This window comes from Pseudovibrio sp. Tun.PSC04-5.I4 (genome assembly GCF_900104145.1).
Taxonomy (GTDB): domain Bacteria; phylum Pseudomonadota; class Alphaproteobacteria; order Rhizobiales; family Stappiaceae; genus Pseudovibrio.
Map to the genome: position 1 here is coordinate 1,413,771 of NZ_FNLB01000006.1, position 57,671 is coordinate 1,471,441.

Below are 57,671 nucleotides of genomic sequence, written 5' to 3' on the forward strand. Positions count from 1 at the left end.
CGCTCATTGTACCTGAATGTGCCACGGGTTCGTTGAGCCCTGTGCGGTCATCAATGAGGTCGCATGCCTTCGCAAGCGCAACATGTCGCGAGGTGACCAGAGCTGCCGTTCGACCTGAGACCGGACAGCCCCAGCTAGAGCGAGACCTAAACCTAGGATTGACCTCAATCAGCTTGTAATCAGGGTCATGAGCGGACCTTCCGAGGTTTCCATTAAGGGTTGAACTAAGATCGCGGGGAGCTTTGCAGTCGCTCCTAAATGTGCACTGTGATCATTTAACCAGCCAAAGCTCTATGCAAACGCATTTGATTACGTATTTTGAGCCCCTTCTTTTCCATCTCTGACGCTTTATTATTCTAAGAACGTGATTTGTTCCAGACGGCTACTGTATGATCTAGCTGACAATTAACGTAATCCAGTCCAGCTGTGCTTTTAACTCGACCAAAAACCCTCTCTGTATCAATTAAAAATTATGCCCTTGCATCAGATTGATATTTACTATTGAAAGTGAAATAAAACTACGTTAATCACGATGCAATGTATTTTGTGCAAAAAATAAACAATAACGCACTATAGTAGGGATGAGAACGGTATGATTGTCGACTTCTCAGTTAAGAACTTTTGCTCCATCAAAAGCGAACAAATCTTAAATCTAAACGTAGAGCAAGGTCGCGAACGCTTAGCTTCCAATTACGCTAACCTTGAAGATGGAAAACTCGCGGTCGTTCGCACCGCAGCAATTCTTGGCCCTAATGCATCTGGAAAATCAAATTTTCTGAGAGCCCTTACGGGACTTAGCTGGATGGTTGAGCATTCTGGAGAGCGTAAGGCAGACCAACAAATTCCGTGTTATGAGCCCTTTGCTCTTTCACCTGAAAAGAGAAATGAACCAGTCGAGTTCGACATTGAATTCATCGTACCATCTGGATTACGGTACCGATATAAAATTTCATACATCAATGATCGTGTTCTTACCGAGTCGTTAGTCAGTTACCCTAAGCGCTTTCAAGCAGTAATATTCGACCGCAAAGAGCACGACACTTGGGAGACTATTAAATTCGGAAACGCTTACAAAGGCGGTGCTAGGAGATTCCCTTTCTTCGCAAATAATAGCTATCTTTCAAAGGCTGGAAACAATGCATCTGCTCCTGAAATTATTCGGGAAATTTATGATTACTTTCGAAAAATGCATGTGATCAAGCCCAATCATCATCTTATGACACCCGGTTATCATAAGAAAACCGAAAACCTGGAAGCTATTGCATCTCTGATTTCATCTGCAGATACGGGTATTGAAAATATTACCCTCGAAAAAAGGGAAAAAACGAATGAAATTCGTTTCCCTGATGACATGCCAGAGGATCTGCAGGAAGCAATTAGAGAACAGAATAAAACAAAATTCTCATTTTGGCATAAATCAGAGAATGGCTCGTTAGTTGCTTTCGATGAGGAAGCCGAATCTGATGGAACAATTCGATTGTTCGAGATGTTGCCAATAATTCTAGATGCACTAACACAAGGTGGAGTGGTTCTGATTGATGAAATCGATGCCCATCTTCATTCTCATCTAATCAGGACAGTCGTTGACTTGTTCCATGACGATGAAATAAACTCTGAAGGTGCGCAGCTAATTTTTAGTACTCATGATTTAGGAATCCTTTCATCAGAAATCATGCGCCGCGAGCAAATTTGGTTAACTAACAAACACGACGGTCAGACAAGCATTACTTGTTTGGATGAATTTGATAAAAAATTGGTTCGTCCCAATAGCCCGTTCCATTCGTTTTACAACGATGGCAGACTGGGAGCTACGCCGAGAATCCAATTTGAAAAAATTCGCAATGCAATTACTTGTTTAAAAAGAACAAAAAAATCACAACCGGTTAATAAAAATGCCTAAATCACGAAAAAAATCCAATTTAACCCCAATGCCTACATTGAAAATCTTCTGCGAAGGGAAAAAGACGGAACCCAATTACTTAGGAGGCTACATCAAACAATTAGGTATTGACCAACGTAAGCGTGTGATTGCAGTTCAATCTACCAACAAAAACACTGCCAAAGCAGTTAGTGGAGGTGGCCGTAAACGCGAAAAATGCTTCGACTTCCTTGCCCGGAGATAGTTTCTGGGTGGTTTACGATCGAGAAGCCCCCGCAAAATATCGCGATGAGTTACACGCCCTTGCAGAAGATAAGGCGGCAGCAAATCACATTAACATCGCCTTGAGCAATGTCTGTTTCGAATGTTGGCTTTTGCTTCATTTAATAAATTCTGCAGCACCTTACTCTTGTCATGACGATCTAATAAAAAATAGCAGTTTCAAAGCTGAATTCTTGAGAGTAACCGGAGTTGAATATGAGAAATCCGAAGGGGCGTTGTTTGACAAGATTAAACACCTTATTCCTGAAGCAAGAAAACGAGCTAAAACTATAAATGCGTCCTCAACTGCGGCTGCAAATCCAGGAGCTAGACCATATCAAATTAATCCATATTTTGGGATTCTGGATTTGCTTAACGCAATTGACGCGTTCAATTCAAAATATTCGAACCGGTTTATTTGAACAGTTTGACCAGTGTTTTTGGTAGGTCTGCTTTTCATATATCGCCCGTAAGATCGGTTGCTGCGGCTGGTTAAAATTGGCTTAGTCTGATCTCTGTTAGTCAAACGACTAATGCATAGCACGTCACTATAAAAAGGCATTGTATTGATAAGTGACTGTCTGGCGTCGTTATACTTGCATATGCTGTAAGATACCCCCCTCACGTATTGGCAATACGTCAGAGGCGTTCTCGAAAGACGATGCCTTGGGCTTGTCTAGTCGAGCAGAACACATTTGCCATGGTTGCCCGTTTCCTGCTCTATTCCCATCCTTGTCGAATATCGGTGCGGCGTAACCGTCCGCTCAAGGCGCCATGATTTGGGCTTGACGCTGTGATTTTGCGTCCGGCTTCCAGTTCCATGGCAGGAGCTCGTGGAGACGGTTGATCATGTGATCGTTGATGCGGGCAAGGACATCTGTGAGATATTCCTGCGGGTTGAGACCATTGAGTTTGGCGGTTTCAATCAGCGTCATGGCGTCTGCCAGAGTTTCTCCGCCGGCCATTGATCCGGCAAATAAGAAGTTCTTACGGCCCAGTGCGATAGGTCTGACTGCGCGCTCAGCCGCATTGTTGTCGATCGCGACGCGGCCCTCGTCGAGGAACAAGGTGAAGGCGTGCCAACGGGAGAGGCCATAACGGATGGCTTTGGCCAGCGGTGATTTGCCTGAGATGCGGGTAAGCTGAGCCTCGCACCAGGCCTTGAAGGCCTGAGCGATGGGTTTACTGTGCTTCTGCCTCACTTCATGCGTAAGCGTCCGCTCAGGACCGCCTTACGGGTTTGTTTCTGATAGGGTATTTACCTCCTGAGTTTTATGGAGGATGGCCTTGTCTAAAGTTAAGCAGGTGCGGCGCACGTGGACGCGTGAAGAGAAGCTGTCGATTATCTCTGAGATTGGGGTTGATGGTGCCTCTGTTCTTGATATTTCCCGCCAACACAACATTGATCGTTATCTACTGAGGCGTTGGCTCAAGCATTTTAGCAGTGCTGAAAGTGCTGATATTGAGCGCCAGTCAGTCTTTGTGCCAGTTGTGGTTGCTGCCCCGGATCCTGCTCCAGTACATCCTGTTTGTATTGAAGTTGGTTTGAGCACAGGACGCAGCTTGAGGCTTTCCAGCGATCTGAGCGATACACAGATCCAGCGCTTCATTGTCTTGGTGGAAACGGCATGATTGGGCCGGGAACAGGCGTGCGAGTGTATCTGGCCTGCGGAGTGACCGACATGCGCAAGGGGATTTCTGGCTTAGCCGCACTGGCGGAAACAGAATTGCGTCAGCGCCCGGCAAATGGAGCGGTGTTTGCATTCCGAGGTCGGCGCGGAGATCGGGTCAAACTGCTTTATTGGGATGGTCAGGGCTTTTGCCTTTATTACAAGGTGTTGGGTGCGCCTCGAACCTGGTTTCGACCGGGGCGCTTATGTTTGGAATTCTAGTGAAAGGAGGGGTTTCCTTTAACAGACCGTCCTTTACTGCGAAAGGGCGAGAGCCGAAGCGGCGGTGATTTGTCGTGAACTGGCAAGGTGACGTAGCCCGTGGGATAAAGAGATGTGCGACGAAGCCATTAAGTCAAGACCCATCTTCAGGCTGAGTATTGGAAGGTTGAGGAACACGAACCGGCTAAACCGTATCTGAGGGGCTGAATTGTAGCCTCCGCCTACATGGCTTAACAGGCGGAACATCGGTCGCGCCATGGATTTCATGACCGGAAGCGCGCAAACCGACAGCGTACTCCAGAAACGCTTTCGAGGGTGTCGTCAACTTATGCAGTTTGTTGGCGATGGCCGATGCCGACTTGCGGGACGCAAGGGAAAAGACTACGGCCGGCAGCCTAACCAATACGCTTTAAGTCCAACATAGGAACGAGGGAAGGCGTGTGCCGAATGAGGTTGGTATATTTAATACTCGCAAGGGAGTTCACCCCGATGACGGCCACGCTGGCGGAGTTCCCGTAGTAGTCCGAGATAGGGAAAGCCTGTCACATGGCGAAGGGGAACAGTTCAAGCTGCTTAGGGCTGCACATTAACTGACCACAACGAGGTGAAGACCTTTGATAATCAGCGACATGCAACACAAGCTTGCGAAATGGGCGCAGGACGAGCGAACCAGAAGATTTGATCGCCTCTTACGCTTAATTGCCGATCGGACTTGGCTGACTGAGGCTGCCCGGGTTGCCTTGGCGTCGAGCGGCGCAAAGACCCCGGGCGTAGATGGCGTGGACCGAGATCGTTTCCGACAAAATGAGGAGGAACTCCTTGCGACGTTGGGGCGATCTCTGCTGGATGGGACCTATGCGCCCGCTCCAACACGACGCGTCTACATCCCGAAAGGGAACGGAAAGCTGAGACCGTTGGGAATACCGACACTGACGGATCGCATAGTACAGCGCGCCATGCTGATGGTGATGGAGCCGATTTGGGAAAGCGACTTCAGTCCTTACTCATATGGTTTCAGGCCACAGCGTAGCGTGCACCACGCGATCCGGGCCGTTTTGATGCAGACAACGGATGGCAGGAACACAAAGGGTCGCTGGGTGATCGAAGGTGATCTAGCAAGCTACTTTGATACTGTCCATCACCGCAAGCTGCTCTCGTGTGTGCGCAAGCGCATCCGGGACAAACGGTTTATCGCACTGCTCTGGAGGCTTTTGAAGGCAGGTCACATCGATAAAGGCCTCTTCTGCGCCGCCAGCAAGGGCGTTCCTCAAGGCGGGGTTCTTTCTCCGCTTCTGTCCAACATTATGCTCAATGAGTTTGATCGTTGGATGGATGAGAAATTCCTTGGAAAAGCAGCGCGCAACAAACGTCGTGGTTGGAATGAGAGCGTCAGAAAAGCCAGCCCTGTGGCGGTTCGTGAGAACCGCTGTCGCAGACCGGCAGTGTCCTATTGCCGTTATGCCGATGACTTTGTTGTCATCGTCAAAGGCACGAAGGCACAGGCGCTCGCGGTACGCGAGGAATGCCGAGCATTCCTGGAAGGCGATCTGGCATTGACGTTAAACATGGAGAAAACCCATGTCACTCATGTTAATGATGGGTTTGTCTTTCTCGGTCACCGGATCATTCGCAAACGCGGTCCCCGTGGCGTGATGCGGCCAGTAACGACCATTCCCCGAGAGAAAACCAGCGGTTTCAAACATCGACTGGTTAAGGCTCTTAGCGGCGACCACAATACGCCCCATACCGACATGATTAAGCGGCTAAACCGCCAACTCATGGGTTGGGCAAACTTCTATCAGTTCACCGATTACACATCCAAGGTCTTCCAGCACGTCGATACCGTCGTGTTCTGGAAAATGGCACATTGGCTGGGGCGCAAGTATCGCTCGCGCATCTCTCGTCTGATGCGAAAGTGGTTCGCGCGGCCGTATGGCTTAAAAGCCAAGACATGGATGGTGCACTCGATGACGAAAGAAGGAGTACGCGTTTCAAGCATCTTGTACCGGCTAACCAATCATCAGCGCGGGCAATTCCGCTGGAAGACACCACGTTCAAATCCTTATCTTCGGGAAAAGAACGAGGCTCCTTTCTACGAAACGCACTATCGTGGTCTCGTGCTGGCTTTCTAGCCAAGCTTGAATGGAGAGCCGTATGCGGTGAAAGCCGCACGTACGGTTCGGAGGGGAGAAACGTCAGCTGTGGCTGACGTCTCTTACCCTACAAAAGGGTCGGTTCCCGTGGCCTTCACCAGTCGATGGCTCAGCCCGACTTACCTCAGCACAGCTGGCCATGCTGTGGGAAGGGATGGACTGGAGACGCCCCAGTTGGGGAGCTCCGCCCGCTCGAATGGGGTGAATATCTTGGGTTTTGAATGGGGTATTACTTTGATATTGGAGATATATGAGGTAAAATATCCATATGAACCAGTCTCTTAACTCCCTTCCTGATGATCCAGTTTTACTCAAGGCCATGGTGCTGGCGTTGCAGGGAAAGGTTGAGAGTTTACAAGCCAATGAGCAGGCCCATCTGGTTCTGATCACATGGTTCAAACAAGCTTTGGCCAAGTTGCGCAGGCAACGCTTTGGCGCATCTTCAGAAAAGATCGACCGCGAGATTGCCCAGCTTGAACTGGCGCTGGAAAACCTGGAGACTGCCCACCCATGCCAGGAGCCGGAAGATGAGCAGTTGCCCGTGCCGGAACTGGCCACCTCCACACTTGAAGAGCCCCCCAAACCGACCCGCGGCAAACCTCGGGTGCGTAGCGATGTGGAACGCGAGCGGGTCACTCTGCAGTCACCCAAAGCGTGCCCCGAGTGTGGCGGCGAGCTGCGGCTCATCGGGGAGGATGTGTCTGAGCTGGTGGAGTTCATCACCGCAAAGCTAAAGGTGATTGAAACGGCGCGGCCCAAGACGTCCTGCCGGGTGTGCGAGAAAATCGTGCAAGCTCCAGCACCAACCCGGCCCATTGAAAAATCCAGTGCCGGAGCCAGCTTACTGGCGCATATTCTGGTCTCCAAGTTCGATGATCATTTGCCGCTATACCGTCAGAACGAAATCCTTGCCCGGCATGGCATTGATATTCCCCGCTCTACTCTGTCGGACTGGTGCGGGCTTGCCATGAAAACGCTGGCTCCGCTGAGCGAACTGCTTAAAGCTGAGGTGATGCTCTCAGATCGCTTGCATACCGATGACACACCCATTGATGTCCTGGGTCGCCAGTTCAAGGCGGCGAGCGGTTCCGGCAAAGCTTCGAGGCAGGGCCGGATCTGGACCTATGTGCGCGATGATCGCCCCTTCGCAGGAGAGGCCCCGCCTATTGCTGCCTATTGGTTCTCCGCAAATCGCAAGGCTGACAACCCGCGATGCCACCTCAAAGAGTTTTCCGGCATTCTGCAGGCCGATGCCTATGCCGGCTACAAGCAACTTTATGACAGCGGGGACATTAAAGAAGCCGCCTGCTGGGCGCATTGGCGCCGCGACTTCCATGATATCTTCACCGCCACCAAATCAGAACTGGCCAGATACGCACTGGAGCAGATCGGTAAGCTTTATGACATTGAACGTCAGATCAGCGGAAAACCACCAGACCTGCGGCATGAAGTGAGGCAGAAGCACAGTAAACCCATCGCTCAGGCCTTCAAGGCCTGGTGCGAGGCTCAGCTTACCCGCATCTCAGGCAAATCACCGCTGGCCAAAGCCATCCGTTATGGCCTCTCCCGTTGGCACGCCTTCACCTTGTTCCTCGACGAGGGTCGCGTCGCGATCGACAACAATGCGGCTGAGCGCGCAGTCAGACCTATTGCATTGGGCCGTAAAAACTTCTTATTTGCCGGATCAATGGCCGGCGGAGAAACTCTGGCGGACGCCATGACGTTGATTGAAACCGCCAAACTCAATGGTCTCAACCCGCAGGACTATCTCACAGATGTCCTTGCCCGCATCAACGATCACATGATCAACCGCCTCCACGAGTTCCTGCCATGGAACTGGAAGCCGGACGCAAAATCACAGCGTCAAGCCCAAATCATGGCGCCTTGAGCGGACGGTTACGATGGAAGTGTGGGGGTGTCATCCAGACGTGCTGCCACACTTGCGGAAGTTCTTCGATAGTAGATAGTTAAGTTTCATTCTTGCGCGCCGTGAGGACAGGTCGAATGTCTATGCAGCTCACGCTACGATATTTTAGGAATAGCCCTAACTATGGGCCATAACCGGACCTTCAAGTGTTTCTTGCAAGGGTTGTAACAGATTTTATTGATGACGATAAAGCCTCTGTTTCAAGACCCCTTCACCACACATAATTACGTGAATATTGGTAACGAAAAGGGTCCATAGTTACCATCGCTAAAAGACAACCACATATGTTTAGTACCACTAAATGGCAAGGTTACTCAATAGCTCTTCATTAAACGGCCGACAACGTTCAAAATCATTTGGATGGTTAGCTAACCATTCTGCAAAGACCAATATTGGGCGAAACTCCCCCTCCAACACCCAGTTATGAGCAATCGGGTCTTTTACGCTAGGGATAAGGTCTCCATCGGTGATCTCTGAGTAAGAGTAGTAGCAGCCGTAGATCCGCTCAGCCCCTATTCCATCAGCCACGAATTTCTGATTGAGTTTATCATCCAGTTCGTCACCAACTTCTTCCATCCATCGGATTATGGCGTAATAGGCATGCAAGTCGCTTGTTTTACCGATGGTGGCATAAAGCGCAGTCAAAAAACGAGACTCTTCTTCATCGCTCAGACACCGCCAATTTAGTCTTCGTAAGAATTTTTCCAACCACGGTTGAAGTTCGAAATAGTTTGCGTTCGGATCCTCAAGATAGGCAAACTCTTCGACGTAAATTCCTTTGTTCATCAATTGACCGATGATCGAAACAACCTCTCGGGAACATGGATTTTTGTGGCTCTTCCTCGGTTTTGTTTTAATCCGTGCGGCTAAACGAAGAAGTCTAAAATTCACGTCGTCGAATACTTCTATTTCCTGCATTCTTATCCTCTTGAAAGTTGTTGCCCTTGCGATTAGTCCATGAAAACTTCAGATGTATATATCCTGCAAAACATAGTAAACAGAAGCGTCCTTCCCTGATACCAGACTTTGTATCGCTTTGAAGCAAAGCACTGTGCTTCAATTTTCGGATCTGAGGCAGCAATCTCTTGTAGCAAGAAGTGTTCGCCTTTTTGCTAATACCGGCAATTGCTCTGTCCGTGTGACATTTCTTGAGATCTCTAGGAACAGGCGTTTTCTGTCTTCCGCAGTTAGCAGCGCGTCATCCATTTGACCTTGCATACAAGTGGGCCACAAGCCGACACTCGGGTGGTTCCATCATGGGTTGAGACGCGCTCACCCGGAGGCCTCGACAGTAGCTCTTATGGGCGACATGGAATTACTCAAATGACCAAAAGCTGACATTTGAGGTAGCTCATAAAACTTCAAACTTAGCATTGCTGCTACTATTGAGTGCGCAAATTTTCAGTCATCATTGAAGCAAACGGAAGATCGTGCAACAAATCAGAGTTAATTTATAAGCTCAACTGGAATAAACGATTACTCAAAATCGACAAATTTTCTGATCAGTTTTTCTTTCAATCTTTGGATGTATCATTTTAATGACCGGTTTTAAGCATGGTGGGTTGCTTGGAAGTATCTGCAAGCATGTGAATGGCGAGCTCTTAGATCACGTTGAAACGAACCCAATAGCTCAAAAGCACAAGTTCAGCATGAGCACGAGAGTTGTTCGCTTCATTTTCCTAGATAGATCATTTTTCGAGTTTGTGGTTTTGTACTTTATTCTTGTCACTCTAGAAGTGGCCTTATACTGGAGTACGGTATCAATCTGTCCGCAGCTTGAGCTTTTCGATTCTCCCAGTAATTCGGTTGATATTTGGCTACAGAAGAATGAAAGTGGTCTAATTGGTTTAATGGTTGGAGTTCAGGGCGCAACTATTACGATAACAGCTCTAATAATTGGATTAGTTTCAGTCGTAAATGACAAGACCAGGTCTGCATCAGATGTAGATATTTTCCTTTCTGTATCACTGGTTAAAGAGGTCACTTACAGCGGACTTGCTCTTTTAATCGCACTGATACTGCAATATGCGCGTGGGGCGCATGTTGCTCTGGTATTTGCGTTTCCTGACCAGATTCAGAGTGTCCATTTCGATCTATTTCTCACTTTGATTAATGCTATATGGCTATTGGTAAATGTGGTTGGAGCGGCCTATTTTATAGGCATCACTTTCAGTTTTATCGCTCGAAGAAATAGGGCTCAGCTTCGAAAGAACTACACAGCTAATGTGCTCTTTCCAAAAGAAACGCAAAAGTTGATGATAGCAACATATCTAGGGGACTGTGCGAACCAACTGAAGCTCAGTACCGGAAAAGACCACGTTAGTTTTGGGTGGGGAGCGGATAAGCAAGGTACCCGCATACACGCCCGTCACACTGGGCGCTGGAGTGTTACTGATGTCAGGACTAAACCCCTAAAATGGGCAATCGAAAGCTGGTTCAAGCGGGCTCAAAAAGAATATAACGAACCGATTGATAACATGGGCAGTTTCAGTTCGTCTGCTCCAAGGCTTTACTTCCCTTTAAACTTCTCCAGTTCTTACGAAGCCGACACTCCTATTTGCATTCAGCGTAATGGCCCGAGCTTTAACTGCTGGGAAAGACGATTAATCAGATTTGCCTTCCAAACTAAGAGAGTTTGACAAGTGATCGACACGAAATCGGTATTAGAAGATCTAAGTAACAACGTCTTAGATGGGATAAGAGAGCAGAAATATTCTCTATTTGCGAATGCAATTGAGGATATGAGTGATTACTACCGCTTTTTGCTGGATCTTAATTCAATTCCAATCCCTGAAACCGATCTAACGAACTTAGCACAACTGCCCGAAGGCAGTTGGAGCTTTAAAAACACCTATCATTCATGGCTTGAAATTTTCCAAATTATTTGCTTGGAAGCCTCTGATAGAATTATTTCTCAACCAAGGTTTCTTAAAAAGCTTGCCTCCCAGCCTCTAAAAATACTGCCAAACGCACGGGAGTTTAACTTTTCAAATAGGAACACCGAGCACGCAATTAATTTAGCAGCGTGTGTTCCCTTCTCTTTGGCTAAATGGCGTGAAAACAGAGCTAGTGCGTTTGAGGAAGTAGAGGGGTATGCAAGCAGTAAAACTGCACTCACATCTTATGTGAGTTCTATTCGTGATTTTATTGAGGTGTGGGAGATACTTGCTCAAACGCTTTATTGGCACAGTAAAGAGAAGCATCACTTGGACACTGACGCTGACACTGACACTGACGCTGTACATTGGAGTGAGCTGATACGGATTAATCATAGTTTAGACTATCACTTAGGAGAGACTTCATATTTCTTGGCGCGAAGTGTTTGGGCGAATGACAAAGAAGCTGTGGCAATTTACGAAGATACTCTACTTCGATGGGGTGGTCACATTTTCACAAGTACTTCATATACTGAGTACGCAGTTCAAAACCAACCCCAAATAGTCGTATTTCTTGATGAACATGATTGGAATGTAGTAAAGATAAGACTTGGCAAACTACCAAGTTACTTCCCGCGAAATTGCCCCCCAAAAGATTTATTTGAGGGACTGATAAAGCATTATTACAAGTCACGACTGCTTATTTTCGTGACGATGATGGCGCACTGGTATCTCTCACAGCACTCCAACAAAGATTTAGTGGCACCTACCTGCACTCGGCTACTAAAACGAGATGTGTCTGAGCATGAAGGGAGCCTTCTTGAACCTCATAACGCCTTTGAGTTTCAAGAAACATTTTTGCAGTTTTGCGTTTTATCTGATGCTGCGGGGACGTCATACGCCGCCTCAACTGATCGTTTTATTGCTCAATTAGATCGTGTGACAGAGCGAGAGGTTATTGGTGGGAGAATATATCAATCCACCTCGATAGACTCGTTTTCAGAAATGAGACTTGCGCAACTGGCAATTTTCCTAAGGTTGGTAAGCGCTCGAGCGACCCCCCCTTCTGAAACAATCCTAGGGAACTTAATTGATAACGTCGAGAATCTTCCAAATGGATATGCAAGTTTAGAGAGGATTGTATATTACCTACAGTCTCTCAAGGATCAGATAGGCGCACAATTAGAAGATTCACAGATAGAGATTTTGAGAAGCTTTTTGATGTCGACTGAGTATGACGGTAACTTCGAAGCTTCATGTGAGTATCTCAAACTAATTCTGGATTTGGAGATACAGACCCTTAACGATCGTTGTAGGCGGTTTATCTCTCAAAGTTCGATATCAAGTAAACAAGTCAACTTGCTAAACCAGAAAGCGCTTGAAAACCTTTCTAAGTCGCCTAAACATTATCCATGGTTGAGCTATGACACCATCCTTAATAGTCGTGCTCCAAAGTTCGGTTCTGTTTCACGTTTTCGTGGGCCAACGATTCCCAAATTAGATCTCCTTGAGGATACGCCGATTTTCCCGTCGCTACGTGTAAAACACGTGATTAATTTTTTAGGAAAACAGGCTGAGCACTATGTATGGCGAAAATTTACACTGCATGAACGCAGAAAAATTGAAATCGACCGCTCACTTACAGATGAAGCGTTCTGGAGGAATATTAGAAACCTTGCTAGGGCAACTGGTACTTGTCCAGTCATGTTATTAGCGCATCAAAACATAAGTCTAATTAGGGAGTTAGATCATGAAAACCTCGGCATCAAGTATGAAAGACATGATCAGCAGGAAAAAGGGCAATGGTATAACTTTAGTATTGATGACATCGACATCTATCAAGTTGATTTTCCAAATGATCAACTTTGGTTGTTTTCTCGCGATGTCATTAAGGCGGTGCATTATAGCTGCATACCAGATGATGAAGAATGCTTAACGCTGAAACTCGACGAGAAAATCTCCGAAAATGGAGAAATCGCGTTGGAAACACAGTTCCAAATCAAACAATGCGTGGAATGGAGTATACGTCCTATCTATGAGCTAAAGCTGAAAAAAGGGGAGGCTATTTATAATTCAAGTAAGTTCTAACCTGACATTAGTTCTGTCGTGAAGAACAATTAACAATTACGCCTCATCGAAGCTGATAAATAAGCCTCTTATAATTAGAGGAAGAACTCTCTCTCAGCAAGTGGCCTCAACCTTTGATGGAACTAGCTGAAGGTCCGTTCTAGCCTCTTCAGCGTCAAGCTAATGAAGGTCAATCCTAAGTTGACGTTCATCTGGATGGGGCTGCTCCGTAACCAGGTGAATGTCAGCAATGGTCACACAGCTCCATACTGCATCCGCGAAGAATAACTTTGGGATGAAAAACAACAGTAGCCCAGATTAATGTCTACTTATGTTGCGCAAGGATGATAGCTGTGGCTTTGGAAAGTAGGCCTACTACTCTGCTATAGGAAGGCCCGTGTATTGTATTTGGAATAACACCCGCTGAGGAAACTCGGCGGGTCTTTTTTGTTTGACAACCCTCAATTTAATCCATGACCGAATCCTGAACAGGACGGGAACGTATGTTCTCCTGTCTTTCGGGATTTTTTCGGGACTTTTACCAACTTTCTGGGACTTTTACCGCTTTTTACCGGATTTTGGACCCATTTTGTTCTCATTCAGACAACAAAAAACCCGCCAAGGTGGCGGGCTATTTTGTCTTAACTATCAAATAGTTAAGTGGCGGAGGAGGTGGGATTCGAACCCACGGAACGCTTACACGCTCGCCGGTTTTCAAGACCGGTGCATTCGACCACTCTGCCACCCCTCCGCGGTGTGGTGGGCTCTATTTGGTCTATGACGCCCCCGAAGTCAAGCAGCCAAAAGCAGTCTCCACAGCCAACGAGAACTTTTTTCACAAAGAAATCAACCGTCCCCGTCAAAATGGCCAATTCCCCTAAGGAAGATAATTCTCTATGCGTTCTGTGTTTCTTCTAGAGACTCTCAGAGGGGATTCAGTTAAGATTTATAGGCTATCTTTTTCAATATAGGTGCAGTTTGTAATGAGTTCGGGTGTTTTGCTCTCTTGCGGACTGAAGACCGTCAATGCCGAACATGTAGTGAGTAACAACGGTATGGCTTTTTTGCTGAACTCGGGCGAACAGGCGCAAGCTTGCAATCCGATATCCTCTAGACGTGTAATGACGAGCCTGTCGGTGGTTGCATTGTGCGCGGGCATTGCCGCCTGCGGTGGTGGAACTGACAAGGTAAAGTTCAGTGAAAAGAAATACGGCGTAGCTGCTAGCCCGCGCATGGTCAGCGGAACAAAGTCCGTTCCAAAAGGTGGCGGGCGCAGTGTTGTTGGAAAACCATATAAGGTTGCTGGCAATTGGTACTATCCCAAAAGGGATGACAACTACAAAAAAGTAGGCAAGGCATCTTGGTACGGTCCGACTTTCCATGGTCGCAAAACCGCCAATGGCGAAATCTTTGACCGAAATGCTTTAACAGCTGCACACCCAACTATGCCTTTGCCAAGCTATGCTAAAGTCACCAACTTGCAAAATGGCAAGTCTATGGTGGTGCGTGTCAATGATCGTGGCCCGTTCCACGGCAATCGTGTTATTGATCTTTCAGAGCGAGTTGCCGGTATGCTTGGGACCAAATCAAGCGGCATTGCTAAAGTGAAAGTCGAATATGTTGGCCGTGCTCCTTTGCATGGACAAGATGAGAAGAAACTAATGGCTTCTTACTCAGGCAGTGGCGGCAATTGGTTGGGCGGCTCATCTATTGGCAAAACTATGCTGGCGTTTGCAAAGCCAGCAAACCGCATAACAGGTCCAGCACCAACACCAACACCACGCAGCAGACCTTATGATGCGCCAATTATGGCAGCACAAAATGTCCTCGCGTTCAATTCCAATCAGGTTGATCCCGCTATTGTTTACGAGCGCAATATAAACACCATGCAAGTCGCATCTATCAGCGGGTTCAAAAATCGCATGAACAATGCGCTGAACTCCAACACCAGTGCAAACGCGCAAAAAGCAGTGGTCCCGACACTTCAACCTGTAAATACGTCTTTCAGCAGCAGTTTGTTACCGCCACCAAGCGCAACGAGCTACAAATCTCCGACAAGTAGCAGCAGTGTACCTGCTCCTAATCCAATGCCAAGCTTCCAAAACGGCAATGCAGTTTCCTCTTACGCATCCCAACAAAGACTGACTGGTGCGCATGATGCATTCAAGTCAGTGAGCGGTGGATCCGGTCTGAAAGAAATTCTGTTATCTCGTACTGGTAAAAAACAGTAAGCCACTTGGTTTTAAACGGCTTTACCCGATCACTTATCCTGAGTTAGTGTTTGCTTTAATGAATGAAGCGTAGCATGCCAGCATATGGTGTGGCAGGGAGATATGAGTGTGAGCGTTGCGTGGAATAAGCAGTGTAGGCGTGAGACGCAAAACAAACTCCACACAGGCGTATCATTCCGAAAATGGGGCAGGGGTGCAATTTGCGCCCTCGCTTTTGGTGCTCTGGCAAACGCAGTTATGCCCACAGCACATGCAGTTGAGCTAAAAGCCCAAGCAGCAACCCTTTATGACTTCTCCAATAAATCTCTGATTTTTTCCAAAAACTCACGCGTATTGCTCGCCCCTGCAAACCTGACCAAGTTAATGACCGCTGCTACCGTGCAGCAGGCCATCCATACCGGTGAGATTACACCTCAAACCACGTTTACGGTCAGCGAACATGCCTGGCGAACAGGTGGCGCACCGGCGCGCGTTACAACCATGTTCGCGCGGCTTAAATCAAAGATTCCAGTAGCTGATTTGATGAATGGTTTGATTGTTCAAAGCGCCAATGATGCTGCTATTGTTTTGGCCGAAGGAATTTCCGGCAGCGAAGAAAACTTCGCCAAACGCATGAATGAGTTTGGTAAATCCATTGGGATGAAAAACTCCAATTTCATCAATCCTACTGGCTTTCCAGATGACAAGCACAAATCCACACTTGAAGACCTGCTGCTGCTGGCCAATTACGTCATCGAACACGAGCCGGAATTGCATTCCATGTTTAGTATTGATCGCTACACATGGAACAAAATCACCCAACGCAACAAAAACCCTCTCATACGAGAGATTGAGGGGTTGGATGGGTTTGGCGCAGGATTTTCTGAACGGGAAGGCTTTGCAGCAATCGGAACATTGGACGATAATGGCAAACGATATGTTGCGGTCATAGCTGCCTCTCCAACAACTCAAGATCGTATCAAGGATATGAAAACGTTGCTCCTGCCATCCTTGGCGGGGCTGAAGTTAGCTAAGCTCTACCAGCCGGGAGATCAGGTCAGCGATGCGGCGGTCTATGGCGGGCAAAAACAAACCGTATCCCTGATGACCTCAGATGCTGTTGCAACACTCATTAATCCAAACGACAAAGACGGTTATAAACTGCGTGTGGTCTACAATGGGCCAATCGCTGCACCTATTCCAAAAGGCACGGAAGTGGGGGAACTTCAAGTTCTCTCCAAAAATGACGTGATTTATCGCGCCACTCTGGTAACAGGAGAAGATGTTGCCATTGGAGACCTCCGGGACCGTGCGTGGGATGCGCTTGGAGAGTTCTTCTACCAGTTATTCTAGAGCACCTTTGAAGGCTCTTTCGAAATTCTAAGGTCTTGGAGGCCTGATCAACTTTGCCTGGTATTTTTATCAGTTTTGAAGGCGGCGAAGGCGCGGGAAAGTCAACGCAGATTCAGCGCCTGCGCGAAGCTCTGCTCTCAAAAGGCATAGAAGCCGTTACAACCCGCGAACCCGGTGGCTCACAAGGAGCTGAAATCGTTCGCGAAGTTCTCTTATCTGGCGCAGCTAAAGAATACGGCGTAACAGCTGAAGCTGTTTTGTTTGCCGCGGCCCGCGCAGACCATATCGACACGCTCATAAAACCAGCTTTAGAGGACGGTAAATGGGTCTTGTGTGATCGTTTCGCCGATTCATCACGCGTCTATCAGGGTGAATCCGGTGTGCCAGATAGCGTGGTTGAAGCCTTGCAACAAGTTGCAATTGCCGGTCATAACCCTGATATGACCCTGCTCATCAACGTGACACCAGAAGTTGGTTTAGCGCGCGTTTCCAAACGCACTGCACCCGTTGAGTTTGATGGCCCGGACCGGTTTGAGACGGATACATTGGAAACGCATAGGCGCAGGCAAAACCTGTTCCTTGAGATGGCCCGTAAAGAACCAAACCGCATTGTTGTAATTGATGGTGATCAGTCGCAGGATAAAGTGACCGATGATATCTGGCAGACCGTCCAAAACCGGTTTGCTAAAGAGATTGAATTGGAAGACCATAACCTGCAAGAGAGCAGGGAAGACTGAATATGGCAAAGGCACCTATTGTTGAAGACGCGCCAGAATTTGACGAGGTAGAGGGGCTCCTTTTACCGCGAGAACAAACCGTTCTTTATGGCCACGAACAGGCGGAGACGGAGTTGCTGGATGCTTACCGCTCGCAGCGTTTCCACCATGCATGGATTCTGGGGGGCCCCAAAGGTATCGGCAAAGCAACGCTCGCTTTCAGATTCGCCAGGTTCATTCTGGAGCACCCAGACCGTTTTTCAACACCGGTTGCCGCAGCCAACAGCCTCTATGTTCCGCCAGAAAGCCGCAGTTCTCATATGATTGCCGCCGGGTCTCATGCCGACCTCCTGCATCTACGACGCCCGTGGGATGTGAAGGCAAAACGCTTCAAGCGCGACCTCCCTGTCGATGAAATTCGCAAAACCACTGCATTTTTTGGCTCAACAGCTGCTGGCGGCAATTGGCGTATCTGTATCGTAGATGCGGCGGATGACATGAATCAGTCAGCTGCAAACGCTTTGTTGAAAATATTGGAAGAACCACCAAAACAATCCCTGTTTATCCTACTTTCTCACAACCCCGGCAGATTACTCCCCACCATTCGGTCACGTTGCCGCCGCTTGCCGATGCGCAAGTTGGAAGAGGCAACCATTGAGCATGCCTTGTCAGATATGGGCAGTTTCCAAGGTGGCACCTCTAGGGCCCTTCATGCACTGGCGGATGGCAGCCTGCGGCAAGCCGCTTTGGCTACAAACGGCGGCGCGCTGGACATTGCGCAGGAGTTTTCACGACTGACAGAGATGCTTTCCAACTTGGATATGATCCGAGTTCATAGCTTTGCAGACAAGGTTTCTGCCCGCGGCGCAGAGGATGCATGGAATACATTTTTGGAGCTTGCGCGAACATTCTTGAGTAATCAATTGCGTAAAGATGCAAGCGCAAGGCCTGATGCGCTTGTCAGGTGGGCTGACTTGTGGGAAAAGGTTGGCCGCGCTGCATCAACAGCAGATGCTCTGAACCTCGACCGGAAGCAGGTAGTTTTGTCTTTCCTCATTGATTTGCGGAAAGCGCACGCAGGCTAACGTGTTGACTGTTGTCTTTGAGTGTTTTGCTCAAAGAGTTTTCCAGATTTAGATCCCGGATCCAAAGATCGCTATAGGATATGACAGAAAAAACGCCTTTCTATATTACTACTGCAATTTCCTACCCAAATGGTGAGCCGCATATCGGCCATGCATATGAGGCAATTGCAACTGACGTGCTGGCCCGCTTCCAAAGACTGGATGGCCGTGAAGTCCACTTTCTGACAGGTACTGATGTACATGGTCAAAAGATGCTTCAGACCGCCGTCAAGGAAGGTATGTCTCCTTCAGATCTGGCTGATAAGAACTCCAAGCTCTTCCGCGAAATGGTTGAGATGCTGGGATGTTCTAACAATGATTTCATCCAGACCAACGAAGAGCGCCATTACAAGTCCTGTCAGGCAATCTGGCAGAAGATGGTAGACTCTGGCGACATCTACAAAGACAGTTACGCCGGTTGGTATTCAGTACGCGACGAAGCCTACTATCAGGAAAGCGAAACCGAAGTCCGCGAAGATGGCGTGCGCTACGGTCCGCAAAACACACCTGTTGAGTGGGTAGAAGAAGAAAGCTACTTCTTCCGTCTGTCTGCATATGAAGATAAACTGCTGGCGCTTTACGAAAACCAACCTGACTTCATCGGCCCGAACGCGCGCCGAAATGAAGTCATGAGTTTCGTAAAAGGGGGCCTGAGAGATCTTTCAGTTTCCCGTACCACGTTTGATTGGGGTATTCCTGTTCCCGGTGATGAAAAGCATGTGATGTATGTTTGGGTGGATGCACTCACCAACTACATTACCGCGCTGGGTTACCCGGATATGGAAGGCGATATGGCCAAGTTCTGGCCTGCCAATACTCACATCATCGGTAAAGACATCATCCGCTTCCACGCAGTGTACTGGCCGGCATTCCTGATGTCGGCAGGTGTACCGCTGCCAGAGCGCGTGTTTGCACACGGTTTCCTCTTTAACTCCGGTGAGAAGATGTCCAAGTCCCTTGGCAACGTCATCGCACCGCGTGATCTGGTGGACACTTACGGCCTTGATCAGATCCGCTATTTCCTCCTGCGCGAGGTTCCATTCGGTCAGGATGGCAACTACAACCACGAAGCAATGGTCAACCGCATCAACGCCGACCTTGCCAATGATATTGGAAATCTGGCTCAACGTTCTTTGTCCATGATCTTCAAAAACTGCGAAGGCAAACTCCCGATACCGGGTGAGTTCTCCGCTGAAGATAAGGCAATGCTGGCACAGGCTGATGAGATGCTTGAAAAATGCCGTGACTTCATGGCCAAGCAGGAAATTCACAATGCGCTCGCCTGCATTTGGGCAACCGTTGGAGAAGCAAACCGCTACTTTGCCTCTCAAGAACCTTGGGCGCTGAAGAAAACCAACACGGAGCGTATGGCGACAGTTCTTTACACAACTGCTGAAATCATTCGTCAGGTTGGTATTTTGGCACAGCCAGTTATACCGGGTTCTGCCGCAAAACTGCTGGATCTTCTGGTTCTGGACGAAAACCAGCGGACATTTGCACAGCTTGGTGAAGCCGGACGCCTTCAAGGTGGCGGCGAACTGCCAAAACCACAAGGTATATTCCCGCGCTATGTAGAGCCGGAAACTGCTGAGTAAGCAACCAAATCACTTTGGTTTCAAGGGAGGCATAAAAGCCTCCCTTTTTTATGAGAGAAGCCGGAAGTCATCCGAGTTTTTCTCAAGGTGTTAAATCAAGAGGCCAGAAGGCCTATTGACAGAATCGCGCTGGAGGCGCTTTTGCTGTGACCATGTTAGTTGATAGTCATTGTCATCTGGATTTTCCAGATTTTGCAGAAGAGCGAGATCAGATCATCGCTCGGGCTCATGAGGCCGGGGTCATGCTGATGGTCACCATCTGCACGCGTGTCCGCCGTTTTGAGCAGATCAAAGAAATTGCTGAAACTTATGACAGCGTTTATTGCTCCGTCGGTACGCATCCGCATCAAGCTGAAGAAGAAGCAGATGTAACCCTTGAAGAGATCCTGGAGTTTGCCAAACATCCCAAAGTGGTTGCTATCGGTGAAGCTGGGCTGGATTACTTTTACGACAAGGCCCCGCGCGATGTTCAGCAAAAAGTTCTTCGCACCCATATTACAGCAGCACGCCAAACCCAGCTACCGCTCGTCATTCACAGCCGTGATGCAGACCATGACATGATGCGCATTTTAGAAGAAGAAATGAAAATTGGCGCTTTCCCGGCGCTCCTTCATTGTTTTTCCTCCGGTAAAGAGCTGGCCATGAAAGGCTTGGAACTGGGGCTGTACGTATCCTTCTCCGGCATTTTGACGTTCAAACGCTCGCAGGACCTACGTGATATTGCAGCCGAGTTGCCGATGGATCGTTTGCTTGTGGAAACCGATGCGCCATATCTTGCCCCCCAGCCATGGCGCGGGAAACGCAATGAGCCAGCTTATGTCGCCCATACCAACAAAGTACTGGCGCAAGCCCTTAGTGTAAGTGAAGAAGAGATGGCAACCGCAACAACGCAAAACTTCTTGCGCCTGTTTTCTAAGGTGCCACGGCCACAATGATTGGCTAAACTGGCCCTGTTGGTAGTGCCGCTATTATTTGAGAGGAACCATGACCAGCAATTTTAAGGTCACACTACTGGGCTGCGGCTCTTCTACTGGCGTTCCAAGGATTGGCGGTGACTGGGGACATTGCGACCCCAATGAACCTAAAAACCGGCGCCGTAGATGCGCGCTACTCGTCCAGCGGTTCTCCAATGAGGGCACAACAACGGTTCTGATCGACACTGGGCCAGACCTGCGGGAGCAAATGCTGTCTGCAGGCATAACACAGGTCGATGCCGTCCTTTACACCCATGCGCATGCAGACCACCTGCATGGCATCGATGATCTGCGGTTCTTCGCCTTGATGCAGCGCGCCAAAGTTCCTGTTTATATGGATGCCTTTACATCCCACCGGGTGCGCACAGCTTTTGACTATTGCTTTGCGACACCGCCCGGATCCGGTTACCCGCCAATCTTGAGCGAAAACCGCCTGATTGATGGAAAAAGCATCACCATCAACGGGGCAGGTGGGCCAATCACAGCTTTGCCGTTTAAAGTACATCACGGCGATATCGATGCCCTTGGCTTCCGTTTTCAAGACCTTGCATACTCTCCTGATGTCAATGACATCCCGGAAAGCAGTTTTCATGCATTGAAAGGTCTCGATACGTGGATCGTGGATGCCCTACGACAAAAACCGCACCAAAGTCATTTTTGCCTAGGTGATGCGCTGGATTGGATTGAGCGCATGAAGCCGACAAAAGGTATCCTGACCAACCTGCATTGTGATTTGGATTACGAGCAGTTGCTGCGGGACCTACCGGAAAACATATCGCCTGCATTCGACGGTCGAACAGTTGAATTTGAAGCACATGCGACGGTCTAGGCCGTCGTATTTCTTATGAACCTTACGCAGAATCAAGTCGTGCCAAATCTCTGAAATTTGAGCAAATTAGATATATCAATCTTGAATAAGCTCTGAACTTATTTTCCAGATCATATAGTATATTTTGGAATCCAGAATATAAAACATCATAAATACAGCACCTTAGAGGTGAATAGAACTACAATCTATATATTTCATACTTAGATATTTTATGTTTGAAATAATTTTAAAAACCTGTCACGCTTACCCCAAGTTGAAAATAGGCGCTGCAAAGCCTTGGGGGAGAGAAACATGAAAGTCGCATGTCTTGGAGGTGGCCCGGCCGGCCTGTATTTCGCAATCAGTATGAAGCTGCGAAACCCAGAGCACGAGGTTACGGTCATTGAGCGCAACAAGTTTGATGACACGTTCGGGTGGGGCGTGGTTCTTTCAGATGAGACGCTCGACAACTTCAAGGTCAACGACGAGAAAAGCGCTGAAGCCATTCGCGCCCATTTTGCATACTGGGATGATATTGCGGTCCATTATCGCGATACGTGCCATGTTTCCAGTGGCCACGGGTTCTGCGGCATTGGGCGCAAGCAATTGTTGCTTCTCTTACAGGATCGTGCTCGCGAGTTGGGCGTCACTCTGGAATTTGAGCGCAACTACACAAGCGCAAAAGAGTTCATGGATAAGTATGATCTCGTTGTTGCAGCAGATGGTCTTAACTCCGTTTGCCGCACCGAATTTGCTGAGCATTTCAAACCAGACATAGACACCCGCAAATGCAAGTTCGTTTGGCTGGGCACACACCAGAAGTTCGATGACGCTTTCACATTCATCTTTGAAGAAACCGAACACGGTTGGATTTGGGCACACGCCTACCAGTTTGACGACGACACCGCGACCTTCATTGTAGAATGTACTGAAGAAACCTACGAGGCCTTTGGGTTTGGCGAAATGAGCCAGGCGGACTCCTGCCGAACCTGCGAAAAGATCTTTGTTAAACATCTTGGCGGCAATGAGTTGATGACCAACGCAGGTCATATTCGTGGTTCCGCATGGATCAACTTCCCACGTGTTCTCTGTGAAAAATGGTCCTACAAAAATCTGGTTCTGATGGGAGATGCTTCAGCAACAGCGCACTTCTCAATCGGCTCAGGTTCCAAGCTGGCAATGGAAAGCGCGATCGCGCTGGCGGACTACCTGCACAGTGAGAAGAGCATAGAAGATGCCTTCCAGAAATACGAGGACGAGCGCCGTCTGGAAGTTCTCAAACTCCAGTCTGCTGCCCGCAACTCGCTGGAATGGTTCGAGAACGTGGAGCGTTATCTGCACCTCGATCCCGTCCAGTTCAACTACTCCTTGCTCACACGCTCCCAGCGGATCTCCCACGAGAATTTGCGTGAGAGAGATGCAGATTGGCTGGCAACAGCTGAGGGCTGGTTCCAGTCAAATGCAGGCGTAGCAGATGCTGAAAACGCACCACGCGCGCCGATGTTTGCCCCCTTCAAACTACGAGATATGGAACTGAGCAACCGTGTGGTTGTCTCTCCTATGGCTCAGTACAAAGCGATTGATGGAACCGTCACGGACTGGCACCTGACCCACTACGGCGAACGCGCCAAGGGCGGAGCTGGGATGGTTGTTGTTGAAATGACCTGCGTCAGCCCAGAAGGCCGGATCACACCGGGCTGTCCTGGCCTTTATGACCCGGAGCATCAAGTCGCATGGAAACGCATCACAAATTTCGTCCATGAGCACAGTCACGCAAAGATCTGTTGTCAGCTCGGCCACTCAGGACCAAAGGGCTCAACTCAGCTAGGTTGGGAAGAGATGGATGCACCGCTAAACTCGCAGAACTGGCCACTCATCGCGGCCTCACCAATTGCATGGTCTGAACGCAACCAGACACCAAAGCAAATGGATCTGGCTGACATGGACCGCGTGAAAGCAGAGTTTGTGACTTCAGCCAAAATGGCAGACGCCGCTGGCTTCGATATGCTTGAAGTTCACTGTGCACATGGGTACCTCCTGTCCTCCTTCATCTCACCACTGACCAACAAGCGTGACGATGAGTTCGGCGGTTCCTTAGAAAACCGGATGAGATACCCACTGGACATCATTAGGGCTGTTCGGGGCGTATGGCCTCAGGAAAAACCGATATCCGTCCGCATCTCCGCAACTGACTGGGTTGAAGATGGAGGCTTAACACCGGATGAAGCCGTTGAAATTGCACGCATGTTAAACGCCGCTGATGTTGATATCTGCGACGTCTCCGCCGGCCAGACGAGCACCAAGGCACAACCGGTTTATGGTCGTATGTTCCAGGTGCCATTTTCTGACCGCATCCGCAACGACGCCGGTATCCAGACTATGGCGGTGGGTAATATCTACGAACCAGACCATGTGAATTCAATCCTGATGGCCGGTCGTGCAGATCTCGTTTGTCTTGCTCGTCCCCATCTTGCCGATCCGTACTGGACGCTACATGCCGCCGCTGATCTGGGTGATAAAGGCGTTCATTGGCCAGAGCCATATCAGCCGGGCAGAGACCAGCTCTATCGCCTTGCCGAGCGTGCAGAGACTATGAAAGTACGCGTTTGATGAAAGTTGCATTGGAAAAACATGCGGTTGTTACAGGTGGAGGGACCGGAGTCGGGGCCGAGATTGCCAGCCACCTCGCGGAGCAAGGTGTTAAAGTCACCATCGCAGGGCGCAGGCGCGAACCTCTCGATTTGGTCGCTAGCACCAATGCAAACATCTTTGCTGTCACAGCTGACATCACGGATGAATCCTCCGTGACTGATCTGTTTGCCGAAGCAACCAGGATGCATGGTCCAGTCAACATTGTGATTGCAAATGCAGGGGCCGCAGAATCCGCACCCTTTGCGAAAATCGGACTGGATGACTTTCAGCGCATGCTCAACATTAACCTGACGGGCACGTTTTTGACCTTCCAAAAGGGTCTTGAACACCTCAAAGGGCAGGAGTACGGGCGCTTGATTGCCATCGCATCAACGGCAGGGTTACGCGGCTTTTCCTACGTATCGCATTATGCTGCTGCAAAACATGGCGTTGTTGGCATGGTTCGCTCGCTGGCGCTGGAGCTTGCCAATAAACCAATTACGGTCAATGCTGTATGCCCGGGGTTTACCGAAACCCCGATGTTGCAACGCTCGCTTGAAAATATCATGCAGAAAACCGGAATGAGTGAAGATCAGGCGCGTGCCGCTCTTTACAAGGATAATCCGCTGCAGCGGTTCATTCAGCCAGATGAAGTCGCGGCAACCGTTGCATGGCTCATAGGCGAAGGAGCCCGCTCTGTCACCGGTCAGTCTATTTCCGTTTCAGGAGGCGAAACCCAATGAATCAGGCCACTGAAATCAACGAGGCTCCAGACACAACAGACGATAAATCTCGCGTCCGTCTCTGGCTACGATTACTTCGTGCTTCACGTGCTATTGAGGGCGAACTGCGAGAGCGTCTGCGCACTACATACAGTGTAACTCTGCCGCGTTTTGACGTGATGGCAGCGCTCTATAGAGAGCCAGAGGGCATGCTTATGTCCCAACTCTCAAAGTACCTCATGGTTTCAAACGGCAATGTCACCGGCTTGATTGATCGCCTGACCACGGACGGATTGGTTCAGCGCACATTGCGAGACGGAGACCGCAGAACCTCTGTTGTCCTGCTCACAAGTGTTGGTCGTGTCGATTTTGAGAAAATGGCGAAAAGTCACCGCGAGTGGATCAACGAATTGCTCTCGCATTTCTCGCCGCACGAAGCTGAAGTTCTTGCCGATACCCTCAAGGTATTTGCGAGCGATTGGGAGGGGGAGGCCCGATAATGCTAACCACTTATAAAATGGCGGATATCCAGCCAAAACACTTCATTTGGCGTATGGAAGGCGATGTTGCGGTTATCAAGCTTGACCGCCCGGATCGCAAAAACCCGCTCACGTTTGAGAGCTATACGGAACTGCGTGATACATTCCGCAATCTGGTCTATGCAGATGATGTAAATGCGGTTGTGATCGCACCCAATGAGGGCAATTACTGCTCTGGTGGTGATGTTCACGACATCATCGGCCCGCTTGTGTCCATGGACATGAAAGACCTGCTGAAGTTTACCCGCATGACCGGCGATCTGGTCAAAGCCATGATCAATTGCACCAAACCAATCATCTCTGCAGTGGACGGGATCAGCGTCGGGGCTGGTGCGATTATGGCGATGGCCTCCGACATGCGCCTTGCAACCCCAGAAGCGAAGACAGCATTCCTGTTTACGCGCGTCGGGCTTGCTGGCTGCGACATGGGGGCTTGCGCAATCCTACCGCGCCTCATCGGGCAAGGTCGTGCTGCTGAACTTCTCTACACTGGACGCTCCATGAGCGCTGAGGAAGGCTATAACTGGGGTTATTTCAACTCCATGTCCACGTCGGAAGAGATCGAGTTTGCTGCCATCAAAATGGCTCAGCGTATTACGGCTGGTCCAAACTTTGCTCACGGCATTACTAAGACCCAGCTGAACCAGGAATGGAACATGGGTCTCGATCAGGCCATCGAATCTGAAGCTCAGGCACAAGCCATCTGTATGCAGACCCGGGATTTTGAGACTGCTTACAAAGCATTTGTTGCAAAAGAAAAACCTGTGTTTGAGGGGGCATAAATGGCTGATACGACCTTCCTAGACTGGCCGTTTTTTGAGAACAAACACCGCGAGCTACGCGATGCTATTGAGATCTGGTGTTGCGATAACTTGCCAGCCGATCATTCTGATACAGATGCCGCTTGCATCAAACTTGTGAGTGATCTGGGCAAAGCAGGCTTTCTAAAACTCTCTGCCGTTGATCCAGCAAATCCGCAGCCACTCGATGTGCGCAGCCTGTGCATTATGCGTGAGACATTGGCGCGGCACGATGGTCTGGGTGATTTTGCCTTCGCTATGCAGGGGCTGGGAACCGGCGCGATCAGCTTGTTCGGCAATGCCCAGCAACAACTGTGGCTTAACAAGACCCGTGCGGGTGAAATGCTCTCTGCTTTTGCGCTGACCGAACCAAATTCTGGGTCTGATGTTGCAAACATTGAACTCTCCGCCATCCGTGATGGCGAGGAGTATGTCCTCAACGGTGAAAAAACCTGGATCTCCAACGGCGGTATAGCCGGTGTTTATGTTGTCTTCGCTAGGACGGGCGAAGCAGCAGGCGCAAAAGGGATCAGCGCATTTATCGTACCGGCGGATACACCGGGGCTAACCGTGGAAGAGCGGTTGGATGTGATGGCACCGCACCCATTGGCACGCCTTGGCTTCAAACAATTGCGTATTCCAACATCAAACCGCATTGGGGACGCTGGAGAAGGCTTCAAAATCGCCATGTCGGTGCTGGATGTCTTCCGCTGCACAGTTGGCGCCGCTGCACTTGGGCTTGCCCGCAGAGCACTGGAAGAAACCATTGCTCGTGCAACAACACGCAAAATTGGCGATGGTGTCCTTGCAGATATGCAGATGGTGCAGGGACATATGGCAGAGATGGCAATCGACATCGATGCCTCTGCACTCCTGATCTACCGCGCTGCGTGGACGAAAGACATGGGGGCTGTTCGTGTAACACGAGAAGCTGCCATGGCTAAGCAGTTCGCAACCGATCAGGCACAGCAGGTTATTGATAAGGCAGTACAAATTCACGGGGGCGAAGGCGTCCGTTCAGGCAATACTGTCGAAAAACTTTACCGGGAAATCAGGGCTCTTCGCATCTATGAAGGCGCCTCGGATGTTCAAAAAATAATAATTGCAAGGCAATTGCTTTCTCAGGGGGAGAGAAATGCTGGGACCAAGCGCACACAGGGATACCTTCACAAGGGACAGGCTGCCACCAGTTGATCAGCAGCCCGTCTTCCAAATGGAAGGCTTCGCGTATCCAGATCACATCAATGCCGCAGTTGAGCTCACCGATAAAATGGTGGATCGCGGCTTTGGTGATAATATTGCTCTCATCGGCAATGGACGAAAACGAACCTACAAAGAGCTGGCGGACTGGACGAACCGCATAGCACGCGCTTTGCAGGAAGATTATGGATTGGAGCCGGGCAACCGCGTTCTCATCCGCTCAGCCAACAACCCGGCCATGGTCGCATGTTGGCTGGCAGCGACAAAAGCTGGTGCAGTGGTGGTCAACACCATGCCAATGCTGCGTGCTATGGAACTGGGGCAAATCGTTGACAAGGCTGAGATTAAACTTGCCTTGTGTGATTTGCGTCTCATGGAAGAGATGGAGCGTTGCCTTGGGCAAAACGATCACCTGACCAAAATTGTTAGCTTTGATGGTACTGCCAACTTTGCTGGCGAATTGGATCAGATCGCTCTGTCCAAACCGGTGCAGTTTGAAGCCGTTAAAACAGGCCGGGACGATGTCTGTTTGCTCGGCTTTACATCTGGTACGACCGGTCAGCCCAAAGCGACCATGCACTTCCATCGGGATCTGCTGATCATTGCAGATGCCTATGCAAAAGAAGTGCTGGATGTTCAGCCATCAGATGTGTTTGTGGGCAGTCCACCGCTCGCCTTTACGTTTGGTCTGGGCGGTCTGGCGATTTTCCCGCTGCGTTTTGGGGCAACCGCAACCCTGCTGGAAACGGCAGGGCCGAAGCAACTGATTGAAATCATTGAGACCTATAAGGCGACGATCTCCTTCACAGCACCGACAGCCTACCGCGCGATGATGGCAGCTATGGAAGAAGGGGCAGACCTGTCTTCCTTGCGTATTGCCGTCTCTGCGGGCGAGACATTGCCAGCGCCCGTGTTTGAGCAGTGGAAGCAAAAAACCGGCATTCCTATGTTGGATGGAATTGGCGCAACCGAAATGTTGCACATTTTTATTTCCAACCATTTGGAAGATGCTGCGCCAGCAACCACTGGTCGCCCAATCACCGGGTATTCGGCCAAAGTGGTCGATGGCAAAATGAAGGAAGTTCCACGCGGCACAGTTGGCAAACTCGCTGTGCGCGGACCAACCGGCTGTCGGTACATGGAAGATGAACGACAGCAGAAATATGTCCGGGATGGCTGGAACTTAACAGGTGATGCCTTTTATCAGGACGAAAAAGGCTATTTCCACTTTGCCGCCCGCGCAGACGATATGATCCTCACATCCGGTTACAACGTTGCCGGACCTGAGGTAGAGGCTGCTCTTTTAAGCAGTCCAGAGGTGTCCGAATGTGCCGTTATAGGTGTAGCGGATGAAGCCAGAGGGCAGATTGTCGAAGCGCATGTGGTGTTGGTGGAGGACCACCCACGTGACGGGGATACAGTCAAACGTCTTCAGGACTATGTAAAATCCACTATAGCACCCTATAAATACCCGAGGTCACTCAAACTGGTAGAATCACTACCAAAAACCGCGACAGGCAAAATTCAAAGATTCCGCCTGAAGGAACAGCCAGTCGAGGATAAATCAGGGGAACTAATATGAAAAAACTACTTTCAGCCGGAGCAGCTGCCCTTCTGTGTTGCACAGCAGGCATAGCGCAAGCCGAAGTGAAAATCGGCATGATCACCACCCTTTCTGGTGGTGGTTCCACACTTGGTATTGATGTGCGCGATGGATTTAAGCTGGCACTGAAACAATCTGGCACAACCGACGTTAAGCTTTTAATTGAAGATGACGCGCGTAAGCCGGATGTGGCCAAAAAACTGGCCGACAAATTCATTCAAAAAGACAAGGTTGATATTCTGACCGGCATTATCTGGTCCAACCTTGCAATGGCGGTTGTTCCAGCGGCAACACGCAAAGGCACACTCTACATCAGCCCAAATGCAGGCCCATCTGCACTTGCTGGCAAGGCGTGTCACGAGAACTACTATAATGTTGCCTGGCAGAACGATAACCTCCATGAAGCTATGGGCTCCCACGCCAACACGGCTGGCTACAAGAAGACCTTTATTCTTGCACCAAACTACCCAGCTGGCACCGATGCGCTGAAAGGCTTCAAGCGCATGTACAAAGGCGAGCTGACTGGTGAGCTGTTCACCAAGTTGGGTCAGGATGATTACGCCGCTGAAATCGCACAAATCCGCGCTTCTGGCGCTGACAGCTTGTTCTTCTTCCTGCCAGGCGGCATGGGCATTGCGTTCATGAAGCAGTATGCGCAGTCCGGCGTTGATGTGCCGGTCATGGGACCAGCCTTCTCCTTCTCGCAGGATATTTTGCCAGCGATTGGAGATGCTGCACTTGGCGTTGCTAACTCCTCCCAGTGGGGTAAGGATCTTGAAAACGACGTAAATGCGAAATTCGTGAAGGGTTTCAAAGAGACATACGGTCGTCTTCCATCCCTTTACGCATCTCAAGGCTATGATGCTGCAAACCTGATCCTGTCCGCAATGGCAAAAGCTGATGTGAGCGACAAAGACGCGTTCCGTGCAGCACTCAAGCAGGCAGACTTCGCTTCCGTACGTGGCAAGTTTAAATTCGGCAACAACAACCACCCAATTCAGGACATTTATGTGCGTGAAGTGGTGAAGGAAGATGGTCAGATCACCAACAAAATCGTTGGTGTCGCAATCAAAGACCATCAGGACGCATATGCATCCAAGTGCCGCATGAAATAAACTATCCTATTGGTTTGAAAATTAGACGGCGGGGGAATCCCAATCTCTCCCGCTGATCCCCTTCGCGTTGTCCTGAAATAACTCCAGTATTCGGAGAAGGTTGCGCATAATTTTGAACTATCAATGAAAAAGAAGCCTCGGGAATTTTCATAAATGACGGCAGCTTTGATTTTTGAGCAAGTGTTAAACGGGCTGCAGTTCGGTCTCACATTGTTTCTGATGGCAGCTGGCCTCACACTGGTATTCGGTGTGATGGGCCTCATAAACCTTGCTCATGGCTCACTTTATATGGTTGGCGCATTCTGTTGCGCATGGGTTACTCAGCAAACAGGATCGTTCTGGCTTGGGCTTGGCGGCGGTATTCTTGGAGCAGCTGTTGCAGGTGCGCTGGTTGAAATACTGGTGATCCGCAGGCTCTATGGCCGCGACCATCTGGATCAGGTACTGGCCACCTTTGCGCTTATTCTGATCTTCTCAGAAGGGACGCGCATGGTGTTTGGTTCTATGCCGCTTTACCTGAATATCCCTAATGCACTCAGCGGAACCGTAGCTCTTCCGGGCATTGAGGCTTACTCGCTCTATCGCCTCTTCATCATTCTGGCAGCACTTACTGTGGCTGTGCTGCTTTATGGGCTCATCTCCAAAACCCGCCTTGGCATGCGTATCCGCGCCGGTGAGAGTGATCGGGAGATGATAGCCGCCTTAGGCGTTGATATCAAAACGCTTTACACCATCGTATTCGCACTGGGTGCAGCCATTGCAGGCCTTTCAGGCGCACTTGTGGGAGCCCTACGTTCCGTACAAGTCGGCATGGGGGAGCCAGTTCTCATTCTCGCCTTCGTGGTGATCGTGATTGGCGGTATCGGCTCCATCAAAGGCGCGTTGATCGGCTCCATAATGATAGGTCTGGTCGATACCCTTGGCCGTATCTTCCTGCCCGTCTTCCTAAAATATTTTATGGAAAATTCCAGCGCAAACAGCGTCGGAGCTGCACTGTCATCCATGCTTATCTACCTGATGATGGCGGGCATTCTGGCTATTAAACCAAAGGGGCTCTTCAATGCAAGTAACTGATACAGCTCCCAAACCCGTCGCTGGCATTAAGTTTAGCCGCGAGGGAATAATCAACCTGATTGTCATGGCTGTATTGCTGGCTCTGCCACTATGGGCTTCTTCAATCGGTGAGGATTATTACGTCAATCTTGCCAGTCTCATCACGATCTTTGCAATTGCAGGCGTCGGACTCAATTTCGCCATCGGTCAGGGCGGTATGGTCAGCTTTGGACATGCGGCATTCTTCGGCATTGGTGGCTATACCACTGGTATTGCAGCCTTTCACAGCTTTGAAGAAACGCTTTTCATTGCCACACCATTTGCCATATCCGGCACCAATCAGATGCTGATTATCTGGATTGTGGCAATGGTTCTGTGTGGCATCGCGGCATTGGCCATTGGCGCAATTTCCCTGCGCACTGAAGGCGTCTATTTCATCATGATCACGCTGGCATTTGCGCAGATGATCTACTACTTCGCCATCTCATGGCCGACCTATGGCGGAGATGACGGCCTGTCAATTTACCTGCGAAATCAAATCCCTATGGCAGATGCGGAAAACGCATTGACGTTCTTCCTCATCTGCTTTGTTCTGTTGCTGGCAGCCATATTCGTGTCGGCGAGGTTGTCCGGCTCCCGTTTTGGCGCGGCCCTTGGCACTGCGCGGATGAATGAGACCCGACTGGCGACATCCGGTATCGATCCATTCCCAATCAAACTAACGGGTTTCGTCATCTCTGCCATGATCACAGGTTTGGCTGGTGCTCTGCTTGCTGAATTAAATGGGTTTGTCGGCCCGTCTATGCTGTCTTGGCATCGCTCCGGCGAGATCATGGTCTTCGTCATCCTCGGCGGTGTGGGACGTCTCTATGGCCCCGTTCTCGGAGCCGCTGTATTCGTGCTGCTGGAAACCTATATCGGTGAATGGACAGAGCACTGGCAGCTGTTACTTGGCTTTGCCTTACTGGGTGTCGTTCTGTTCGCCAGAGGTGGCGTAATGGGCCTGCTCGCAGGGAGGGCTCACCATGATTAAACCGGTTCTTGAAGTCAAAGGCCTCCACAAATCCTTTGGCGCATTGCAAGCGACGAAAAACGTTAGCCTAAACCTAAAACCCAATGAAATTCATGCCCTTATCGGTCCGAACGGGGCTGGTAAATCAACTCTGATTGGCCAGATCGCAGGCTGGATTACACCCGACAGTGGCACCATTATTCTGGATGGTGAAGATGTAACAATGGATCCTGTTGCAAGTCGATCCCGCAAAGGATTGGGCCGCAGTTTTCAGGTTTCATCATTGGCAATGGAGGTGAGCGCACGCCGCAATGTGATGCTCTCCGTTCAGGCCAGTCAGGGTTCTAGTTTCCAGTTCTGGAAGCAGATCAAATCTGATCTGGACCTACGCGAAACCGCTGGTCATTGGCTGAAAAAAACTGGGCTTAACGGGCGAGAAGACATTGCTGTTTCAGAATTGTCTCATGGTGAGCGCCGTCAGGTGGAAGTGGCTTGTGCACTGGCATTGAAGCCTAAAGCGTTGTTGCTGGATGAACCGATGGCTGGGCTCGGCCCAACTGGTTCCATTCAGCTCACTGAATTCCTTGAGGAAATTCGCCCACAAATCCCGATCTTGCTCATTGAGCATGACATGGATGCAGTGTTCAGACTAGCAGATCGCATCACCGTCCTCGTCAGCGGGGCAGCTATGCTCTCTGGTTCGGTTGACGAGATCCGCTCAAGCGCGCTGGTGCGAGAAGCTTATTTGGGGGAGGAAGCCTAATGCTTTTGGAAGTCAAAGGCTTAGAAGCCCATTATGGCGCAGCTCAGGCACTGTTTGGCGTCAACCTCACAATTAATGAAGGTGAAATGGTGGCAATGCTTGGCCGCAATGGCATGGGTAAATCCACCACCATCAGTTCAATTTGCCAGATGATAACGCCGACCAAAGGCACAATTGAGTTTTGTGGTCAAACACTTAACCACATGCCCAGTCACAAGGCGGCTCGTCTTGGTCTGGGGTTGGTGCCAGAGGGGCGCAGGTGCTTTCCAAACCTGTCCGTTTTAGAAAACCTCACCGCTGCAGCGCGTAAGGGCGAGTGGACGCTAGAGCGTGTTTACAAGCTCTTTCCACGCCTCAAAGAGCGGAAAGGTCAAAGCTCAAACACCTTATCTGGTGGCGAACAGCAGATGCTGGCGATTTCCAGAGCATTGATGACAAACCCGAAATTGCTGATCCTTGATGAAGCAACGGAAGGTCTTGCACCTGTGGTGCGCGGGGAAATCTGGCAAGCCATCACGGTCCTGAAAAAGGAAGGTCTATCCATCCTAATCGTCGACAAGACCTTGAAGGAGCTGCTGCCATTGGCTGACCAGGCCGTTATATTGGAAAAAGGCGAGACTGTCTGGGCGGGTCGACCTGACTCGTTGAGCGAAGAAATGAAGGACAGATATCTTGGCCTTTGAGCGCACAATTCAAGTGATGTTCCAGCATTGCGATGCAGCTGGGATTGTCTTCTATCCCCGCTATTATGAAATGATCAATCAGGTCGTTGAGGAATGGTTCGAGCAAGGTCTTGGAACCTCGTTCGTAGACATTCATATAAAACAAGGGGATGCAGTCCCCACGGCCAAAGTTGAAACTGAGTTCAAGAAACCCAGTGAGCTTGGCGACAAACTCTTATTCACGCTTGAGGTCACTAAGATCGGGCGCTCTAGTGTCCATCTTTTATTCACTGTCACGTGCGGCGAAGAACTCCGGCTGACCAGTAAGTCCGTCATTGTTTACGTCAAAGGCTCTGAAAAGAAACCAGCAAGCTGGCCGGACGGCATCAAAGCGAACCTCAATTTATTCCTGAAGGAAGAAGGACCTGCATGACACAGCAGTCATTGTTTAAATTTTTGCAACCTGAAGGCTGGAAACCTGCATCTGGCTATGCAAACGGTATTATGGCAGAAGGAACACCAATTTTTCTGGGTGGACAGATTGGCTGGAATGGCCAGCAAGTGTTTGAAAGTGATGACCTTGTCGCACAAGTCAAACAGACACTTGAGAACATCAAAGAGATCCTCGCAGAGGCCGGTGCATCACCAGACAATGTGGTCCGCCTGACTTGGTATGTAGTTGATAAAAAAGACTATTTATCCCGCCTGCGCGATGTTGGCGAGGCGTACCGCTCGGTCTTTGGAAAGCATTTTCCATCTATGACCATGATCCAGGTCGCTGATCTGGTGGAAGATCAGGCCAAAGTGGAAATTGAAGCAACCGCTGTGTTGCCAAAAGCGGGATAACAGAAGATGCGGGACTGGGACGCGGCCTATCATAACTCTGGTGTCGTACCAAATGCAGGAGAGCTGTTTGACCAATGGGTTGAACGCTCTAAGGCATTTCGCGAGACCTCGGAAAATCAACTGGACATTGCCTATGGCAGCGGTGAGCGCGAGAGGTTCGACCTCTTCCTGCCAAAGGGCACAGAGCCAAAAGGCCTGGTCTTTTTCGTGCATGGTGGCTACTGGAAGGCCTTCGACAAAACAGCTTTCAGTCATCTGGCAAAAGGTGCTGTTGAGATGGGATATGCCGTTGCAATTCCATCCTATGACCTTTGTCCTGATACGAAAATTCACAATATAACCAAACAGATGCAGTCAGCCCTTGAAGTCGCATCTGAGCACGTTAAAGGACCGATTTACCTCAGTGGCCACTCCGCTGGCGGGCATCTCGTTGCGCGGTTAGGTTGCCAAAACACCATGCTTTCACCAATGATACAACATCGGATCAAGCACATCTTAGGGATCAGCGGTGTTTATGATCTGCGCCCCATTCGCTTGACGCAGATGAATGAAACGCTTCAGATTGATGCGGAGGAAGCCAGATCTGAGAGTCCAACTCTGCATGATCCAATAGAAAATTTGCGCTTTACCGGATGGGTTGGAGCGGAGGAACTCGCGGAATTCAGACGCCAGAATGCAGCGCACTGTGCCATTTGGGCCGGGTTTGAGACACAAATAATGACCTACGAAGATCCCGGCAAAAATCATTTCACTGTGGTCGAGGCTCTGGAGCACGCAGGCAGCCTGCTCTTAACAACTATGTTGAACACTTAATCACACCTTATTGATGTAATAGATGTATTTGCGTTTGCGTGGATTTTGCGTTGATCAGCGTGCTTTAAGGGATTCATGCGTTGCTTTAAGTCGCTATGCCCATGATGCATCCTAACCTATTAGACAGCCTATTCACCAAATGGAGAGTTGTGAACACACTGCTAAGCACCTTAGAGTTAATCAAGGTCGCGGCGGATGTTATTCTCGTCAAGTCGCGCAATGATAAGCTGTATGGGAGGCGCAAGTGTCGGCAGCAAAAAAATCAGGACCACTGAGCGGATTGCAGGTTGTGGAAATGGCCGGGCTTGGTCCGGGCCCAATGGCCGGGCAGTTGCTCGCGGACCTTGGAGCCGAAGTGATCGTCGTTGATCGGCGTACCGGAGAGCGCATCGACAAGGATGTGAACCGGCGCGGCAAGAAGTCCATCGCGCTCAACATGAAGTCAGAGGGTGCGTTAGATGTATTTTTTTCACTTATTGAAAAGGCCGATATTCTGATTGAAGGCTTCCGGCCCGGTGTCATGGAGCGCCTTGGTCTTGGGCCGGACGTGTGTTTGGCAAAGAACCCTAAACTCATCTTTGGCCGCATGACGGGGTGGGGGCAGGAGGGTCCACTCTCCCAAACTGCCGGTCATGATCTCAACTACCTCGCTATGACAGGTCTACTGCACACCATTGGTGAGGAAGGCCGCCCCCCCGTGCCGCCGCTCAACATTGCCGCCGATTATGGCGGAGGATCCATGTTCCTGCTGCTGGGAGTACTTTCAGCCTTGTTTGAACGCAGCCAAAGCGGCAAAGGTCAGGTCATTGACGCGGCGATGGTGGATGGCGTACCAGCCATGGTCGGTCTTATCTATTCCATGATGGGCCGAGGTCTGTGGCAGGATAAACCGCAAAGCAATCTACTTGATGGTGGAGCCCCCTTTTACCGCTGTTATGAAACAGCTGACGGACGCCATCTTTCCGTTGGCTCACTGGAACCGCAGTTCTTTGCGCAGTTGCTGCAAGGATTGGCGTTGCCGGCAGATTACTCCAAGATCCAGATGAACATGGCGCAGTGGCCAAAGCTGGAAGAGGCCATTGGCGGTGCGATCAAGGCGAAATCGCTGGATCACTGGGTTGGTGTATTTGCGGGAACCGACGCCTGCGTCGCACCGGTCCTGTCCATTGAAGAATCTCATGCCGCCGCACTCAACACAGAACGCGGCAACCGCATCATCCTCAATGGCATAACGCAGGCCGCACCGGCTCCAAGGTTCAGTCGATCCAAGCCGCAAACACCGCAGCCCGCAGGCAGAACTGGCGACCATACTGCACAGATTTTACAGGAACTCGGTTTCAACGAAAACGACATCACAGCTATGCAGAATTCCAAGGTACTGGCCTAGTTTCGCAGTTTTTAGCTAAGCTTATGTGAGAAATGTTGGAGGGCGTCTAATACGCCCTTCCAATGGCAAAATCATCTCGGGCGAAAGAACTGAGAAGATACCATGATGAGGGCATTCCTAAGAATCTCCTAGGGTAACTTTAGTAAGGTTATAACTATGAGGTTCTGAAGACATGCTGGTAACAGATGCATTTGTACTGTTATTTCTAGTTACTCAGGGCCTGTTCCTGGTGGCCTCCTACGTCTTCGCAATCTCCGGCGCAGATGATCTCATCGTCGACACGCTCTACTACGCCTTCGTCGCCTGGTATCGCGGTCCTTTGGTAGGGCACACAGAAGAACGCTTGTTTGAAGAGGCTGGCAACCCGGACCCACGGCCGCTGGCTATCATGCTGCCGGCTTGGGACGAGGGGGATATCCTATATCCCACCGTCACCGGCATCATTGGCAAACTGGATTATCCCTCCTATTGGATCTTCATCGGCGTTTATCCCAATGACGAAGCCACTCAGCACGCAGCAAACAGGTTAGCGGCAGAACATGACAATCTGCGCGTGGTCGTTACCCCCAATGATGGCCCCACCTGCAAAGCGGATTGCCTCAATTCTATCATCGCCTCCATCGAAGAATTCGAGCTGCAACAGAACATCCAGTTCGCGGGCATTGTTATGCAGGATGCGGAAGATATCCTGAACCCCCATGCCCTGCGCATCTTCAACGCCAGTCTGGAGCTTGCAGATGTGGTGCAGTTGCCCGTGTTGTCACTTCCTCGCCGCAGACGACAGTTCACCGCTGGCCATTACATGGATGAGTTTGCGGAGTTTCACTCCAAAGAAGTGCTGGTCCGTGGGGTCCTGACGGGAACAGTTCCCGGCGCGGGCGTTGGGACGTGTTATTCCAAGAAGGCCATTGAAACAGCCAAATCCATTGCGGAAACCGATTCAAACGGCATCACCCAAATTTTCAACACCAGCTCGTTGACGGAAGATTACGACCTTGCCATGCGGTTGACGGGCAGGGGCGTCACACACCGCCTCCTCTGGGTTCACCCATCCAGCAAAAGCGATTACACCAACTTCGCTGTCACACAGGAACTGTTTCCCTCCGGTTTATGGCAGAGCGTCCGCCAGAAAACCCGCTGGACCATTGGCATTGCCTTTCAAGGCTGGGCCCAACTGGGATGGAAGGGTGGCATCGCAGATATCTACTTTTACTGGCGCGATAGAAAGATGGTCGTCTTCAGCCATGCTATCGTCATTGGCTATGCAGCCCTGATCATCTATTGGGGCCTGCGCATCTATGAGCGCCTGTCACCAGACGCCTACCATTTGCCGCCCTTGCTGCCAGAAGGCAGCCCGTTCTGGTACGTCATCTGGTTCAACGTGCTCCTGCTGGCCCATCGGCTCATACAGCGTCACATCTGGACCGGCTATCATTATGGTTTCAGAGCCTTGGCACCAGTCACCCTGCGCTATTTCATTTCCATCTTCATCAACTACCTCGCCATGGTGCGGGCCACCAAAACATGGATTAAACACCTCAGAACGGGTGAAGTCATCGGCTGGGATAAAACCGCGCACGATTACCCCAATGAAAAAACCCATGAGGAAATTCTGCAAATGGAGCAGCTGAAATGAGCGCTCCATTTCGCAACAGACGGCTGATCCGCAAAACAGCAAACCGCAAAGCCGGTTTCCAGCTGTTATGGGCCGTCATGTTTGCATTGGGGCTTTCCATACCAACGCTCTCACAAAACCCGCAGGATTCAGAGGGTGACACGGAACCGACTTACACATCCCAACAAAAAGCGGACTATTACATCAGTGTGCTTCGCGACAGACAGGACAGCCAGTCTCTTCTGCGAAGCACATGGCGCGATTACAGGTCCTACCCCTTACTAGACCTGACCTACCGGCTTCTGGCAGAAGGACGAACGGAAGAGGCTCTCAAGGAGCTGGACCAGCTGCTGGACTATGACCCGGACCACCTGATTGCCCGCTGGCAAAAAATCCACCTGCTTATCAATCTCAATCGGATTATGGCCGCTATTGATCAGCTGGAAATATTGCAATCCCAGGCGCCTGCCTTCAGTCGTGGATACCTGGCCCTTGGCAACCTGCACATGCTCGCCGGTGATAACGTGCAAGCCTTCAATGATTTCCGACTGGCCATTGAAACCGGCAAACTGCTGGAAAGTGACCGGGAGCAAGCCCTTGCCGGTGCTGCTGAGGCGGCCCTTAAACTTGGCAAAACAGAGGAAGCCCTAAACTCTCTCAACATTTTGAGAGAGTTGGGCCGCGCAACACCACGTCAACGGCTCATTCGGGCAGACTTGCTGCGCAACCTCAACCAGCTGGAAGAAGCCAAAGCCGAATGGGAGGCCCTTTCTAAACTGGACAATGCCCCCCAAACACAACGCTCCGCCATCTTGAATCAAGCTTTCCTGCTGTTAGAGCGCGGCGATGATGCGCAAGCTTACGAATTGCTTTTAAAAGGCGAGAAAAGTGGTCTGTTCAAAGGACGGCAAGCCTCAGCCCTGGAACAGAGAACCTTCGCCAGAGCTTTGGCAGCCAGTGCTCTCAATTCAGATCACCTGAACGAACTTCTCGCATTTCTGGAAACAGGTCGGATTGACTTCCTCGGACTGTCCTCTCGGGTTCAACTGGCCTACGCATTGCTCAAAAAAGGCTCCAGCGCAGAAGCGGAAATGGCGTTGCTTACATCTGATGGGCGCTTGCTCGACACCAAATCATCAGGACCGGAAGAAGCCGCCAATTATTACCTATCCTTGGCTGATATCGCCATTCGAGCTGGAGACGATGCAAGAGCCGTCACCGCTGGCCGGCTCCTGATCAAACTCACCCGCAGTCCGGAATATGGCTTACAGCTCAGCAATCTAGCCCTTAACAACGGCTGGGAATCCGCAGCCATTGGCGCGCTGGTGGAACTTCGGGCCATCACAGAGATCGCAGACCAGCGCAATTCACCCGAAGCATGGGTCGAATTGCTCCAAGCACTGTCTGATCTGGCGCGGCGTGCCGGTGATCTTGATCTGGCAAACGAGGTGTTGAAAGAAGCAGAAGTCCTCATGCCCAACTGGAGGATAACAGCCAAACGCGGCCAAGTGGCTTTGCTCTCCAACAAACGCAGGGTCGCAGCAGCGGTTCTCAATGATGCTCTGGCGCGGGCAAACAAATCCAGAGAGACCAAAGAGTTCAACGAAAACGATAAAAAGACCTATGCACGCCTGCTGTTTGATCTGGCTGCAGTGTCAGCCGCCAACGAAGACTGGGACAATGCACTCGATTTTTTGATTGCAGACTGGAAGGTCGAACCCGATCCAACTCTCATCCTGCCAGCCTATCTGATCTTGAAAGAAAGCACCTCAAAAGACGTTACACCTCAGAGATGGTTGAACTATGTGTTCGCCCACACCAACACGGCCAGCCTCTCTAAGGAAAGCAAACAGATGTTCGCAGCGGCCTTTCTGTCGTTGGCCCGCGTGCTGAAGGCAAGTGGTGACCTGAGCAACGCCTCCAAGATGTACAGCCAGACCCTGAAACTGAACGGTACATCGGCAGCGCGGTTGGAAGCAGCCTATTTGGCATTGCAACTGAGACACCCAGAACGCGCTCTGATGCTCATCATGAAAATGGACCGCTCCAGATATCAAGGCCCGATCATGGCCATTGAGTGCGAAGCCTACCGCGCTCTGGGTCGTAATCAGGATGCGCTGCAGTGCGCTCAGGCCGAGGAAAAAGCCAGCCCTCAGGATCCAGGCCGCCATTTGGCACTGGCAAATATTTATCTGAAGCTGGGGGAAAAGCGAAAAGCGCTGGCAGGTCTGGAGCACGCCTATGAACTGACACCAGATGTGACAACGGCAAGCCAGCTGGGCTTTCTCTATCAGCAACTGGGAAACCATCCCAATGCCCTTAAATGGTTCTCCGTTGCCTTTGAAAAGCACCGCAATCAGCAAGCAGGCTTAGCGCTGCTCTTTATCTACCTCCAAAAGCGCCAATATGCCGAGGCAGCGATTATCCTGCGCACTCTCAATTTTAACGCGCTGACTTCAAAACAAAAAGCTCAGTACTATGCGGCGCGGGCGCAGATCACACTGCAAACAGGACAGCAGACACCGGAGAAGCTGGAAAGAGCGCTTACAGATATGCGTAAGGCGAGGGCGCTGGACTCCACCGCCGACATCCGCTTTTCCATAGTGCAATTGCTTTTCCAACTGGGAAATCTGGAGGAGGCTTCAGCCGAGTACGAAAACCTCAGCCATTCTGACAAACAACATGCGGCCACACTCGCACTTGGCGGCTACCTCGCGCGCGCGCAAGGCGATAACGATTTAGCGATTACCCGCTATGAGGCCTCGCTGGAAATCAAGCCAGAGCAAGCCAGCCTGCAAGAAGATCTCGCGTACACCTATCTTACAGCCTTTGAAAACAAAAAGGCGGCTGCCGTCTTCCGCAATCGCATTGAAGTACTGCAACGCCAGCAGCTGAATATATACGAGCAAGACAAGCTCGAGCGGTTTCAGCGCCAGCTGCGCATTCTGGAAATTCCAATCAGCTTCCTTTTGTTCGACGGCATCAGCCCATCCCGTCAGGATGAGGAGGATGATATTGCTGGTGCTATCCTCGGCATCCCATCCAGCAGTCCGTTCGGGTCCGTTGAAATGGCATGGCGACCACCCGTGATCGGGTATCAGAACGGGCGCACGTTTGAGGTGATCGCCAGAGCGCAATGGCTCAATGAGCGTTACAGCTTCCGGCCCAACCAAGATACGTTCCAGACCATCATTGGCTTGCGATGGAAACCTTTGATGACGCAAAATCTAAAAATTGGGTTGGAGCGATTTTTCAAAGGCGGCAGCATCACAGAGGACAACTGGCTGGGCAGGGTGCTCTGGTCTCACACCACCGGCAATGACTTCCTGCCTCTGTTTGATAGAGAGACCGGGGAGCTGATCGACCGTGAGCCATACGTCAGTCTCTACCTCGAAGGAGGTCGTTTTTTCGAGAAAGAAAAGACCATTTTGTTTTATGGCGACGGACGGCTTGGTTACACTTTTAGGCTCGATCCTAACCTGATCTTGTCGCCCTTTGCGTATTCAATAGGGAGCGGAAACTGGAATTCCCAAACCAGCGCGATGGCTATTGAAGCAGGGCTGGGAGCATCTTTGAAGTGGAGAGGGGTGTACACCGAAGCCTATGGTGACTTGCTCTTGCTGGAGGTGTTCGGGCGCATAGGACATGAAGTGTTAAACACCAATGACAGCGAAACCAGCCGAGTACTTTTGGGTCTTCAAGCAAACTTTTAAGCAATTGATATTATGGGGACTTTGCCTTGGTATCCTCACAATTGTGATGATGCTGAAAGCCTATGCACGTCCAGATTCCGGTGTAAAGGAATGTATTCCTATACGCATGAGCTTCATCCAACCATGGGGTGATGAATATATTCCTAACCAGCGTATATGGAGATCAGAGCTCCTTTCACATCAAAGGCTTGGCGTGGATGAGATTATTCTGCAATGGACCCTTTGGAGCTCGGATCACAGCACAGAACCCAAACTCCCTATATGGCTGGAATCCGCAATTCTGGCAGCTGATGATGCAGGCACAAAGATCTGGTTTGGTCTTAGATATGACCCCGGTTTCATCAAGGGATTAAGGACCAAAGGCCAAGCCTATCTAGACCAACGCCTGAGTGAAAATAGAGCGCTCGCCAAAGCCATCAAGTCACAGCTTGCTTATGCATCGCACCCAGATCAGGTGTTCGCAGGCTGGTATATCGCCGACGAAATCGACAGCGAACTTCTGCTGGACGCCAAGCTCAACACACTGATTACCAGTTACGTGAAGCGCACCCGCATTGCCTTAAACGAGATCTTACCCGGACCGGTTGCCATCTCAGGCTACACCGGCATGGAGACCAATGCGGAAAAACTGGCAGCACGCTGGAACACACTGATGAACGCATCCTCACTGGATATCCTGCTGCTTCAGGACGGGCTAGGGGCCAAGTTGATGGAACCTTATTCCAGTAGAAATCTGCAACGTTCCATAAATGCAGCCTTTCAAAAACAGGACCACACAGTCATTCCGGTGGTGGAGATTTTTGAAATTGACCCAAGAACGCCTGACTTTAAAACCATGCCCACAAAAGTCGGGACTATGAAACGGCGGCTCAGTAATGCACGAATAAAGCCAGATCAATCAGTCGCGCTGTTTTCACTGTCCAGCCATGTGCTCAAGCACGACAGCAAAGACAGCCGGGACCTTGCAAAATTCCTTCAACAGAATGCGCAGATTTGCCAACAGAGTGAATTGAAAGTCTTCAACACACAAAACGAACGGGACTAAATTCGAAGCAGGAGCATATGAGAGAACCAGAGATAATCGGAAATGGACCACATAAGGTCCTGTGCATCATAGGAACACGGCCCGAAGCCATCAAAATGGCACCGGTAATTTCCGCAATCTCAAAGTGTAAATCACTACATGCCCACGTCCTCATGACAGGGCAACACAAAGAAATTGCATCTAACGCATTGATTTCATTTGACATTCATAAAATAAACTGGTTAGATATAATCGCGAGCAGTCATCACTTAGCCGATCAGGCGAGTGATCTCCTTAAAGGCATCAACGCTTACATCGCCGTTCACCAACCCCAATACGTCCTTGTTCACGGGGACACCACTACAGGCTTTGTTGGCGCTTTAGCCAGTTTTTACAGCTCCGTTTCTGTTGGTCATGTGGAGGCCGGATTGCGCAGCGGTGATCTTTACGACCCTTTCCCAGAAGAAGCCAATCGCCGCCTTGCAGATCAGCTTTGCCACCGGCTATTTGCACCCACCAGCATCGCCCAGGACAATCTGCTCCGCGAAGGCATTGCCTATGACAAAATTTTGGTGACTGGAAACACAGTGGTCGATGCGGTCCGCCATCTGGCACAGCGCATCAAGCCCGCCCGTCAACTGGATGAACTGAAGAACGTACTGGGACCGGAAAAGCGATTAGCATTGGTAACAACCCATCGCCGCGAAAACTGGGGTGCGCCCATGCGCAATACCTGCCACGCCATCAAGCGTCTTGTTGCAGAGCATGAGGACTTGCAGGTCGTCTTGCCAGTTCATCCAAACCCCATGGTCAAAGACGTCGTTACAGAGGTGTTGAAGAATGTGAAGCGCGTGCACCTGATTGAGCCGCTGCCATACGAAGCGCTCATAGCACTGGAGCGTGATGCGGATCTCATTCTCACAGACAGCGGTGGACTACAGGAGGAAGCACCTGAATTTGGAACACCACTCCTGATCCTGCGTAAAACCACAGAGCGCCCGGAAGCACTCACCAGCGGCGCTGCCAAACTCGTCGGCACATGCGAGCAAACCATCCTTGATGAAGCAAACTACATTCTCAAAACTGCCGGCACAAAGGTCGACCGTAAAAACCCGTTTGGCGATGGGCACGCAGCTCAGCGCATTGCCGAATGCCTGGAACATCACTTAAAATCAAAACTCTAGGCTTTCCGTCAGTCCAATATATATAAGTTCCATAATCTACCTTATGCGCCTTATGGATTGATAGCAGCATCAACCTACCTATATGCCTCCACGACTAAATTCTAGGTACCAAACAATGTCCACAAATCACCGAAAGCGCATCATTGGGTACAATTAGAGGTCTGATCAAAGACGCTCAACACGAAATGATGACATTGACAGGGTCACGCTAAGATCCGTCAGGCCTCAGCTCATAAACATCCCATGAATAAGAACACAACCCGCAAACTCAGCGAGCTCAAAGGATATACGGCAGAGCGCTGGCACACCAAGTAAATAGAAAACTATTCTTTAAATAATTCAACCAATACTTAAATAAACGCCCCTATTTCACTTAATATTCATTAAGGGTATAAGGTAGATTATGGAATAATTAGGTATTACTTCATTAATACTTAAGTAAACGCAACTTAAACCTGAAGTAACTCCGCAACACTGCTAGAAAAAATGAAGCCTACGAGTTCAAGCAAGTCCCAAAAGCCGCTATTCTACAGCCTATTTTGGTAGTTTGAACCGGATAAAACCTTTTATGAAGACGTCGAAAATCACCATATTATACCAATCCAGCGTGGCAAGCCTGTTGATGCCACCAGCTATTCTGGGTGTTTTATATCCATATCCATATCCATATCCATATCTCATAACAAACTATCTATCTGAAACTCCAGAGAGAATTGGTTTTCCATAACGATCTCCATGCTACCCAAACTGTTCATTCTGCTTTTTTGCCGGAGCAGTTGCAGACAGATTCAACAAACGCACAGTGTTGCTCTTGCTACATGTGGCAAACGCCTTGCCCATATTGCTCCTGATTTTGCTTATTCAATCAGGATTAGCGGCGTATAACTTACTGATAGTATTCGCAATTTTATCTGGAACAACCGCCGCATTCATTCAACCGACACTGGATGGTATGCTCAACCACATCTCCAATGATAACATTCAGCGCGGCGTCAATTTTTCAATCGGCACCATGTATCTGGTCACATTGATTGGCTTCGGCATGGCCAGTCTCACAGAGTGTGATCGGCCTCATTCCATTGCTCCTCATCACCACTCTTATTTTCCTGCTGGGCATAGCAAGCACGCTCACATTACCCAATACCCTGCCAAAACAGACCACACCCAAAACCTCTGTAATCCGGGAGGTTTCAGAGGGCATCAAGCTTACCTTTGCCTCACCACACATGCGCAATCCAGTGCTTTTGATGAGCTCTGCAGGTTTGTTACTTGGCGGTCCCTATGCTGTGTTGGTTCCAATAATCTTGCGGGACAGCCACAACGCGACTGGCTTTGACTTTGCCGCGGCGTTTGCCACATTCATGGTAGGCGGCGCAATATCCAGCGGCATTTTGCTGAAAATAGGCAAGGTCCAGAATCCCATGCTCCTGCTCACACTCGGGTACGCATTGGGTGGCATTGCATTGGTTACATGGTCTTTCAGTCCGCCATATTGGTTCTTTCTAACAACAATCCTGCTATGGGGTTTCGGCGGCGGCATATGTCTCAACATGAGCCGAGCAATCCTTCAAGAACACGCCCCGCTAACCCATAAATCCCGCATCTTGAGTGTCATGTATATGGGAGATGAAGGTGGCGCACCTCTGGGCAGCTTGCTTATAGGCGTTCTGGTTGCTTCCATAGGCATTGCCCAAGCAGCCATGTTGCCGGGTGTTCTCGTCCTCGTGATTTCAGCAATCTTACTCACCAAAACAACAAAAGCCAGCGCTCAGCAAACCAACTAACCGGAAGCCAACACAGGCACATGCTTCGCCAATCCTATGAAGGTGAGATCATGCACCTTTGTCATCTTCTTTCCCCAACCCTAAAATCCGCCGGGCTCGAAGCAAAATGGGCGCGTCTACCATTTTGCCATCCACCACAAAAGCACCCTTCCCTTTGGCTTGCTTTTGTTTGCCAAGTACATACTGCGCCCATTTTACGTCTCCAGCTGAGGGTTCAAAACACTGATTGATCACACTGACTTGGGCCGGGTGAATAGCTATCTTCCCATTATAACCCAGCTGGCGCGCATTGTGCGCTTCCTGTGCAAGGCCGTCAGGATCATGAAAATCCAGATAAACCCCATCCAGCGCCCATAAGTGGTTCTTCACCGCTGCATTCAACAATTGGCCGCGTGGCCACATCAAATCTTTCCACCCCATCCCACCGCCGGTTTCTGCCGTATAATCTGCGTAGCCAAACGCCAAAGCGTGCAGCGGCGCACGAGCCGCGGCGATTTCTTCCGCATTGGCCAGACCAGCAGTGGTTTCCAGCAAGGCACACAGCTTGAGATCAGCCCCGGCAGGATGTTCAAGCAGCAGCGCGTGCACCTGTTCCAGATCATGCGCATGTTCGCATTTAGGCAAAAATAACCAATCCGGCAACTCGGCAAACGCAAGCAGGCTCAGCATATCCTTCAGCCCCTCTGGCGTGCTGAGAGACGATATCCTGAGGCCAACCTCACAGTTATCATGTCCATGAAAATTTCCCTGCATGGCAGTCAGAGCGTCTCTGGCCTGCTGCTTTTTCTCTTGTGCAACGCCGTCTTCCAGATCCAACACCACGCAATCTGGTTCAGCTTTCAACGCTTTGGGAAACAACTGAGCTTTGTCAGCAGGCAAAAACAACAGGCTCTTCAAGGCAGGCACTCCCAACTAAAAAGCGCTAATTCTTTAAGGGCGCGAGGAGAGATTGTAACTGGTAACAATTAATTACCCGACAAAGTGTAGGATACATTCACACAACACATGTCGACGGATGCTTGTAGGAAGACCCTAATGTCAAAAGGATCGCTTTCGCGTCTCTATCAGGAAAAACTCAAAACCGCAGAACAAGCGGTCAATGCGTTGCCACGAGACTCGCAGCTGGTTACATTCGGCTGCTATTGCGGCACTCCGCCCAACCTGACACAAGCCTTTTGCACTGCAGTTTCAAACAAGTTCTTTTCTGGCATTCCAGATGTGTACTTGCTGCGATCTCGTGAGGAAGTCGTCAAGCAGTTCACCAATGTAGAAGTGCTCTCCCGCATTCGTATGCTTTGCCCATTTTTGGGCGCAGGCTTCCGGCAATTGGCGGACAAAGCCAAAGAGCTCCACAAAACACATCCAGATTTGATTGTACCGCAGTTTCTGCCAGAACATTTCAGCCTCTATGCCAGAGGGGTATTCACTCGTCATGGCAAACCGGATGTTCACATGCTTCAGGTCTCGCCCATGGATGAGCACGGCTATTTCAGCTTTGGTGCTGATGGCAGCATGTCCATTCCACTGGCATTGGAGGCCGCGCAGATCATTGTTGAAGTGAACCCCAAAATGCCCCGCACCTTTGGCGCCGGCATCCTGCATATTTCTCAGATCGCGGCCATTACAGAGCATGAGAGCGAACTGATGGTTCTGCCACAGAGAGAACCGTCTCCTGAAGATCAACAGATCGCCCGCCTCGTGGCTGATCTGGTGCAAGATAATGCCTGCATTCAGTTGGGCATTGGCGCTGTACCCAATGAGGTTGGCCGCCTGCTCAAAACCCGAAATGATCTGGGCATTCACACCGAAGTTCTGGGAGATACCCTGCTGGAACTGATAGAGGCTGGCAACGTCTCCAACCGCTATAAACAGTTGAACGTGGGCCACTCTGTCTTCAACATCGCCCTGTTTTCCAAGCCCAGCTACTATGATTTTTTAGATAACAACCCGACCATGCTGTGCCATCCCGCGGAGTACGTCAACAACCCGCATATCATCGCCCAAAATGACAACACCGTCTCGGTCAACTCATTCGTGGAGATAGACTTATTCGGTCAGGTGGCCTCTGAATCTGTCAACTGGCGACAGATTTCAGGCAGTGGCGGACAACTGGATTTTAGCCGCGGCGCGTTCCTATCCAAGGGTGGCATCGCAGTATTAGCAGCCCATTCCACCGCCAAAAATAACAGTATTTCCAAGGTAGTGCCCCGGCTCAATAATATAGTCACGACACCGCGCAACGACGTACATTATGTGGTGACAGAACATGGCTGCGTGGACTTATTTGGCCTTTCCACCTGCGACCGCGCCCAAGCATTGATAAAGCTGGCCGCTCCCAAATTTCGCGATGAACTGCGCGAAGAAGCCCACAAAATGACCCTCTACTGAACAGCCTGGGAGGACGACCTTTGTTTTCCGCATATGCCAAAATCTCTGAAAACCGATACCGCGAAACCAGCGGCCTCGATTTTGAAGAGTTTGCAGTTGGCCAGGTCTTTCATCACCGCCCCGGCTTAACGCTCACCCAGCAGGAAAATGCAGAGGAAGCGTTTGATACCTATAACGCTGCCATGTTGCATTATGATGCGCATTACGCGCAGCAGACGGAATTCGGCAATCCGTTGGTCGTGTCCACGCTAACAATGCAAAAGATAATCGGCATGAGCTGGAAAACCTTTGCGCGCAAAGACCGCATCACCGCGTTTGACGATATCACCATGACAGCACCTGTTTATGGTGGAGATACGCTGTACTGCACCAGCCGGATTACAGCAATTGATGACCTCAATGAGGAGATCGGATTGGTCACTGTCAAAGCATCAGCCACCAACCAGCATGGCACAGAGGTAGCACGTCTTGGTTATACGATCAGCATCTTCAAAAAGGGAAAACACCCGTGCGTTGGAAAGCTGGAAAACCAACAAAATGATGAACGTTTTTCAGCTTATAGGCAACTTGAGGACCGCAGCCTGATCGAAGTTACCGGTCTTTTCTTTGAGAGCTTTATAAAGGGAGATGTGTTTGAGCACAGGCCGCAGGTGACGCTTCAGACCTCATCCATGCTGCGCCACGTGATGCAAAGCACAAATTGGAACCCCATGTATTCTGACGGGACCTCCGCCCATCGCCTATATGGAACCAATGAGTGCCCCGCCTCCGAAGTTCACACACTCTCTCTGATCACCGCTGCCACCACGCGCACATTTGGCCGGGTTGTTGCCAATCTGGGGTGGAGCGATACAAAACTGTCTCGGCACTTCTTCGCTGGTGATCGCTTTTGTGTTGAGAGCAAAGTGCTGGCAAAACGGGAGAGCAAATCCCGGCCCGACCAAGGTATCTTAACCGTACAGACCACCGCCTATGACCAACATGGAAAACACGCAATCTCCTACACCCGTACATTGCTCGTCTACCGAGAAAGAAAAGGTCCTTACGCGGCCGCTGGTTATTGATTGATGATCCCTGCCCTTTATGATGCCCACACAAAAAAAAGAGGGCGAGCAGGTTTTGGGATCACCGGTAGTAGACCACATCAACTGGCAACAGTTGGCCGCACAAAACAATGCAAACCTTTATGAGCATATGTTCACAGCGCACTCTCTTCCATTCCAGAGATCTGAATCCCATTTTCAAACCAGTCAAGAACCTCTACCATTCTATTCCAACATCGTGACATTGGCTCCCAACGCAACAGAAGAACAAACCAGCGCGATCAAAACACTTTGTGAAACTGCACACTTCAATCTGGCTGTGAAAGACAGCTTCAACACACTGGGCCTGACTCCTCTCGGTTTTTAGGTGCTTTTTGAAGCAAACTGGTTTTACATAAAAGCACCGTTGCAGGCAGATGTGACGGGTTGGGAACAGATCACCACTCCAGAACAACTGGCCCAATGGGAAACTCAATGGAAGGCCAGTGGCTCCTCAACAGAGCGCCAGATGTTTCTGCCGGCGCTTTTGGAAAACAAAACCATATCATTTTGGGGACGTCGATCCGGTAACAGCTATGATGCAGGCTTCATTGGAAACCGGACTGGCCGCAGCACCGGGCTCTCAAACTTCTTTGCACCAGATATGAGCGGGCATCTAGCGGCGCAAATGGCAACTCTGCTACAACGCTGGAGCGGTGTCTTACCCGTCCTTGGTTATGCACACGGGCCATTTTTAAAAGCGGTTCTCTCAGTTGGTTTTGAGAGGTTGGGCAACTTAACACTCTGGTTCAAATCACATTCCGAAAGCGGATCATTTCAATAGAAAACAAATTCAAAAACACCTCTGTTTATCCTAAATCTCAAAACAGCATTTTCTCAAATTCATGAGTAAAATCATATTTCTAATGTATTATTTAGTCATCCACCAAACTTCATTTTGGTCACAATTCATCACTAGGTCTCTGCCGCAGTTAACCTGTGCCAGAAAGAGAGATCATGACCATAGAAGTCTGGATTGCTTACGTTGTGGCCTGCATCATTTTACTTATTATTCCCGGGCCAACTGTCCTCATGGTATCCAGTTATGGCATCAGTCAGGGAAAGCGCGCCGTCGCAGTCTCGAGCTAACCGCAAAAGTTGGTGATGGGTTTCAGGCGGCGTGATTTTGGTTTGCATCACTCTCGATGCCATTTTTGAAGATGACACCCTGTATTATCTTAGGCAATTGATTTTTGCCTCTCAATTTCTGCCAGCGCTTCTCCGCTGCCTTGATCAGCATGAAGACCATTGGCATTGCAGTATCCCGGGAGAGGCAGTTCTTGGTCTGCCTTGTTCTGTGGCGCACAGTCGCAAAGGTTGATTCAATTGGATTGGTGGTTCTGATATGCCCCCAATGCTCAGCAGGAAAGTCATAAAAAGCCAACAGTTCGATCCTATCCTTGGCAAGGCATTGCGTGGCTTTGGGGTATTTGGCCTCAAATTTCTCTATGAAAAGATCAAAAGCCGTCTCAGCATCTACGCGGTTCTCTGCCATCCAGATATCCTGTAGATCTTTCTTTGCTTTGGCCTGCAAGGATTTAGGCATTTTGCTTAAGACATTCATTGTCTTGTGGACCCAGCAGCGTTGAGCTTTTGTTGTGCTAAAGACTTCCCGCAATGCCGCCCAGAAACCCAGAGCACCATCACCGACAGCCAACTTCGGTTCGATCTGCAAGCCGCGAGCTTTGAGAGCAAGCAGTAGCTCCCGCCAGCTCTGAGTATCTTCCCGGTAGCCATCATCAAAGCCAATCAGCTCTTTCTTGCCTTCCGGTGTTGCCCCGATCAACACCAGAATACAGCGACTTTCCCGTTCTCCCCGGGCTTTCAGATAGATGCCATCTGCCCACATATAAACGTAGTTGCGCGCTGACAGGTCTCTGGTTTTCCACTCTTCCCATAAAGATCGCCAGCTTTTGACAAGGCCGCGGATGACATCCGGTGAAAGGTTGGGGGCATCAACACCCAACAAAGCACTCAAAGCTTGCTGAACATTATTGGTAGAAACCCCACGCAAATAGAGCGCTGGGATCAATTCATCAAGACTGGTTGAACGGCGCAGATAATTAGGTAACAGATTGGAATGGTAATGAATTTTCTCTTCTGCATTCTCATCTCGATCCCGGATCCGAGGTTTGCTGACCGTGACTGGCCCAACGCCAGTCTGGACCTGTCGCTCTGGCAAATGCCCATGCCGAACCACCCGCTGACGGCCATCTGGTAATTTTAAGTCCGAGTAAAGCGAAAGCACGCTCATGACTTCACTCTCAATGGCCGCTCGCAAAAGTTGCTGTGCACCCGAACGCAAAACTTCCGTAAGTGCATCTTGAAATTCCCCTGGCTGCACAAGCGGGATAACACTATCATCTGTCATAGGCGTATCAGCTCCTCTGGAGTCAAAAGCAAGCCTCAATCACTTGCTATGATACGCCGCAATTCACTCCGTCACCAAGATTCACCGTTAGCTCCGCAGTCTCTGCATTGGGTGTGATGCTGGGCAGTATAATCGCCATTACAGTCGCTCTGGCGGGCCTTGGCGCAATTATCACCACCTCTGCTATCCTCTACGATATCTTAAAGTATGCAGGAGCCGCCTATCTGATCTATCTCGGGGTCAGCATGTGGCGTAGAAAATTCACCTTCAAAGGCAAGCTCAGTTTATTTCAAATTTCACAGGTCCAAATTTTCCGAGATACGTTTTTGGTCTCTGCCTTCAACCCCAAAGACATGCTGTTTTTCGTAGCTTTTCTGCCGCAGTTTATTGCTTATGAGGGGGCTGTCTTCACCCAGCTTATTATTCTTGGCACAACATTTGTGGCGTTAGGAGGCTTAAACACAATCTTGTGGTCCTCCATGGCTGGCGGCTTTCGCAACATGATCACAAATTCAAATGTGATGGGACGCATCAACAAAGTAGGTGGAACAGGCTTATTCAGCGCCGGAATCTTCACGGCAATCTCTGGCCGGCTGAGCTGACAACACAAAGCCCGGTCTCCCGCGCTTTTCATTTGAATTAGCGCAGCAGTGTCTTCAAAGCATCCGCCACAATGATAGTCGCCGCTTTCAAATCCGAAAGCTGAAGATGTTCATCCGCCCCATGAGCATTGGCCTCCAGTATGGACCGAGGCCCTGCTCCATAAAGCACTGTCGGAATCCCGGCCTCGGAATAATGCCGCGCATCGGTATAAAGCGGAGCACCAGTTGCTTCCAGCTCAATTCCAAGCACTTCCCGAGCAGGCCATTGCAAGGCTTCTACCAGTTTTTTCGCGCCGGGCAACTCTCGCAAGGGTTCGGCAATCATGATGCGGCGACATTCCACTTCAACACCGCAATCCTCCGGCACAACAGATTCAATCAACTCTGTCAGCTGCTCTTCAACCGCAACCCCGTTTTCCTCTGGGATCAAACGACGATCAATGCGCAGTGATACCCGATCCGGCACCACATTGGTGTTGATGCCACCTGAGATGAGACCAACAGTGATTTGGGGTGAACCAATGCCTTTTTGCGCACTGGTGATGGACGCAAGACGTTCCCGCTCCTTATAAATTGCAGCAAGCACAGGTGTCGCTGCTTGTAAGGCATCCGCACCTGTGTCCGGCATAGCCGCGTGGGCCTGCTTACCGCGCAAGATCACCTCCATATGCAAACAGCCATTATGGGAGGTCGTTACAGCATAAGAAAAGCCAGCGGAAAAAGCATAGTCAGGCTTGGTCAGTTCCTGTTCCAAAAGCCATTTTGGTCCAACAAAACCGCCTGCTTCCTCATCATATGTCAGATGCAGTTCAACGGTGCCCTCAAGCTCTTCAGCTCGCTCTTTCAAAGCCAGCAGTGCAAAAGCATAGGTCGCAAAATCACTCTTTGAAACAGCAACACCGCGGCCATACATAGCCCCGTTTTCAATCTCCGCACCATACGGGTCTTTGGACCATCCATCCCCTGGAGGGACCACATCACCATGTGCATTGAGCGCAATCACAGGCCCCATCCCAGTACCAAAGACTTCGCGAATAATTAGATTTGTTGCAGAAATCATGCCGTGTTGACGCACAAACGGCTCCGGTACAGGGTGTTTTTCAACCGTAAAACCCAGATCTTTCAGCAATTCAGCTGACCGCATAGCGTGGCGCTCCGTATCCCCCGGTGGGTTATCGCTGGGCACCTTCACCAATTCACGCAGGAATTCTACCTGCTCTGCAAATCGGTCTTCAATCGCGGCCTTCATCATTGCTCCCCTTGGTTTCTGCGGTACTCACAATCCACTGGATAAGCGCGGTCGTGGCAACCCCCATGTCACTCTGGTCAACATGTTCCAGTGGATTATGACTAATCCCGCCCCGGCACCGCACAAACAACATGCCGATATCGGTCAGTTTTGCCATAACTTGCCCATCATGCCCCGCACCAGACATCAACGTGTAAGGCTTTATCCCAGTTCGCACAAAGGCATCCCGAGCACAGGCCTGAAACTGCTCTGAACACGCTGTAGTATCAACAGTGTGGTAATGCGTAAGGGAAATGGAAAGCCCACGTTTCGCCCCGATACGCTCCGCCTCGCACATCACGGCATCAACAGCTTCTATGCGCGGGCCATCACTGGCAGCGCGAATATCAAGGCTCATGATGACACGGGCTGGAATTACGTTGACAGCGCCGGGCAAAACATCCAGCTCCCCAACAGTTGCCACCACACTGTGCTCGTACCGATCAAGCGCAATTTGTTCAATAGCACCAATCAACTCACTGGCCGCAACCAAAGCATCCTGCCGCAATGGCATGGGAACAGTGCCCGCGTGCCCGGCCATACCGCTCACCTCAATACGGTAGCGGCTGGACCCGGCAATGGAACTCACAATACCAAGCGCAAGCCCTTCTGCCTCAAGGCATGGCCCTTGCTCAATGTGAATTTCCAAATACCCGAGAACATCCTCTGATTTGTAAGCACAGGAGGGATAGTCACCGGCCTCAAGCCCAAAGCTGGAAAGGGCCTGACGAACCGAGATCCCGTCTTTGTCTTCTGCATCCAGTTCAGCAGGAATAAGAACACCGGCGACTGCACTGGAAGAGCTGAGAGTTGTGGGAAACCGAACGCCTTCCTCATCACCAAAGGCAAGAACCTCAACATCAAACGGAGGCGCCTGCCCGCTTTTTTTCAGCTCCTGAGCGGCCAGAATTCCGCAGATAACACCCAGCGTCCCATCATAGGCACCGGCATTGCGCACGGTATCTATGTGCGAACCAATCAGTAGTGTTTTGCGTGGTGTATCGTTTAAGCCAACCGGCGACAAACGACCGCGAACGGTACCCATTGCATCCACACAAACATCAAGGCCAGCCTCAATCATCCAGCCCTTGACCAGCTCAATCGCTTGTTTGTGAGAGTTGGAAAGATAAAGACGGGTCAGCGCAGTCTCATCATCGGAAAGCGCTTGAAGTGCCGCACTCATCTTGGCGGCTTGCGCTCCAAGCCCCATAGTCTCATCCCTTAGATCTACCCTCATTGGTTCCGTTCTCGTTGGCCTGCATTAAGGCTCAAAGGCAGCTATTTCTTCCACAACCAGATCTTCAAGCCGGAACCGGAAGATACGGCAAATCTGACGCAAAGCCTCAGCAAATTCCTCATCCGCCGAGTTTTTCAAACGAATTTGAAACGCCTCCAAAATTTGGTGCTTGGTCGCGCCCTTCACCGCAAAGATGAAGGGAAAACCATAGAAGGATTTGTAGGCGTTATTAAACTCAGTAAACTGCGCATACTCAACATCTGTCAGCTGATCTAAACCGACACCAGCTTGTTCATTGACGGATGATGCTTCCATCTGCCCAGCCCGGGCTGCTTTGCCAGCAAGGTCAGGATGCGCCCGGATCAAAGCCAATTGCGCGTCGGAACCTGCGGCCAGCAAGACATCAGCAAAAGATTGAATCAACCCATCACGAGAGGCAAATGGGGCCTCCCGATAGGCAACAACGCAAACCCAGGGCGAGTGTTCCGCAACCCCTCCAAACACCTCGGTAAAGGTGTCCAGAGAAAACTGGTTTATCTCTTCAAGACGATAAGAGTTCATGACCGCCCCTTTAATGGCTCTTCTGTAACCAAGCACCCAGAACTTCGCGTTCTTTGGTGGTCATACCCGTCTCATTACCAAGCGGCATAGCAGAGGAGCGAACAGCCTGTGCCATGATCAAAGCTTCATAACGGCGCAAATCCGCAACACTGTCCAGCTCGATGTTCTTAGGCGCTTCAGAGAAGGATTCGTTTGTCGGCGTTGCACTATGGCAAGCCGTGCAGTGCGTCTGTGCAATCGCCAGCGCATCTCCATCAAGAACCGGACCATGCACACCGCCAAGCTTTGCAGGTTGAGTGACAATAAGGGCAGCCACAAGGCTCACGGCAGCAGCAGGCAGCGCCCACCAGAAATTACCAAAGCTATCATGAGCGTCATGACGGTTGATGAAGTGACGAACCATACCGCCCATCACAAGGATCAGCGCAACCACTAGAACCGGCTGACTGTGCCCCGTCAAAAGCGGATAGTGGTTGGACACCATCATCAGCAAAACAGGCAGGGTTAAATAGTTGTTGTGAACAGAGCGCTGCTTGCCAATTTTGCCAAGCGCAGCATCGGGTTCACGTCCAGCCAACAGAGCTGCTGTGATTTTCTTCTGGTTCGGAACGATCACCACAAACACGTTAAAGGCCATAAATGTGCCAATCAACGCACCCACATGGATGAGGACACCCCGACCGGAAAACACCTGAGCATAACCGTAGGTCGCACCCAGAATGATTACCAGCAGACAAGCTGCCAGCAACGGCGTGTTCTGGCCAATTGGTGAGCGACACAAACGGTCATAGACAATCCAGCCAGCAAACAACGACACAACCGAAATGGAAATCGCTTCCACAGGCAGAAGCTTCATCACTTCGGGGTCGATGAGATAAACGGTAGCATTGAAATAGTACTGGACAGTCAGCAGCGCAAAGCCGGAGACCCATGTGAGATACGCATCCCACTTATACCAGATCAGATCGCTTGGCAGCTCTTTAGGCGCCACCATAAACTTTTCGACGTGATAGAATCCGCCGCCGTGCACTTCCCAGGCACTGCCGAGAATACCCGGTGCCTGCCCTTCCCGTTTACGAAGGGAAAGGTCGAGTGCGATGAAATAAAACGAGGTCCCAATCCAGCCCACGCCCACAATCAAGTGAAACCAGCGGAAAAGCAGATTGAGCCATTCACTAAGGAACGTGGCTGTCATGGTCTTGTTCTTCTAATTGCAAATGAAAAGGAAAAGCTGGTGGGAGTAGCCCCCCACCAAGAAAATTTAGGAAAAGAGAGCACCAGAAAAAGGCGGCGCCCTCGATGCTGTAGCTTATTTTGGCAGCTGGTCGTCGATGCCTTTGACGTAGAAGTTCATGGACAGCAGAGCGCCATCTTCAGCAACTTCGCCGTCCTTCAAGAAGACTGAGCCATCCTGCTTCATCACTGGACCAGTGAATGGCTTCAGTTCACCAGACTTGATCGCAGCAAGGGTCTTGGTTGCAGCATCGGCAACATCAGCTGGAATGTTGGTAAAGGGAGCCATGTGAACCATGTCCATGTCCAGACCACCCCAAGTGTCGCCACCCTTCCAGGTACCGTCCATAACAGCCTGAACGCGGGAGATGTAGTAAGCGGACCAATCATCAACAATCGCAGTTGCCTGAGATTTAGGCGCAAACTTGATCATGTCAGATGCCTGACCGAAACCCATGATGCCACGTACAACTTCAGGAATCGGGAAAGAACCGATGTAGCCAGCAGTGCCGGACTTGGAGATTTTAGCAGCAACCTGACCAAGAACATAGCGACCTTCATAGAAGCGTGCGCCGTAGCTGGAAACGTTTTTCGCCTGCTTGTAGCCA

General features: G+C 50.2%; 49 protein-coding genes, 1 tRNA gene and 2 pseudogenes (1 of these 52 only partly in view). 42 read left to right on the plus strand and 10 right to left on the minus strand.

Annotated elements, in window-relative coordinates:
- Positions 1-592 precede the first annotated feature (592 nt).
- On the plus strand, positions 593-1,900 hold the full coding sequence (locus tag BLS62_RS11645; protein WP_093180803.1) for an AAA family ATPase: 1,308 nt from the start codon (positions 593-595) through the stop codon (positions 1,898-1,900).
- Positions 1,901-2,028: 128 nt separating this feature from the next.
- Positions 2,029-2,562 carry an RloB family protein gene (locus BLS62_RS11650; RefSeq protein ID WP_093180805.1) on the plus strand — a complete coding sequence of 178 codons (534 nt, stop codon included), beginning with the start codon at positions 2,029-2,031 and terminating at the stop codon, positions 2,560-2,562.
- 342 nt (positions 2,563-2,904) lie between these two features.
- Here BLS62_RS11650 and BLS62_RS11655 read toward each other — a convergent pair.
- Positions 2,905-3,339: pseudogene (locus BLS62_RS11655) on the minus strand (transposase); the annotation flags it as partial.
- Between the two features lie 88 nt (positions 3,340-3,427).
- On the opposite strand from BLS62_RS11655, the gene BLS62_RS11660 reads away from it, so the two are divergent.
- The 5 genes from BLS62_RS11660 to BLS62_RS11680 all read left to right on the plus strand — a co-directional run bounded on the left by BLS62_RS11660 (position 3,428) and on the right by BLS62_RS11680 (position 8,073).
- Complete coding sequence (locus BLS62_RS11660) at positions 3,428-3,772, plus strand: transposase (RefSeq protein WP_159436532.1); 345 nt, start codon at positions 3,428-3,430, stop codon at positions 3,770-3,772.
- On the plus strand, positions 3,769-4,032 hold the full coding sequence (gene tnpB / locus BLS62_RS11665; protein ID WP_093180810.1) for an IS66 family insertion sequence element accessory protein TnpB: 264 nt from the start codon (positions 3,769-3,771) through the stop codon (positions 4,030-4,032). The genes BLS62_RS11660 and tnpB (BLS62_RS11665) overlap by 4 nt, the downstream gene beginning before the upstream one ends.
- A 614-nt stretch (positions 4,033-4,646) precedes the next feature.
- Positions 4,647-6,164: a group II intron reverse transcriptase/maturase gene (ltrA, locus tag BLS62_RS11670; RefSeq protein WP_348271852.1), complete on the plus strand. Its 1,518-nt coding sequence runs from the start codon at positions 4,647-4,649 to the stop codon at positions 6,162-6,164.
- Positions 6,165-6,231: 67 nt separating this feature from the next.
- Positions 6,232-6,390, plus strand: coding sequence for an IS66 family insertion sequence element accessory protein TnpB (tnpB, locus tag BLS62_RS11675; RefSeq protein WP_143521489.1), 159 nt, complete (start codon positions 6,232-6,234; stop codon positions 6,388-6,390).
- Between the two features lie 63 nt (positions 6,391-6,453).
- On the plus strand, positions 6,454-8,073 hold the full coding sequence (locus tag BLS62_RS11680) for an IS66 family transposase (RefSeq protein ID WP_093180813.1): 1,620 nt from the start codon (positions 6,454-6,456) through the stop codon (positions 8,071-8,073).
- A gap of 336 nt (positions 8,074-8,409) precedes the next feature.
- Here BLS62_RS11680 and BLS62_RS11685 read toward each other — a convergent pair whose 3' ends face one another.
- Complete coding sequence (locus BLS62_RS11685) at positions 8,410-9,030, minus strand: hypothetical protein (RefSeq protein ID WP_093180816.1); 621 nt, start codon at positions 9,028-9,030, stop codon at positions 8,410-8,412.
- Between the two features lie 620 nt (positions 9,031-9,650).
- Between BLS62_RS11685 and BLS62_RS11690 the strand changes: the two genes are divergently transcribed.
- Positions 9,651-10,751, plus strand: coding sequence for a hypothetical protein (locus BLS62_RS11690; RefSeq protein ID WP_093180818.1), 1,101 nt, complete (start codon positions 9,651-9,653; stop codon positions 10,749-10,751).
- Between the two features lie 3 nt (positions 10,752-10,754).
- Positions 10,755-13,076, plus strand: a complete 2,322-nt coding sequence (locus tag BLS62_RS11695; protein ID WP_093180820.1) for a hypothetical protein — start codon at positions 10,755-10,757, stop codon at positions 13,074-13,076.
- A 640-nt stretch (positions 13,077-13,716) separates the two neighbouring features.
- Here the strand turns inward: BLS62_RS11695 and BLS62_RS11700 are convergent.
- Positions 13,717-13,806 (minus strand) — tRNA-Ser (locus BLS62_RS11700).
- A 370-nt stretch (positions 13,807-14,176) separates the two neighbouring features.
- On the opposite strand from BLS62_RS11700, the gene BLS62_RS11705 reads away from it, so the two are divergent.
- The 28 genes and pseudogenes from BLS62_RS11705 to BLS62_RS31675 all read left to right on the plus strand — a co-directional run bounded on the left by BLS62_RS11705 (position 14,177) and on the right by BLS62_RS31675 (position 46,301).
- On the plus strand, positions 14,177-15,286 hold the full coding sequence (locus tag BLS62_RS11705) for a septal ring lytic transglycosylase RlpA family protein (RefSeq protein WP_208990820.1): 1,110 nt from the start codon (positions 14,177-14,179) through the stop codon (positions 15,284-15,286).
- Between the two features lie 237 nt (positions 15,287-15,523).
- A complete protein-coding gene (locus tag BLS62_RS11710) occupies positions 15,524-16,618 on the plus strand; it encodes a D-alanyl-D-alanine carboxypeptidase family protein (RefSeq protein WP_093188798.1) in 1,095 nt (364 codons plus the stop codon).
- A gap of 53 nt (positions 16,619-16,671) precedes the next feature.
- A complete protein-coding gene (tmk, locus tag BLS62_RS11715; RefSeq protein ID WP_093180824.1) occupies positions 16,672-17,355 on the plus strand; it encodes a dTMP kinase in 684 nt (227 codons plus the stop codon).
- 2 nt (positions 17,356-17,357) lie between these two features.
- On the plus strand, positions 17,358-18,419 hold the full coding sequence (locus tag BLS62_RS11720) for a DNA polymerase III subunit delta' (protein WP_093180827.1): 1,062 nt from the start codon (positions 17,358-17,360) through the stop codon (positions 18,417-18,419).
- Positions 18,420-18,499: 80 nt separating this feature from the next.
- Positions 18,500-20,053, plus strand: coding sequence for a methionine--tRNA ligase (metG, locus tag BLS62_RS11725; RefSeq protein ID WP_093180830.1), 1,554 nt, complete (start codon positions 18,500-18,502; stop codon positions 20,051-20,053).
- A 152-nt stretch (positions 20,054-20,205) separates the two neighbouring features.
- The gene (locus BLS62_RS11730; RefSeq protein WP_093180833.1) at positions 20,206-20,988 is read left to right on the plus strand and encodes a TatD family hydrolase; all 783 of its coding nucleotides are present in this window, start codon (positions 20,206-20,208) and stop codon (positions 20,986-20,988) included.
- Positions 20,989-21,037: 49 nt separating this feature from the next.
- Complete coding sequence (locus BLS62_RS11735; protein ID WP_093180836.1) at positions 21,038-21,856, plus strand: MBL fold metallo-hydrolase; 819 nt, start codon at positions 21,038-21,040, stop codon at positions 21,854-21,856.
- 291 nt (positions 21,857-22,147) lie between these two features.
- Entirely contained in the window at positions 22,148-24,445 is a 2,298-nt protein-coding gene (locus BLS62_RS11740; RefSeq protein WP_093180839.1) for a bifunctional salicylyl-CoA 5-hydroxylase/oxidoreductase, read from the plus strand.
- On the plus strand, positions 24,445-25,209 hold the full coding sequence (locus BLS62_RS11745) for an SDR family NAD(P)-dependent oxidoreductase (RefSeq protein WP_208990821.1): 765 nt from the start codon (positions 24,445-24,447) through the stop codon (positions 25,207-25,209). The genes BLS62_RS11740 and BLS62_RS11745 overlap by 1 nt, the downstream gene beginning before the upstream one ends.
- Positions 25,206-25,688, plus strand: a complete 483-nt coding sequence (locus BLS62_RS11750; RefSeq protein WP_093180842.1) for a MarR family winged helix-turn-helix transcriptional regulator — start codon at positions 25,206-25,208, stop codon at positions 25,686-25,688. Before BLS62_RS11745 ends, BLS62_RS11750 begins: the two co-directional genes overlap by 4 nt.
- On the plus strand, positions 25,688-26,509 hold the full coding sequence (locus BLS62_RS11755) for an enoyl-CoA hydratase family protein (RefSeq protein WP_200798505.1): 822 nt from the start codon (positions 25,688-25,690) through the stop codon (positions 26,507-26,509). The genes BLS62_RS11750 and BLS62_RS11755 overlap by 1 nt, the downstream gene beginning before the upstream one ends.
- Positions 26,510-27,721 carry an acyl-CoA dehydrogenase family protein gene (locus tag BLS62_RS11760; protein WP_093180845.1) on the plus strand — a complete coding sequence of 404 codons (1,212 nt, stop codon included), beginning with the start codon at positions 26,510-26,512 and terminating at the stop codon, positions 27,719-27,721. It begins immediately after the preceding gene.
- On the plus strand, positions 27,663-29,309 hold the full coding sequence (locus tag BLS62_RS11765) for an AMP-binding protein (protein ID WP_200798506.1): 1,647 nt from the start codon (positions 27,663-27,665) through the stop codon (positions 29,307-29,309). The genes BLS62_RS11760 and BLS62_RS11765 overlap by 59 nt, the downstream gene beginning before the upstream one ends.
- Positions 29,306-30,445, plus strand: a complete 1,140-nt coding sequence (locus BLS62_RS11770) for an ABC transporter substrate-binding protein (protein ID WP_093180848.1) — start codon at positions 29,306-29,308, stop codon at positions 30,443-30,445. The genes BLS62_RS11765 and BLS62_RS11770 overlap by 4 nt, the downstream gene beginning before the upstream one ends.
- A 153-nt stretch (positions 30,446-30,598) precedes the next feature.
- Positions 30,599-31,519, plus strand: a complete 921-nt coding sequence (locus BLS62_RS11775; RefSeq protein ID WP_093180851.1) for a branched-chain amino acid ABC transporter permease — start codon at positions 30,599-30,601, stop codon at positions 31,517-31,519.
- A complete protein-coding gene (locus BLS62_RS11780) occupies positions 31,506-32,531 on the plus strand; it encodes a branched-chain amino acid ABC transporter permease (protein WP_093180853.1) in 1,026 nt (341 codons plus the stop codon). The genes BLS62_RS11775 and BLS62_RS11780 overlap by 14 nt, the downstream gene beginning before the upstream one ends.
- Complete coding sequence (locus BLS62_RS11785; RefSeq protein WP_093180856.1) at positions 32,524-33,273, plus strand: ABC transporter ATP-binding protein; 750 nt, start codon at positions 32,524-32,526, stop codon at positions 33,271-33,273. Before BLS62_RS11780 ends, BLS62_RS11785 begins: the two co-directional genes overlap by 8 nt.
- On the plus strand, positions 33,273-33,956 hold the full coding sequence (locus tag BLS62_RS11790) for an ABC transporter ATP-binding protein (RefSeq protein ID WP_093180858.1): 684 nt from the start codon (positions 33,273-33,275) through the stop codon (positions 33,954-33,956). Before BLS62_RS11785 ends, BLS62_RS11790 begins: the two co-directional genes overlap by 1 nt.
- Positions 33,946-34,368 carry an acyl-CoA thioesterase gene (locus BLS62_RS11795; RefSeq protein WP_093180860.1) on the plus strand — a complete coding sequence of 141 codons (423 nt, stop codon included), beginning with the start codon at positions 33,946-33,948 and terminating at the stop codon, positions 34,366-34,368. Before BLS62_RS11790 ends, BLS62_RS11795 begins: the two co-directional genes overlap by 11 nt.
- Positions 34,365-34,781 (plus strand): RidA family protein, encoded by a 417-nt coding sequence (locus tag BLS62_RS11800; RefSeq protein WP_093180863.1) that lies wholly within the window; start codon positions 34,365-34,367, stop codon positions 34,779-34,781. Before BLS62_RS11795 ends, BLS62_RS11800 begins: the two co-directional genes overlap by 4 nt.
- Positions 34,782-34,787: 6 nt before the next feature.
- Entirely contained in the window at positions 34,788-35,594 is an 807-nt protein-coding gene (locus BLS62_RS11805) for an alpha/beta hydrolase (RefSeq protein WP_093180866.1), read from the plus strand.
- Positions 35,595-35,838: 244 nt separating this feature from the next.
- Positions 35,839-36,981, plus strand: a complete 1,143-nt coding sequence (locus tag BLS62_RS11810) for a CaiB/BaiF CoA transferase family protein (protein ID WP_208990822.1) — start codon at positions 35,839-35,841, stop codon at positions 36,979-36,981.
- Positions 36,982-37,153: 172 nt separating this feature from the next.
- Complete coding sequence (locus BLS62_RS11815; RefSeq protein ID WP_093180869.1) at positions 37,154-38,617, plus strand: glycosyltransferase; 1,464 nt, start codon at positions 37,154-37,156, stop codon at positions 38,615-38,617.
- A complete protein-coding gene (locus BLS62_RS11820; protein WP_208990823.1) occupies positions 38,614-42,309 on the plus strand; it encodes an NfrA family protein in 3,696 nt (1,231 codons plus the stop codon). The genes BLS62_RS11815 and BLS62_RS11820 overlap by 4 nt, the downstream gene beginning before the upstream one ends.
- A complete protein-coding gene (locus BLS62_RS11825; protein WP_208990824.1) occupies positions 42,260-43,354 on the plus strand; it encodes a DUF4434 domain-containing protein in 1,095 nt (364 codons plus the stop codon). The genes BLS62_RS11820 and BLS62_RS11825 overlap by 50 nt, the downstream gene beginning before the upstream one ends.
- Positions 43,355-43,371: 17 nt before the next feature.
- On the plus strand, positions 43,372-44,517 hold the full coding sequence (gene wecB, locus BLS62_RS11830; protein WP_093180873.1) for a non-hydrolyzing UDP-N-acetylglucosamine 2-epimerase: 1,146 nt from the start codon (positions 43,372-43,374) through the stop codon (positions 44,515-44,517).
- Positions 44,518-45,319: 802 nt separating this feature from the next.
- Positions 45,320-45,454: pseudogene (locus BLS62_RS32570) on the plus strand (MFS transporter); the annotation flags it as partial.
- Positions 45,455-45,548: 94 nt separating this feature from the next.
- The gene (locus tag BLS62_RS31675; RefSeq protein WP_208990825.1) at positions 45,549-46,301 is read left to right on the plus strand and encodes an MFS transporter; all 753 of its coding nucleotides are present in this window, start codon (positions 45,549-45,551) and stop codon (positions 46,299-46,301) included.
- A 48-nt stretch (positions 46,302-46,349) separates the two neighbouring features.
- Here BLS62_RS31675 and BLS62_RS11840 read toward each other — a convergent pair whose 3' ends face one another.
- Positions 46,350-47,198: an HpcH/HpaI aldolase/citrate lyase family protein gene (locus BLS62_RS11840; RefSeq protein WP_208990826.1), complete on the minus strand. Its 849-nt coding sequence runs from the start codon at positions 47,196-47,198 to the stop codon at positions 46,350-46,352.
- 138 nt (positions 47,199-47,336) lie between these two features.
- Here BLS62_RS11840 and BLS62_RS11845 point away from each other — a divergent pair, with 138 nt between their 5' ends.
- Genes BLS62_RS11845 through BLS62_RS31685 form a run of 4 tightly spaced genes read left to right on the plus strand, consistent with a single transcriptional unit; the run spans position 47,337 to position 50,555 of the window.
- On the plus strand, positions 47,337-48,689 hold the full coding sequence (locus BLS62_RS11845) for an acetyl-CoA hydrolase/transferase family protein (protein WP_093180876.1): 1,353 nt from the start codon (positions 47,337-47,339) through the stop codon (positions 48,687-48,689).
- Positions 48,690-48,709: 20 nt separating this feature from the next.
- Positions 48,710-49,753 (plus strand): MaoC family dehydratase, encoded by a 1,044-nt coding sequence (locus tag BLS62_RS11850; RefSeq protein ID WP_093180879.1) that lies wholly within the window; start codon positions 48,710-48,712, stop codon positions 49,751-49,753.
- 19 nt (positions 49,754-49,772) lie between these two features.
- Positions 49,773-50,099: a hypothetical protein gene (locus BLS62_RS31680; protein WP_208990827.1), complete on the plus strand. Its 327-nt coding sequence runs from the start codon at positions 49,773-49,775 to the stop codon at positions 50,097-50,099.
- The gene (locus BLS62_RS31685) at positions 50,100-50,555 is read left to right on the plus strand and encodes a hypothetical protein (RefSeq protein ID WP_208990828.1); all 456 of its coding nucleotides are present in this window, start codon (positions 50,100-50,102) and stop codon (positions 50,553-50,555) included. It begins immediately after the preceding gene.
- A 327-nt stretch (positions 50,556-50,882) separates the two neighbouring features.
- On the opposite strand, the gene BLS62_RS11865 is transcribed toward BLS62_RS31685, so the two are convergent.
- The gene (locus BLS62_RS11865) at positions 50,883-52,142 is read right to left on the minus strand and encodes an IS256 family transposase (protein ID WP_093176470.1); all 1,260 of its coding nucleotides are present in this window, start codon (positions 52,140-52,142) and stop codon (positions 50,883-50,885) included.
- A 107-nt stretch (positions 52,143-52,249) separates the two neighbouring features.
- Here BLS62_RS11865 and BLS62_RS11870 point away from each other — a divergent pair, with 107 nt between their 5' ends.
- Positions 52,250-52,744: a LysE family translocator gene (locus BLS62_RS11870; protein WP_280141835.1), complete on the plus strand. Its 495-nt coding sequence runs from the start codon at positions 52,250-52,252 to the stop codon at positions 52,742-52,744.
- Positions 52,745-52,781: 37 nt separating this feature from the next.
- On the opposite strand, the gene BLS62_RS11875 is transcribed toward BLS62_RS11870, so the two are convergent.
- From BLS62_RS11875 to BLS62_RS11895, 5 genes are all read right to left on the minus strand, one after another.
- On the minus strand, positions 52,782-53,993 hold the full coding sequence (locus tag BLS62_RS11875; RefSeq protein WP_093180884.1) for an ArgE/DapE family deacylase: 1,212 nt from the start codon (positions 53,991-53,993) through the stop codon (positions 52,782-52,784).
- Complete coding sequence (locus BLS62_RS11880; RefSeq protein WP_093180887.1) at positions 53,977-55,269, minus strand: allantoate amidohydrolase; 1,293 nt, start codon at positions 55,267-55,269, stop codon at positions 53,977-53,979. The genes BLS62_RS11875 and BLS62_RS11880 overlap by 17 nt, the downstream gene beginning before the upstream one ends.
- 24 nt (positions 55,270-55,293) lie before the next feature.
- Entirely contained in the window at positions 55,294-55,830 is a 537-nt protein-coding gene (gene uraD, locus BLS62_RS11885; protein ID WP_093180889.1) for a 2-oxo-4-hydroxy-4-carboxy-5-ureidoimidazoline decarboxylase, read from the minus strand.
- Positions 55,831-55,840: 10 nt separating this feature from the next.
- Positions 55,841-57,025: a urate hydroxylase PuuD gene (locus BLS62_RS11890; protein WP_093180892.1), complete on the minus strand. Its 1,185-nt coding sequence runs from the start codon at positions 57,023-57,025 to the stop codon at positions 55,841-55,843.
- A gap of 114 nt (positions 57,026-57,139) precedes the next feature.
- Positions 57,140-57,671, minus strand: the 3' portion of a protein-coding gene (locus BLS62_RS11895; RefSeq protein WP_093188820.1) for a BMP family ABC transporter substrate-binding protein. Its footprint extends 353 nt past the window's final position; 532 of the gene's 885 nt are visible here — the last part of the coding sequence; its start codon lies beyond the right edge, outside the window; it ends in the stop codon at positions 57,140-57,142.

Bases quoted from the DNA above. Each gene is read 5' to 3' on its own strand.
- BLS62_RS11645 (WP_093180803.1), top strand. From the start codon at position 593: ATGATTGTCGACTTCTCAGTTAAGAACTTTTGCTCCATCAAAAGCGAA.
- tnpB (WP_093180810.1), top strand. From the start codon at position 3,769: ATGATTGGGCCGGGAACAGGCGTGCGAGTGTATCTGGCCTGCGGAGTG.
- BLS62_RS11680 (WP_093180813.1), top strand. From the start codon at position 6,454: ATGAACCAGTCTCTTAACTCCCTTCCTGATGATCCAGTTTTACTCAAG.
- BLS62_RS11685 (WP_093180816.1), bottom strand. From the start codon at position 9,030: ATGCAGGAAATAGAAGTATTCGACGACGTGAATTTTAGACTTCTTCGT.
- BLS62_RS11690 (WP_093180818.1), top strand. From the start codon at position 9,651: ATGACCGGTTTTAAGCATGGTGGGTTGCTTGGAAGTATCTGCAAGCAT.
- BLS62_RS11705 (WP_208990820.1), top strand. From the start codon at position 14,177: ATGACGAGCCTGTCGGTGGTTGCATTGTGCGCGGGCATTGCCGCCTGC.
- BLS62_RS11710 (WP_093188798.1), top strand. From the start codon at position 15,524: ATGCCCACAGCACATGCAGTTGAGCTAAAAGCCCAAGCAGCAACCCTT.
- BLS62_RS11720 (WP_093180827.1), top strand. From the start codon at position 17,358: ATGGCAAAGGCACCTATTGTTGAAGACGCGCCAGAATTTGACGAGGTA.
- metG (WP_093180830.1), top strand. From the start codon at position 18,500: ATGACAGAAAAAACGCCTTTCTATATTACTACTGCAATTTCCTACCCA.
- BLS62_RS11730 (WP_093180833.1), top strand. From the start codon at position 20,206: ATGTTAGTTGATAGTCATTGTCATCTGGATTTTCCAGATTTTGCAGAA.
- BLS62_RS11735 (WP_093180836.1), top strand. From the start codon at position 21,038: ATGACCAGCAATTTTAAGGTCACACTACTGGGCTGCGGCTCTTCTACT.
- BLS62_RS11740 (WP_093180839.1), top strand. From the start codon at position 22,148: ATGAAAGTCGCATGTCTTGGAGGTGGCCCGGCCGGCCTGTATTTCGCA.
- BLS62_RS11745 (WP_208990821.1), top strand. From the start codon at position 24,445: ATGAAAGTTGCATTGGAAAAACATGCGGTTGTTACAGGTGGAGGGACC.
- BLS62_RS11750 (WP_093180842.1), top strand. From the start codon at position 25,206: ATGAATCAGGCCACTGAAATCAACGAGGCTCCAGACACAACAGACGAT.
- BLS62_RS11755 (WP_200798505.1), top strand. From the start codon at position 25,688: ATGCTAACCACTTATAAAATGGCGGATATCCAGCCAAAACACTTCATT.
- BLS62_RS11760 (WP_093180845.1), top strand. From the start codon at position 26,510: ATGGCTGATACGACCTTCCTAGACTGGCCGTTTTTTGAGAACAAACAC.
- BLS62_RS11765 (WP_200798506.1), top strand. From the start codon at position 27,663: ATGCTGGGACCAAGCGCACACAGGGATACCTTCACAAGGGACAGGCTG.
- BLS62_RS11770 (WP_093180848.1), top strand. From the start codon at position 29,306: ATGAAAAAACTACTTTCAGCCGGAGCAGCTGCCCTTCTGTGTTGCACA.
- BLS62_RS11775 (WP_093180851.1), top strand. From the start codon at position 30,599: ATGACGGCAGCTTTGATTTTTGAGCAAGTGTTAAACGGGCTGCAGTTC.
- BLS62_RS11780 (WP_093180853.1), top strand. From the start codon at position 31,506: ATGCAAGTAACTGATACAGCTCCCAAACCCGTCGCTGGCATTAAGTTT.
- BLS62_RS11785 (WP_093180856.1), top strand. From the start codon at position 32,524: ATGATTAAACCGGTTCTTGAAGTCAAAGGCCTCCACAAATCCTTTGGC.
- BLS62_RS11790 (WP_093180858.1), top strand. From the start codon at position 33,273: ATGCTTTTGGAAGTCAAAGGCTTAGAAGCCCATTATGGCGCAGCTCAG.
- BLS62_RS11800 (WP_093180863.1), top strand. From the start codon at position 34,365: ATGACACAGCAGTCATTGTTTAAATTTTTGCAACCTGAAGGCTGGAAA.
- BLS62_RS11805 (WP_093180866.1), top strand. From the start codon at position 34,788: ATGCGGGACTGGGACGCGGCCTATCATAACTCTGGTGTCGTACCAAAT.
- BLS62_RS11815 (WP_093180869.1), top strand. From the start codon at position 37,154: ATGCTGGTAACAGATGCATTTGTACTGTTATTTCTAGTTACTCAGGGC.
- BLS62_RS11820 (WP_208990823.1), top strand. From the start codon at position 38,614: ATGAGCGCTCCATTTCGCAACAGACGGCTGATCCGCAAAACAGCAAAC.
- BLS62_RS11825 (WP_208990824.1), top strand. From the start codon at position 42,260: ATGACAGCGAAACCAGCCGAGTACTTTTGGGTCTTCAAGCAAACTTTT.
- wecB (WP_093180873.1), top strand. From the start codon at position 43,372: ATGAGAGAACCAGAGATAATCGGAAATGGACCACATAAGGTCCTGTGC.
- BLS62_RS11845 (WP_093180876.1), top strand. From the start codon at position 47,337: ATGTCAAAAGGATCGCTTTCGCGTCTCTATCAGGAAAAACTCAAAACC.
- BLS62_RS31680 (WP_208990827.1), top strand. From the start codon at position 49,773: ATGATGCCCACACAAAAAAAAGAGGGCGAGCAGGTTTTGGGATCACCG.
- BLS62_RS11865 (WP_093176470.1), bottom strand. From the start codon at position 52,142: ATGACAGATGATAGTGTTATCCCGCTTGTGCAGCCAGGGGAATTTCAA.
- BLS62_RS11875 (WP_093180884.1), bottom strand. From the start codon at position 53,993: ATGAAGGCCGCGATTGAAGACCGATTTGCAGAGCAGGTAGAATTCCTG.
- BLS62_RS11880 (WP_093180887.1), bottom strand. From the start codon at position 55,269: ATGAGGGTAGATCTAAGGGATGAGACTATGGGGCTTGGAGCGCAAGCC.
- uraD (WP_093180889.1), bottom strand. From the start codon at position 55,830: ATGAACTCTTATCGTCTTGAAGAGATAAACCAGTTTTCTCTGGACACC.
- BLS62_RS11890 (WP_093180892.1), bottom strand. From the start codon at position 57,025: ATGACAGCCACGTTCCTTAGTGAATGGCTCAATCTGCTTTTCCGCTGG.